Raw genomic sequence first — 55327 nt, 5'->3', positions numbered from 1 at the left:
CCTGCCAGACAAGGCGTTCGTAGATATCGATCCAGGCGCGCGGCTGGCGGCGTGGGCGGCCATTGGGAGCGACCAATGCCGCCACCAATCCCGCCTCGGCCAAGACAAGCCCGTCGCGCATGACTCTCTGATGAATGGCGACACCGGCGGCACGTACCTGCGTGATCCGCGAGACGACGACGAGCGCATCGTCGAGGCGCGCCGGTGCTGCGTAGCGGATGGTCACGTTGGCGATCGCGTAGGAGCCTTCGCCGGCCTCGAACGTCGCGCGCTGGTCGATCCCGCCGAGCCGCAGCATGTCGGAGCGTGCGCGTTCCATGTAGCGCAGGTAGTTGGCGTGATAGACCGCGCCCGACAGATCGGTGTCCTCGAAATACACGCGCACCGGAAACCGGTGCTCGCGCCCTTCGAAGCGGCCTTCCGCCGGACGATCTGAAACATCAGCCATTCCCGCGGCTGTTAACCCAGTCTTTGCGGGGAAGCCAAGCTTTGCCTGCAAGATCGCGCTGGGCGGCGCTCCGCGATGCGCCTAGCCTGGCGGTATACAACGCAGGAGACTCGCATGGCCGATCGTCCCACCGGCGGCATCACGCCGTTCCTCGTCATCCGCGGCCAGCGCGGACGCGAGGCGCTCGCATTCTACGAAGCGGCGTTCGCAGCGACGACCGTCGAGACGAACTTGGCGGACGACGGCGTCAAGCTGATGCAGGCGAGCCTTCGAATCAACGACGCCTGGCTGATGCTGTCCGACGAGTTTCCCGAATGGCGTGGTCATGCCGAACCCGAACCGGCCGGCATCACGTTGCACCTTACGGTCGACGACACCGATGCCTGGGTGGATCGCGCGGTAGCGGCGGGCGCCGTCCTGACGATGCCCGTCGCCGACCAGTTCTGGGGCGATCGCTATGGCCAGGTGCGCGATCCGTTCGGCCATAGCTGGTCGGTCGGATCGCCCATCAAGACCTGATTCGCTTACTGGAAGACGCTGGCGTCGAGCTTCAGGCGGGGCTGCGCGGGCGGCACCGGCTGCGAGATGGGCTGGAGACGCGCCTGCGTGATCGTCTGCACCGGCATGTTCGACGCATACTGGCGCGAGACCATCAGCTGCGGCTGGACCGGGCGCACGGTGCGACCACGCCATGCGTCGACCGCACGGTAGAAGTCGGTGAACGGCCGCTCGAGCACGGGCAGGTTCTGGGCGGCGAACGTGGGCAAGGCGTCGGCCGTCAGCCCGGCGCTCTGCGCGAGAACCGTCTGCGCCGCGGCGCAGAACTCGTCGCGTGCGGGCGACTGCGAGAAGAAGTTGTACAGGCGAGTCATCGAATCGTCGTAGCGATCCTGCCAGTCGCCGCCGCCCGACTTGTATTCGCTGGCATAGGTGGCCTCGGCCTTGGCGAGCACCGGCTTCTGCGCCGCGAGTAGCGCGTTGTAGCCCGCGACGATCACTACCTCCTGCGGCCCGCGACACGCCAGTGCGGCGACGTTGAGCGCGGCGCGGAGGTGCCAGACCTTCGCCGAGGTCGTCAGGTTGCGGTTCGGCGTAGGATAGGTGCCGTCGGCGAGCGCGACCGGGATGACGATCGTGGGCGACGCGCCCTTCGGCATCACGGGCGCAGGCACTGGCACCATGATCACGGGTGGCGCGACGGCGGCCACGGTTCGTGGCTTCTGCGCGCAGCCGGCCAGCAGGCCCAGCGCGGTAACGGACAGCAAAGCAAACCGACGACTCATCGCAACCACCTCGTAACGTCCCCCGACGGGACACTCTATGCATGGATTAGGTTAACGAGACGTAAGCCGTACGCGCTTTGCGGCGAGTGGAGAGGGGACGGGGTTGGGGGTGGTTGCCACTCGACTAGTCCGCCCCGGCGGAGGCCGGGGCCCAATTGGAAAGGTAGTAGTAACGGAACGCCACGTGAATCAGCAACGTCCCCCAATTGGGCCCCGGCCTCCGCCGGGGTGGTGCTGAATGCAAACCGAGGGATTAGCCTGATGAGGTGCGGCTCTATCGATCCTCCCCCGCCAGGGGGAGGTGGCGCCGGGGGCGACGGAGGGGGAGGACATGGAACAGAGGTTCTCCTTACCGCCCCCTCCGTCAGGCAAGAGCCTGACACCTCCCCCTTGCGGGGGAGGATCAGGCGTTAAACCGCGCGCGCTTCCAGCGCAGCCGCCGCCTGCGCCATCAGCCCGCCGATGATGTCCGCGACCGGCTCCTCGCGCTTGACCATGCCGACCGACTGGCCCGCCATCACCGAGCCATGCTCGACATCGCCGTCGATCACCGCACGGCGTAGCGCGCCCGCCCAGTAATGCTCGATCTGCAACTGCGCCTCGGCCATCTCGACCCGGCCACCGTCCAGATGCCCGGCGACCTCACGCTGCTTGGCGGTGAACAACTCGCTTGACGCGTTCTTCAACGCACGCACCGGAATGACCGGCAGCCGCGCATCGATCTGCACGCTGGCGATCGCATCGCGTGCCGACGCGCGGATGAACGCCTTCTTGAAATTGGCATGCGCGATCGATTCGGTCGCGCACACGAACAGCGTGCCGAGCTGGACGCCCGCCGCACCCATGTCGAGATACCCCGCGATCGCCTCGCCGCGACCGATCCCGCCCGCGACGAACACCGGCACTTGTTCCGCGATCTCGGGCAGCATCTCCTGCGCGAGCACGCTGGTCGAGACCGGGCCGATATGCCCGCCGGCCTCCATCCCCTCGATCACCAGCGCATCGACACCCGAGCGGATCAGCTTCTTCGCGAGCGCCAGCGCAGGCGAGAACGCGATCAGCTTGGCGCCGGTGTCCTTGATCGCCTCGATGCTGCCCTTGGGCGGCAGGCCACCGGCGAGGACGACGTGGCCGACCTGATGCTTGGCGCAGACCGCGATCAGCTCGAACAGATCGGGGTGCATCGTGATCAGGTTCACGCCGAACGGCTTGTCCGTCATCGCCTTGGTCGCGGCGATCTCGGTATCGAGCAGCGCGGGCGTCATCGCCCCGCACGCGATCACCCCGAACCCGCCGGCGTTGGAGATCGCCGACACGAGGTGACGCTCGCTAACCCAGGACATCGCGCCGCCGAGAATGGCGACCTCCGACCCGAGGAACGCGGCGCCGCGCGCCATCCGGCGTTGCAGCCGCTCAGTACCGATCGTCATGCATCCATCCCCGTCGTCCCGGCGCCTGCCGGGATCATGTCGTTATCTATCAGGCTCAAGCCGCACCCTCGGCATCGAGCCCGTATGCCGTATGCAGCACGCGCACCGCCAGCTCGGTATAATCCTCTTCGATCAGTACGCTGACCTTGATCTCCGACGTCGCGATCGCCTGGATGTTGATCCCGCGCTCGCCGAGCGTCGTGAACATCGTCGAGGCGACGCCCGCATGGCTGCGCATCCCGACGCCGACGACCGAGACCTTGGCGACCCGCGTATCGTGGACGATCGTCGCATAGCCGATCGCGTCCTTCGCCTTGTCGAGCACGTCGAGCGAGCGCGCGAGGTCCGCCGCCGGCACCGTGAACGTCACGTCCGTAGACCCCGTCGAGTGCGCGACGTTCTGCACGATCATGTCGACGTTGATCCCCGCATCCGCGAGCGGCGCGAAGATCGCGGCGACCGAGCCCGGCCGATCGCTGACCTGAGTCAGGGTGATCTTCGCCTCGTTCTTGTCGTGCGCGATGCCGGTGATGAGCTGGCGTTCCATATCGTCGATTTCCTCTTCGCCCACGATCAACGTGCCCCGTTGTCCGCTTAGGGGGTGACCATCATTGGTGTCGCCATCCTCGAACGAGGACAATACGCGCACGCGCACATTCTCTTTCATCGCCAGGCCGACAGAGCGCGTCTGCAACACCTTGGCACCGACGCTGGCGAGTTCCAGCATCTCTTCGTACGTGACCTTGCTCAGCTTCCGCGCGCGAGGCACGATCCGGGGGTCGGTCGTGTAGACGCCGTCGACGTCGGTATAGATGTCGCAGCGGTCGGCCTTCATCGCCGCCGCCATCGCCACCGCCGACGTATCCGAGCCGCCGCGACCGAGCGTCGTGACGCGCTGGCCGTCCGCGACGCCCTGGAAACCGGGGATCACGGCGACGACGCCGTCCGCGAGGCTGGCGTCGAGCGCGGCCGTGTCGATCTCGCCGATGCGGGCCGATCCGTGCGCGTCCGACGTGTTGATCGGCAACTGCCAGCCAAGCCACGAGCGCGCCTTGCAGCCCGCCGCCTGGAGCGCGATCGCGAGCAGCCCGCTCGTGATCTGCTCGCCGGCCGAGACGACGACGTCATATTCCTTCGCGTCGTACAGCGACGACGCCTCGCGGCAGAATCCGACGAGCCGGTCGGTCTCGCCCGCCATCGCGGAGACGACGACGGCGACCTGGTTGCCGGCGTCGACTTCGCGCTTCACGCGCGCGGCGACGTTGCGGATACGCTCGATCCCAGCCATCGACGTCCCGCCGAATTTCATCACGATACGGGCCATTGGCAGCGCAAATCCCTTTGGGTCGAAGCGGCGGCCCTGATAGGTAGCGCGCATGATACTGGCAAGCGACACGCACAATAACGCAACAATCGATCCGCGCGAGGCCGCGCATTTCGGTACGATGGCGAAGGACTGGTGGGATCCGAAGGGCTCTTCCGCCCCGCTCCACAAGCTCAATCCGCCGCGGCTGCGCTATATCCGTGAGCAGGTCGACGCGCATTGGGGTGGTGATGGCGCGACTTTCACGCCGCTGGCGGGGAAGACCGCGCTCGACGTCGGCTGCGGCGCGGGGCTGCTATGCGAACCGTTGGCACGGCTGGGTGCGACGGTGACAGGGATCGACGCGGCGCCCGAGAATATCGCGGTGGCCGAGATACACGCGGCACAGAGCGGGCTGGCAATCGACTATCGTGCGGGGGGAGTCGAAGGGCTGGTCGGACAGTATGATCTGGTCACCAGCCTCGAGGTGATCGAGCATGTGAGTGATCCCGCCGGCTTTGTCCGGGGTCTTGCGCGGACGCTGGCGGAAGGCGGGTTGCTGATCCTGTCGACGCCCAACCGTACGCCGCTGTCTCGGCTGGCGATGATTACCGTGGCGGAGGGCGCTGGGGTCATTCCCAAGGGCACGCACGACTGGAACAAGTTCCTTACTCCCGAGGAACTGACCGCGTTGCTGAAGGATGCGGGGCTGCGTGTGACGGACACGCGGGGATTGAGCTTTTCGCCAGCCACTGGGTTTGCGCTGAGCGATTCGACGAGTCTCGATTACTTCCTGACCGCCGTAAAAGCCTGACTCGTGCCCGCGGCTACACCACCCCGGCGGAGGCCGGGGCCAAATTGGGAAAGCCAGGGTAACGGAGCGCCATCCTCGGTCATAACCGTCCCCCAATTGGGCCCCGGCCTCCGCCGGGGTGGTAGCGAGCGGGGTGGGGCTGAGTGATGGAGCACACCGCTCCCCAACCTTGTTCACCCGCGAAGGCAGGTGCCCAGACTGGGCACCCGCCTTCGCGGGTGAACATGCTTTTGGTGCTTGCAGCGCTTGCGATCTTCCTGATCGCTCTCGCGCTCCTCCGCCCCGTGGATCACGACGAGAGCCAGTACGTCCCCGCCGCCATCCTCACCGCGCACGGCCTCCTCCCCTACAGAGACTTCGCCTATCTCCAGACCCCGCTCCAACCCTACCTTTTTGCGCCGATCGCCGCCTTAGCCGGCGACTGGACTTGGCCAGCGCTCCGCATCGCGAACGCCCTACTCGGCGTAGCCACCATCGCAGCCGTCCACCGCGCCGCGCGCGTCGGCGGCGCCGACACCCGCGCCGCCGCCATCGCAACCGCGTTGTTCGCCACCTGCGACATCCTCCTCTTCAGCATCGGCACCGCCCGCAACGACGCGCTCCCCGCGGCCTGCCTCGCGCTGGCACTCCCCGCGATCGTCAGAACCGCGCGCAACCAGGCAAGCCGCCGCGATGCGATCCTGATCGGTGCGCTGCTCGCCGCCAGCGCGACCGCCAAAATATCCTACGCCCTTCCCGCGCTCACCTACGGCGTCTGGACGCTGTTCAGCCGCAACCGACGCCCGTGGTGGACATTGCTCGGCGCAATGCCGTTCGCGCTCTTCACCCTGGCGCTGTTAGCTGCATCGCCGGAAGGCGTCCTGTTCGGCGTGCTGGCCTTTCCCGGACAGGCGCCCACCGAATGGTACCAAGCCCGCCCCTGGAAGCTGTCGAACGCGGCCAAGATCATCGACACGCTCAAGTTCCTAGCACTTGGCCCAGCCCTGCTCGCGATCGTCGCCACCACGGGCAGGCGCCATCGCTGGCACCTGATCCTCGACCTGCTGATTCTCGCCGGCCTGATCGCCGCGCTCGCGCCGGTGCCGACATGGCGACAATACCTCCTGCCGATGCTGCCCGCTCTGTTCGTACGGCTCGCGTTATTCTGGCACGCGCACCCGCCTGGCAAGTCTATGCGGATCGCCGCGGTCGTCTTCGCCTGCGCCGGTCTCGCCCCCACGATCGAAGCGGTCGCAAGCGGCGGCATTCCTATGCACGACGCGATGCGCGACGCCTCAGCCGTTCGCCAGGCGCTGGACCGCGAACACGTCGCCGGCCCGGTCGCGACGCTTTCCCCGCAATTCCTCCCCGGCCGCGCGATCGACCCGCGTTTCGCCGCCGGCCCCTTCTATTTCCGCAGCACCGCGCTCTTGAACGCAGGCCAGGAACGCCATTTCCGCTTGGTCTCGCACGCGCGGATCGCCCTGCTCGGCCAACCGCCCGCGATCCTCACCGGCGGTGAAGGCGCGTGGAGCAGCGGCGACGACCGGATCGACGCAGCGCTCGCTACCTACGCGATCCGCCAAGGCTATCGCGCCGTCCCCGTCCCCGGCACGCGCTTCACCCTGTACGTCGCACGCCGTGCTTCGCCGCGACCAGCCCCGCGTAATAGTCCATGAGCTCCACCGCATGCTCACGGTCGCTGCGGACGTGCCGCGCCGCCACCGCCGCCGCCCGCCGCAACAACGCCGGATCGCGCGCGAACAACCGCCCGATCGCCGCCGCCGCGCTCTCCGCATCGCGCGCCGCGTAAAGCTCGCTCGCGTAAGGGTCCGCGACCTCCGCGCATCCGCCCGTATCCGGTACGATCAGCGGCAGGCCCGACGCCATCGCCTCCGACGCGACCAGCCCGAACGGCTCCGCCTCCGACCCGTGGATCAGCGCATCGCAGCTCGCCATGATCCGCGCGAGTCGCTCGCGGTCATACACGGGCGCGAACATCCGGATGTGCGGCGAGCCACCGATCCGCCGCTGGATCGCCTTGGTCTGCGCGCCCGCACCGATCAGGACCAGCCCCACTGGCAGAGTCGCCCCCGCCCGCGCCACCGCATCGACCACCAGCGGCCAGCGCTTCTCGCCGTGATGCCGCCCGAGCCCGAGCAGCAGCATGCCGTCCTCGGGCAATCCGCACTGCCGCAATAGCGCCGCGCGCAACCGCGTATCGCGCAGGTCCGGCGAGAAATGCCCACGCTCGATCCCCAGCGGCATCGCCGCGTCGATCCGCAGCCCGCGCGCGCGCAACCGTTTCTCCAGCGCAGGGCCGTTGGTCACGACGACGTCGTATTTCTCGAGGAAACGCCGCATGTACCTGCTGTACCAGCCGAACCCGCGCTCGATCTGGTCATGGCTCGCGACGCCCGCGAACCAGCGCTGCGCATAGGCCGCGATGTTGTCGTTGTGCATGAAGAACGATTTTACCGCGCGTCCCTGCCAGTCGCCGACGAACCACGCCGGTCGCCACGGCGAGCAGCATTCGACCACGTCCGGATCGAGATCGTCGAGCACGCGGTGAATCGCACCCTCGTCCCAGAACAGCCCGTAGTTGCGATCGAACGGCATCGCCGGCGACCTCAGATAAATGATTCGCCCGCCGCCCGGCCGTTCCTCGACACGGTCCTCCTTGCCGGGCGCGACGACGATCAGTTCATGGCCCATATCCGCCATGATCCCCATCTTCCGGTCGACATAGGTCCGCACGCCGCCACCGGTCGGCGAGTAGAACTCGTTGACGTCGACGATCCTCATGCGACCACCCTCATGGCGTGACGGGCCCGAACCCGCCGAGCCCGCGCAGATACTGCACGGTGATCCGCACCGTCGTCACGCCCGCGCCGACCTCGACCAGCGCCTGCTCGACCTTGGGCCGCGACCGCCCGAGCTTCACGTTGCTCGGAAACCCGGCGCCATCGGTCCAGAAACTGAACTTGTTCTTCCCGTCGCGATTGTGCGTCAGCAACAGCGCATAGCGACCCGGCCGCGGCGCCTGGATACACAGCAGCGGCCCCCCGCTCGACGGCGTCGGCACTACCACCCGCCGGAATGTCTTGCCCGCGGCGATCAGGAGGTGGTCATCCTTGAGAAAGCCCGCTTCGTCATCAGGATAGAGTTCGAGCTTCAACTCGCCGGTGCGATCCTTCAGCCCGCTGACCTCGACCGCGATCGCGGGCCCCTCGCCCGGTCGGCACGCCGCCGCATCGCTGCCGAGCACCTGCGCCCCGGCCGGCCCTGTCAGCGCAGCGATCGCAACCAGCGCGACGCAGGCGCGGATCATGCGCGCAACCGTGTGAGCCCGGCATGGACCCCGAACAGGATGATCAGCGCGACATGCACCAGCAACGTCAGTGCGGCGGTGAACGCGATCAGCTCGGACAAGGCCTGGTCCTGCCCGATCAACAGGATCGCGGCGTTGGCGAACAGCAGATCCTTGTTTGGCACCAGCGGCAGGCGCGACACCAGCAGGCGCCCCGCGGCGAGGAACAGCCACATCCCGACGGCCACGCCCGGCAACGCGAAATGCCACGCGAATGCGATCAACACCGATCCGCACAGCAGCCGGATGCAATGGACCCCGAACACCCACCACAGCTTCACGCGCGACAACGAGAACACGCGGCGTGAGAAGACCAGGAACGGCACCGAGATCGCCAGCGTGACGCCCGCCGACGCCAGCACCGTGCGGAACTGGTCATGCGTCAGCAGATGCCGGCCGAGCGGCAGCGCTATCGCCACCAGCAACAGCGTGATCGCATTGCCCGCGATCGCCGAAAGGATCGACACATCCTTCACCGCGCCGAACGGTGACGCCACCATCCGCGCCTTCGCCCGCGCCCACGCGTAGAAATACGCGTCGCCGGAATAGCCGAACACGACCTCGTTCGCGATCCGCTTCTTGATCAGCGCGACAAGCCCGCCGAGCGGGATACCCCAGAGCCGCCGGAAGATGACGTAATCCCCGGTCGGCGGCGACATGTAGAGCAAGCCGAAACACAGATAGAAGCGCGGGTCCTGCGGCACCGAGCGCGACAGTCCGGCAAGGCCATGCCCCAGCAGTTCGCGCCCCAGGCCGACGATCATCGCCAGCGTCAACGCCGCGCCGATTATCGCGGGCCAGCGGCTGCCGAGCGCCTTCAGCGGCTCGAGCCCGGCGCGCGCGATATCCGCATAGCCGTCGGATTCGGTCTCCTTCGCACGCGTGTTCACTTGCCGGTCCTCAACGCATTGTCCTCAACCAGTCTCTCTCAAGCCGTTCCATCGCCCGTCGGTCGGCCCAATAGCCGGCCATCGATACACGTGCACGCAAAGTCGGTTTCATTCGGTCGCTATCTCCGCTTTATCCATCGCGCATTATGATGACCCCCATATGTCACCCATGAGCGAGCCACCGATCGCGCAGCACATCCTGACCTATGCCGAGGATTTGCGCGGCGGCGGGGTCGAGCGCGCGCAACTGCGCCTCGCGCGCGGCTGGCTCGCGGCAGGGCGACGGGTGACGCTGGCGATAGAGAACATCGACGGGCCGCTGGCGGCGGAATTGCCGGATGGCCTGGAGATCGTCGCGCCGTCGCGGCTGCTCGCGCTGCCGACGGTCGTACGACGTCTCGCGCCGGACGTGATTTTCTGCCCCGGCAATTTCTATACCGGCGTTGCGGCATGGACCCGGCTGAGGCTTGGACAGGCGAGCCCGCCGATCGTCGCCAAGATGTCCAACGCTCCCGCGCGCGCCGATCATGGCCGCCTGATGCATGCCGCCCACCAGTTCTGGCTCGCGCGGCACGGCAGCTTCCTCGACCATCTTGTAGCCATGACCCCTGCGACCGCGGATGAGGCCGCGCGCGCGACCCGTATGGTCGGGCGGACCAGCGTCATTCCGAACCCGCCGGCAACGCCGATCACCGATGGCAGCGCGGCACTGCCCGGCGGGTTCGCCATGCCCGATCGGTTCATCCTCGGAGTAGGCCGACTCGAGCCGCAGAAACGCTGGGACCGGCTGATCGCCGCGGTACCGGCGCTGGCAGACCGCACGGTGGCGCTGGTGATCCTCGGCGAAGGCACCGAACGCGACGCGATCGAGGCGCAGGTCCGCGCACTCGGGCTGTCCGGCCGCATCCATCTTCCCGGCCACGCCGCCGATCCGCTGCCGGCGATGCGCGGCGCGACCGTGCTGGCGCTGACCTCCGATTTCGAAGGCGTCCCCGGCGTGCTGCGCGAGGCGCTGTCGGTCGGCACGCCGGTCGTTTCCACCAACTCGAGCATGGCGGTTCAGGAGATCATCGATCGTGCCGACCGCGGCACGATGGTCGACCGGGAGGACGCCGCCGGCCTGGTCGTCGCGCTGAATGCGTGGCTCGATCCCGGTATCATGCGGCCCGCTCCCGTTCCGCCGCCCGGTGCAGATTCGGCGGAGCGGTACCTCGCGCTGTTCGACCGCCTCGTGACGGACGCGCCTACACGGTGACCTGTTCGCCGAGCTCGAGCACCTTGCCCGGCGGGATTTTCAGGAAGTCGGTCGGGTCGCTGGCGTTGCGCTGGAGGAACAGGAAGATCCGGTCCTGCCAAGGCGGCATGCCCTTTTCCGCGTCGGGCTTCAGCGTGTTGCGGCCGATGAAGAACGAGGTGCGCATCGGGTCGAGCCCGAGCTGTTCGGTCTTGTTGCCGACGCCGAGATCGCGGGGCACGTCGGGAGATTCCATGAAGCCGTAGGTCAGCACGACGATCGAGAAATTGTCGTCGACGCGTTCTACCTTGGCGCGCTGAGACTCCTCGACGAACGGCCGGTCGGCGGTGCGGATGCTGACGATCAGGTTGCGCTCGTGGAGCACCTTGTTGTGCTTGAGGTTATGCAGCAGCGCGCCGGGCGTCGCGTGCGGGTTGCCGGTCAGGAACACAGCGGTCCCCGACACGCGCTCGGGCGGACGCTTCTCCAGTGCCGAGGCGAGATCGCTGAGCGGGATGCTCTGGCGCTTTTCGAACGCGCTGACGATCTTCTTGCCGCGCACCCAGGTGAAGATGATCAGCCCGATCGCGGCGGCGATGACGAGTGGCACCCAGCCGCCCTCGATCACGCGGAGGATGTTCGCGCCGAAGAAGATCAGGTCGAGCGTCAGGAACGGCAGGATCGCCGCGAGCGCGAGCGGCCGCGACCAGTTCCAGCGGTGGCGGACGACGATATACGCCAGCAAGGTGGTGACGACCATCGTGCCGGTCACCGCGATGCCGTACGCCGCGGCCATCGCCGACGACGTCTTGAACTGGATCACCAGCACCAGCACGCCGATCAGCAACAGCCAGTTGATCGCGGGCAGGTAGATCTGGCCGGCGAACACCGCCGAGGTCTGGCGGATGCGCAGGCGCGGGAGCAGGCCGAGCTGGATCGCCTGCTGCGTCAGCGAGAATGCGCCGGTGATGACCGCTTGGCTGGCGATGACGGTCGCGAAGCCGGCGAGGATGATCAGCGCGGGACGGAGCGATTCGGGCGCCATCAGGAAGAACCAGTCCTGATTGACGAAGGGTACGCCGCGCGCCGCCGCATCTTCTAGCCGCGACAAGGCGAATGCGCCCTGCCCCAGGTAATTGAGCGCGAGCGCCGGGAAGACGAGGAAGAACCAGCCGATGCGGATCGGCAGCTTGCCGAAATGGCCCATGTCGGCGGTGAGCGCTTCGGCGCCGGTGACGGTCAGGAACACCGCACCGAGCACGAACAGGCCGGTGACGCCGTGCGTGGCGAGGAACGAGATGCCGTAGGTCGGCAGGAACACGCGGACGATCGAGGGCTCGTCGGCGATGTGCCAGATGCCGAGCGCACCGATCGCGACGAACCAGAGGATGCAGACCGGGCCGAACAGCTTCGACACCTGCGCGGTGCCGCGCGACTGGATCAGGAACAGCGCGATCAGGATACCGATCGTCAGCGCGCGGACGACGCCCTCGTTGAAGATGTGCGCGGCGCTCGGAATCGTCCGCAGGCCCTCCATCGCCGACAGCACCGACAAGGCGGGCGTGATGATCGCATCGCCGTAGAACAACGACGCGCCCGCCGCGCCGAGCACGATCGCGATCCGCGACCGCATCCCCAGCGCGCGACGGGCGAGCGCGGCCAGCGCCAGCACGCCGCCCTCGCCCTGGTTGTCGGCGCGCATCAGGAAGATGACGTATTTGACGGTCACGACGAGGAACAGCGACCAGAGCGCGAGGCTCAGCACGCCGAGGATTTCGGTCGGATCGATGCCGCCCGCGGACGTCTGGCCGAGCGCCTCGCGGAACGCATAGAGCGGGCTGGTGCCGATATCGCCGAACACCACGCCGATCGCGCCGACGGTCAGCGCGGCGAGTGCGGGGTGCGGGTGAAGATGCGCTGCGGACAGATCCGACGGCGCGCACGCCTGCCCTGCCGATTCCTCGGCGGTGGGTTCGGTCACGACTGCAGTTTGGGGTGTTCCGGCGACGGACGTCATGGCGCGAAGAGCGCTCCTCCTGAGGGGACGGCGCGCTTTACGCCGATTGGGGGCATGCGCAAGTCCTGCTGGTTTGGCGCGATGGCGGGTTGATTCACGGGGCGTGCACCGGCATGGCGAGGAAATGGTTCCCTTTTCGTTCGGCGGGCATGCGCTTCTGGCGTTGGCGCAAGGCGCGCTGTTTTGGCCGGAGCGGCGTGCGCTGCTGGTCGCCGACCTGCATTTCGAGAAGGCCAGCTGGTTCGCCAAACGCGGCCAGATGCTGCCGCCGTATGATTCGATCGCGACGCTGGCCGATCTCACCGCGCTGGTCGCGGCGACCGGCGCGCGCGAAGTCTGGTGCCTGGGCGACAGCTTTCACGACAGCGACGGCTGCGAGCGATTGCCGCAGCGTGCGCAGGACATGCTGCGGGCGATGACCGACGGGACGCGGTGGACGTGGATCACGGGCAATCACGATCCGGCTATCCTCGATCGGTGTGGCGGGGAAGTGGTGGATGAGGTGGTCGTCGACGGGCTGGTACTGCGGCATGAGGCGGACAGGGCGGAGACGCGGCCGGAACTGTCGGGGCATTTTCATCCGAAGCTTCGGCTAAGGGTGCGGGGAAAATCCGTCGCGCGGCGGTGTTTCGTGGCGACGGCGACGAAGCTGATACTGCCGGCGTTCGGGTCACTGACCGGGGGACTTGATGTGGATCATCCGGAGATCGTGCGCGCGGTGGGGCTCGGCGCCGAGGCTATGGTGCCGGTAGCAGACCGAATGCTGCGGTTCCCGGTTGCGGCCTGAGGTTTGTCGCTGGTCAGGTAGATAAGTAAATAAGCACCACCCCGGCGAAGGCCGGGGCCCAATTGCGGGCGGCGTATAACGAAGGTTCGTCCGTCGTTACTGCAACCTTTCCAATTGGGCCCCGGCCTTCGCCGGGGTGGACGTCAGGTAAAAGTGCCGCCTCAGCTCGAAATCGTCGGGAACGCCGCGCGGAAGGCGGCAATCTTCGGCTTGTCCCACATCACGACGTACGGATGCGTCGGGTTCCGGTCGTAGAAATTCTGGTGATACGCCTCGGCCGGATAGAACGTCCCCGTCTCCAGCTTCGTCACGATCGGCCCGGAAAACGCATGCGTAGCGCCGAGTTGCGCGATGTAGGCGCGCGCCACCTGCGCCTGCGCCGGCGATTGCGGGAAGATCGCCGAGCGATAGCTTTCCCCGCTGTCGGGTCCCTGGCGGTTCAACGTCGTCGGATCATGCGCGATCGAGAAATATACGCGGAGCAACGTGCCGTAGCTGACCACGCGGGGGTCGTAGGCGATTTTGATGGCTTCGGCATGCTTCGTCGTCTCGGCGGAGACCTGATCGTAGGTCGCGGTCGCCTTAGTACCGCCGGCGTAACCGGTCGTGACCGCCTTAACGCCCTTCACATGCTCGAACACCGCTTCCATCGTCCAGAAGCAGCCGCCCGCGAGCACCGCCGTCTGCAGGCCCGGCGTCGCCGGAAGGTCGGTCTTGGCAGCGGGGATGACGACGGCGCGGGCACCTTGCGCGGTGCCGGTGGCAATAAACGCACCGGCGATACCGACGGCGGCGAGCGTGGCGAGAAGCGGCTTTTTCATGTTTTGATACATGGGGTTGCGGCTCGTCTTCGCTAGGCCATCGCCGCAGTTATAGCGCGGTGGCGGAGACGCTGTGCTCGAAATGGCTGGCGAAGGTCTGGCGCGCTTCGGCGGGCTGGAGCGCGAGCAAGCCGATGGCGCCGAGGACGAAACCACCGCTGAACTGCCAGAAGAAACTCGACTTTACGATGCTGCGCATGATGCGATCCCAATGAAACCCAGTGATGGCGCCGACCGGATAGGTCAGCGTCAGTTACGGACCGGCATGTCGTAGAGATGCCGGCCAACCACAATGTCGTTTTTAGAAACTCTCGATTAACGCGCCGTGGCCGATGCGTTCATCGTGCAGCAGGCATCGCCCGGCAGGGTTGCCGGGAGATGTCGCCGCGTGTCTCGAATGTTGCCGGAACCTTGCGATCCTCCCCCGCCAGGGGGAGGTGTCGCCGAAGGTGACGGAGGGGGAGGGCACGGAACAGGCGTAACCCTTTCCTCCCCCTCCGTCTGGCAAGCGCCAGCCACCTCCCCCTGGCGGGGGAGGATCAGAACTTACTTCAGCGCGGCGCACGCCGTCTGGATGCGCGTGCAGGCCTCGCGAAGCAGCTCGTCGGAGGTGGCGTAGCTGATCCGGAACGCCGGGCTGAGGCCGAACGCAGCGCCCTGCACGACGGCCACCTTGGCGTCGTCGAGGAGGTAGCCGACCATCGCCTCGTCGGTGTCGATCAGGCGTCCGTTCGGCGTCGTCTTGCCGATGAGTTCCGCGAACGAAGGGTAGACGTAGAACGCACCCTCCGGCGTCGGGCAGTGCATGCCGTCGATCTCGTTGAGCATCGTCACGACCAGATCCCGGCGGCCCTGGAACGCCGTGTTGCGCTCGGCGAGGAACGACTGGTCGCCGTTTAACGCAGCCACCGCCGCGGCCTGTGCGATCGAGCACGGGTTCGAGGTCGACTGCGACTGGAGCTTGGCCATCGCCTTGATCAGCCACGATGCACCGGCGCCGTAGCCGATTCGCCAGCCGGTCATCGCATAGGCCTTCGAGCAGCCGTTGACGGTCAACGTGCGCTCGAACAGCTCGGGGCAGGCTTCCGCGATGGTCGCGAACTTGAAGCCGTCATAGACGATGTGCTCGTACATATCGTCGGCGAAGATCCACACGTGCGGATGCTTCGCGAGCACCACGCCGAGCGCCTTCAGCTCGTCGATCGTGTAGCCGGCCCCCGTCGGGTTGGACGGCGAGTTGAGGATCACCCACCTGGTCTTGGGCGTGATCGCCGCATCGAGCGCCGCCGGATCGAGCTTGTAGCCGACCTCGGGGCCCGCCTTGACGATCACCGGCACGCCGCCGGCGAACTGCACGACGTCGGGATAGCTGACCCAGTACGGCGCGGGGATGACGACCTCGTCGCCCGGATCGATCGTCGCGACCATCGCGTTGAACAGGGTGTGCTTGCCGCCGACGTTCACGCTGATCTGGTCGGTGGTGTAAGTGAGGTTGTTGTCGCGTGCGAACTTCGCGACGATCGCCTGCTTCAGCTCGATCGTGCCGTCGACATTGGTGTATTTGGTCTTGCCGTCGCGGATCGCCTGGATCGCAGCCTCTTTGACGAAGTCCGGCGTGTCGAAATCGGGTTCGCCCGCACCGAGGCCGATCACGTCGACGCCTGCGCGCTTCAGTTCGAGAACGCGCGAGGTGATCGCGAGCGTCGGCGAGGGGCTGATGCGGCCGAGCGCGGCGGATGCGTGCATGGTGAAACCTTTGCGGTTGTCCGCGAACGTCGCCGCGGAATTCGCGCGGGCTATACGCTCCGCTTGGTCGAATTCGCAACCGTAACGATGGCAGGGATGAGCCCGCGGACCGCATTTCCAATGAAGAATCCGGCGGTCAGGTCGGCTCGGGTTAGCGGGGCTTCGGTTGCGCGGCCCGATTCGAGCAGGTCGGCGCGGAGAATGCCCGGGAGCAGGCCATGCCGTAGCGGCGGCGTGACCAGCGCATCTCCACGCTGCACGAACAGCGACGTGAAACTGCCTTCGGTAAGGAAGCCTTCCGCGTCCTCGAACACCACCTCGAACGACCCCGCGGCCTTGCGCGCGTCGTCGTAGAAGGCGCGGGCGCTCGTCTTGTGGCGGAGCCGGAAGTCGGTCGCGGCGACGGGCAGCGGGATGATCGCGACCATTGCTTGCGCAGGCGAGTGCGGGAGTGGCGCCGCCTCGATCGCGATCGCACCGGATGCGCTGAGCAACAGGCGGATGCGGCGGGGCCCGCGCAACCGGAAGGTCGCCGCCTGGAGTTCGTTGCGCGCGGTGTGGCGGTCGAAGGTGAAGCCCAAGGCCTGGGCACTCGCCTTCATTCGCGCGAGATGCGCTTCGAGGCGGGTCAGGCCGTCGTCGGGATCGAACGCCATAGTTTCGATCAGGTCGAAGCGGCGCTGGCCGGCGGTGACGAACGCGCCCTTGGCATGGCATTCGTCCCATTCGGCGTCGGCTGCGCTGTCGGCGACGATGCCCGAGCCGAGACTCATCGTCGCTGCGCCATTCTCGATCGCCAACGTGCGGATCGCGACGTTGAAGGTCGCATCGCCATTCGGATCGAACCGCCCGATCGCACCGGTGTAGATGCCGCGGGTGCGCGCGTGCTCGACTTCGGCGATGACCTCCATCGCGCGTTGCTTGGGCGCGCCGGTGATCGAGCCGCACGGGAATAGCGCGGTTAGGACGTCCACCGCGTCGCAATCGGGTTTCAGCGTCGCGGTGACGGTCGAGGTCATCTGGTGGACGGTCGGATAGGTCTCGACGGTGAACAGGTCGGGGACCGCGACGTGGGTGGCGACGCGCGACAGGTCGTTGCGCATCAGGTCGACGATCATGAGGTTTTCGGCGCGTTGCTTCGGGTCGGCCGCGAGTGTTTCGGCGAGCGCGCGATCGGCGTCGGGCGTGTCGCCTCGCGGTGCGGTGCCCTTCATCGGGCGGCAGGTGAGCGTGTCGCCGTCGAGTGCGAAGAAGAGTTCGGGGGAGAGCGACAGGAAGCGCGTCTCACCAGTGTCGATCAGCGCGCCGTAGCCTGCCTTCGCCTGGCGCCGCAGCCGGGCATAGAGCGCGAGCGGGTCGCCGACGAACGGGACGGTGGCGGCGAAGGTGAGGTTGGCCTGGTAGATGTCGCCCGCCGCGATCAGGTCGAGCACGCGCGTCAGGCTGGCGTCGTAGGTTTCGCGGTCGATCAGCGGCTGCGGCGCACCGGTCCACGCGCCGGCGGGGTCGGGGAGCAACGCGGCGACGTCTTCGGGCGCTATCGTCTGGTAGTCGGCGAACAGGCCGAACCAGAGCAGCGGGCCTTCGGTGCGGACGTCGACCGGCCTCGACGCGAGTGCGGCGCCGGCTTCGTAGGTGATGTAGCCGGCGGCGTGCAGGCTCTCCGCGCGGGCGTTTCGTAACGCGTCGAGCGCACAGCGGACCTCGGCGAGCGTGTCGGCGCGAAGGGTCCGGACGGGGTCGCGGTACAATCGTGCAGGCGCACCCCCCTCGCGGGCGTCATCGAGCAAAACGAAGGGCGCGGTCCACATCGCCACGACTGTTGCACGGGGCACGGGGCAAACCGCAAGCGGCGATTGCTCCAACCGGCGCGCTATCCTATTTCGAGGCCATGACAAATCCTCCCCTCCGCGCCGCGCCCCCGCTCCGTGCTGCCATCGTGCCGGTCACGCCGATCCAGCAGAACTGCACCATCATCTGGTGCACCGCGACGATGAAGGCGGCGGTGATCGATCCGGGCGGCGACCTGCCGCGGATCATGGCGGCCGTCGAACACGCGGGGGTGACGGTCGAGAAGATCCTGCTGACTCACGGACATATCGATCATGCCGGTGGTGCCAAGCGACTGTCGAACGATCTCGGCGTGCCGATCGAGGGGCCACACGAGGCGGATCGCTTCTGGTTGCAGCGGCTCGATCAGGACGGGCCGAAATACGGGATCCTCGGTGTGAATTTCGAGCCCGACCGCTGGCTCGTCGAGGGCGATACCGTCTCGGTCGGCGACCTCGTGCTCGATGTGTACGAGACGCCGGGACACACCGAGGGCCATGTGATCTTCCACCACGCGCCGTCGAAATTCGCGCAGGTCGGCGACGTGCTGTTCCAGGGATCGGTCGGGCGATCCGACATGCCGGGCGGGAACCACCAGGTGCTGGTGAAGTCGATCGTCGAGAAGCTATGGCCGCTCGGCAGCGATACGAGCTTCATTCCCGGCCACGGTCCTGCCAGCACGTTCGCGCACGAGCGAGCGACCAACATGTTCGTGAGCGACCGGGCGCTCGCGGCATAGGCGGCGTGGGGAGGTCAGCGCGCGGCGCTGGGCTCCCCGTCCGACTCGGCCTTTTCCTCTTCGCGTTCAGACCGTCGCTCGAGCGCGGTCTTGATCATCGCGGTCATCGGATCGGCCAGCGCCAGCCCCAGGATCCCGAACAACGCGCTGGCTAGGATCTGCGCACCCAGCGTCAACGCCGGCGGCAGATCCACCGTACGCTTGGCGACCATCGGCACGATCACATAGCCGTCGATCGTCTGCACCACGAGGTACGTGCCGATCGCCCAATAGCCCGTATCGACGCCCGCGCTGAACCCGACTGCGACCATCAGCACGCCGGTCACGATCGCGCCGACGTTGGGGATGAACGCGAGAATACCCGCGATGATGCCGAGCAGCATCGCCATCGGCACGCCGCCAACCGCCAGCGCGATACCGCTCGCGACACCTTCGACCGCCATCCCGAGCAGGCGTCCGGCGAGCAGCCGCCGCAACGTCGCGCCCATCTTGACCAAAGTCCTGGCGAACTCGGGGCGCAGATCGAGTGGCACCATCCACTGAAGCCCGCGCGAGTACGTCCCCGGGTCCATCGCGATGAACAGCCCGAGGATCAGGATCATGAACATGCTGGTGATCGCGCCGATCGCGCTGCCCACCCACGACGTCACGCGCCCGACCGAGCCGAGCGCCTGCTTGACGATCCCGTTGACGTCCGACGCGCCCGGCATCAGCCCCTGTGAGGTCAGATAGCCGGTGAAGCGATTGGCCTGCGATTCGAGCGTCGAGCGCAGCTGCGTGACCTGCTCGGTCACCTGCACCCCGGTCAGCACGAACGTCCCGATGAGGAACGCGAACGTCAGCAGCACGACGATCAACAACCGCCAGCCGCGCCCGATCGGCAGCACCCGCCCCAGCAGCCGCACGCCGCCATCGAGCAAAGCTGCGAACACGACGCCGGCGAATATGATCAGCAACGGCTGGACCAGAACGATCAGCAGCGCGATCACGCAGGCGAGCCCGAGCCAGATCGCAGCCCGCTTCAGTTCCTTGCGGAGGAACGGATCGCGCATCTCGATCGGGCTCAACTCGTCGACAGTCTTGGTCTCGGCCATCTCAGTTCGCCTTGGCTGGGTGGAGCGAGGTGCCGGCGCGATCCGGGCGCAGCGAACCCCACCAGCTCAACGGATTGAACGTCGCATCGCCGTCGAGGCTGAAGGTGATGAACTCCGCGCGCCCGCCGAGATTCTCGTACGGCACCGGCCCGCCGAGCCCGAGCTGGCTCAGCGCGAACCGGCTGTCGGCCGAGCGATCGCGGTTGTCGCCCATCAGGAAGACGTGGTTCGCGGGGATCGTGATCTCCGCGAAGTTGTCGCCCTGGCTGTCCGGCTCCAGATCGATCGTCTCGTAGCGCCGGCCGTTGGGCAGCGTCTCGGTATAGGTCGGCAGGCGACACATTTCGCGTCCATCGGGCAGCGTCTCGCGCGCGCCGGGATAGTCGATCTCGCTGCACGGGCTGTTGGTATCGACCGGGATCAGCGTGTCGTGGAGCGGACCACGCTTCACCGCGACGCCGTTGAGGAACACGATCCCGCCGCGCACGGCCAGCTTGTCGCCAGGCAGACCGATGACGCGCTTGATATAGTCGTTATGCGTGCCCGGCGGCGTCACGATGACCACGTCGCCGCGCGTCGGCAGCGAGCCGAACAGCCGACCGTGGATGAACGGCAGCGACACGCTCCAGCTGTCTTCCTGCTGGCGCAGCACCACGCCCTTGAAGATCGCGACCGGGTTCGGGATCGTCGGCGACACGAACGACCAGCCATAGGCGAACTTGGTCACCACCAGCCGGTCGCCGATGCGCAGGCCCGGTAGCATCGATTCGCTGGGGATATAGAAGGGCTTGGCGATGAAGCTGTGGAAGCCGAGCACGACCAGGATCAGCCAGAAGATGCCCTTCACCTCGCCCCACCAGTCGGTGCCGCGGCGGCGGGTCGTTTCCTGTGCGGTGCCGGCCGGTGGCGCGGTATCGGCCGCGGTCTGCGCTAGGGGGGTCTGCGTTAGGGGGGCCTGCGCGAGGGGCTTTTCCTGGAACTCGTTGCCGTCCAACGCCGCGTCCTTCATAGGTTCGTATCCTGGCGCATGTCCGGGGATATCAGAGGTATGGCTTCGATGATCACGAAGGCCTGCGCCCACGGATGATCATCGGTCATCGTCAAATGCACGCGCGCGGCGTGGCCTTCGGGGGTCAACGCGTCAAGCCTCGCTTTGGCGCCCCCGGTCAGCGCCAGCGTCGGCGCGCCGCTGGGGGCGTTGACCACGCCGATGTCGCGCATGAACACGCCTGCCCGAAACCCGGTCCCGACCGCCTTGGAAAACGCCTCCTTGGCCGCAAACCGCTTCGCCAGCGTGCCGGCCTTGGTAAAAGGCCGCCGCGCCGCTTTCGCCCGCTCGACATCGGTAAACACGCGCTGCTCGAACCGATCCCCGAACCGCTCGACCGACGCCACGATTCGCTCGATGTTACACAGGTCGGACCCGAGCCCGATAATCATCGCGACGCCTCGGGTCGGAAGACAGGATTTGTTCTCGCGAAGGCGCGAAGGCGCGAAGAGAACAAGAAAGGAAGCGAACTCGGGCCCCTCTCCTTTCTCTTCGCGCCTTTGCGCCTTTGCGTGAACAAAATCTGAAAGCTACCGCGCTGCATCCATAGCCTCGCGCATCAGTCGCACCGCCTCGCCAAGCCCGACAAACAGCGCCTCCCCGACCAGGAAATGCCCGATGTTCAGCTCGCGCACCTGACGGATAGCCGCGATCGGCGCGACGTTGTCGTAGGTCAGCCCGTGCCCCGCGTGCACCTCGATGCCGTTCTTCGCCGCCAGCGCAGCCGCATCGTTCAGCCGCCGCAATTCCACCGTCCGCGCCTCACCCGACAGTTCCGCATACAAGCCCGTGTGGAGTTCGATCACCGGCACCTTGAGCCGGACCGCCGCCTCGATCTGCCGCGCATCCGGTTCGATGAACAGCGACACACGGATCCCCGCCCCCGCCAGCGCGTCGACCAGCTTCGCCATCCGGTCGTAATGCCCGGCGACGTCGAGCCCACCCTCGGTGGTCAGTTCCTCGCGCTTTTCCGGCACGATGCACGCGGCGTGCGGCTTGTGACGCAGCGCGATGCCGAGCATCTCGTCGGTCGCCGCCATCTCCAGGTTGAGCGGGATCGTCAGTTCGGCCGACAGACGCGCGATGTCGTCGTCCGTAATGTGGCGCCGGTCCTCGCGCAGATGCGCGGTGATTCCGTCCGCCCCCGCCGCCGCCGCGACCAGCGCAGCACGCACCGGATCGGGATACCCCGCCCCCCGCGCATTCCGCACCGTCGCGACGTGGTCGATGTTGACGCCGAGCCGCAAGGCGGAATTCGAACCGGGCCGAGATGTCATGGGCATGCTACCGTCGAGAGGAGATCATAGGCGAAACCGGAGTTTTGCCAGATCTCGCCAAAGGTGAAATCGTCGGAACTCCGGTTGGTGAAGACCACGACGGCGATGTCGTCGTCGGGCAGGATATAGTTGCGGGTCTGCACGCCCCCGATCTCGCCGTCGCGCTGGACGATCCGCTTGGCCGCCGCACAGCCCTTTAACTCGCCGGGGAACACCCATTGCCCCAGCGCCTGGTAGCTGCGTCCGCCCTCGGGCTTCCACAGTTCGGCACGAGCGGCGGGCGTCAGCATCGCGCCGGTCATCAGCGATCGATCGAACCGGAACACGTCGCGCGCCGTCCCGATCAACCCGCCCGCCGCACCGAAACTCGCCAGCTCGTAAGGCGGTTCGGCCTTGCCGGCGACAAAACCGGGAACTCCCATCTCGCCGGTTCGCGCCATCGTCATCCCGGCAGGCCAGGCCAGCGCACCGGATCCGTACAAGCCGACGACGGCCAGCAGATAGTCGCAATTATTATAGGCGAACGGCGCGCCGGGTTTTGGCGGCGTCCTCAAGCAATATGATGCATCGGGCGCAGGCGCGCGATAGAAGGACGGCACGCCATCACGCAGGGGCGTGTCGTCGGGATTGGCCAGCCCGGTATGGTGCGTGAGCAATTGGCGCAGCGTCAGGTCGCCGAGCGGGGCGAAGCCTTGCGTCGCCAGCGGTCGGTCGAGATCGCCCGGATGCCGTCGCACGACCATCGCCGCCGTCACCTGCTTCGTGATCGAAGCCAGCCGCCAGCGCGCACGCGGATCATGCCGCTTCCCGCCCGCAGGGTCGACGGTGCCATAGCCTTTCTCGACCAGCACGCGGTCGCCTTTCGCGACAAGCACGACGCCTGCCAGCTTCGCCTGCGCGGCCACCGCATCGACCTTGGCCGAGACGCTCGCAGCAGCAAGAGCCAGCGCTAGGATCATGCCGCAGCCCGGCTCCCGGGCTTGATCGCCGGGATCGCCGCCAGTTCAGCCGGCAATGCGTCAGCCGGATAGGTCGGTACGTCGAGCCGGATCAGCGGGAAGAATGGTACGCCCAGATCCGCGGTCCCGTTCGACCGATCGACCAACGCCGCCGCCGCGACCGTCACGCCGCCCGCGCGCCCGATCGCCGCGATCGCCTCGCGCGACGACAGCCCGGTGGTGACGACGTCCTCCATCATCAGCACGCGCTGGCCCGGCGCGAGCCGGAACCCGCGGCGCAGTTCGAACACGCCGTCGGGTCGCTCGAGGAACACCGCCTCGACACCCAGCGCGCGGCCCATCTCGTGGCCGGCGATCACGCCGCCCATTGCTGGCGAGACGACGATATCGATCTGCGCGCGCAACTCGGCCGGGATCGACGCCACCAGCGCTTCCGACAACCGGGCGCCCCGCGCCGGGTCCATCAACACCCGCGCGCATTGGAGGTAGCGCGAACTGCGCAGCCCCGAGGACAGGATGAAATGCCCTTCGAGCAACGCTTCGGCAGCGCGGAATTCGGCGAGCACGTCGTCTTCGGTCATCGCGGGTCATCGCTCCAAAAGGTCTGTCCGCGCTGATACGAGCGCGCGAAACCGCGTGCAACGAGAACCGGTGCTTCAGGCATCACACGTCACCCACCCCGTCATCCTGACGAAAGTCGGGCCCCAGAGCCACAGGGGAAGGCGTTCGTTACCCTGGGTCCTGACTTTCGTCAGGATGACGGGCAGTTAGTGCGGGCGCCTGAAGGCCCAATCGAGACAAGGCTTGAGGCGAGCCCCCCCGCTGGGTATAGCTCTTCCCAAATCATAAGCAGACATCCGCGCGTCCGGAATCGGGTTCGCTATAAACCGGGGTCAAGAATAACGATGCGCAAGATGGGGATGAGAGGATTTGCGATGGCAGCGGGGCTCGCACTGGCGAGTCTCGGTGGTGTCGCCGGGCATGCGGCCCAGCCTGCGACCACGCCAGCAGCGGCACCTGCGCCGCAGGCCGCCGCAGCACCGGGGGGCGTGTCGAACACCGCACCCACCACCGCCACTGCGAAACCGACGGCCAACCCGTCCAGCCCCGAGCTGGCGATGGACGGGGCGCCGGCGATGACGGTCAAGCCGATGATCGGCCAGCCCACGGACGGCCTGTTCGGCCTCCAGCCCCAGGTGACCAAGAACGGCCAGTTCGCGCACTGGATGCACAATTCGATCCTGGTGCCGACCATCACAGTGATCTCGCTGTTCGTCCTCGCGCTGCTGTTCTGGGTGTCGTTCCGCTACCGCAAGGCGCGCAATCCGGTCGCGTCGAAGACCAGCCACAACACCTTTATCGAGATCATCTGGACGCTCGCGCCGGTCGTGATCCTCGTCCTGATCGCGGTTCCCTCGATCGGTCTGCTGCAAGCGCAGTTCAAGCCGGCCCCCTCCGGCGCGGTGACGCTGAAGGCGATCGGCAACCAATGGTATTGGACCTACCAGTATCCCGACAATGGCGGCTTCGAGATCACCGCCAACATGCTGAAGGAAAAGGCTGACGTCGCCGCCGGCGAGCGTGGCCGCACCGATGCCGACGGCCCGAAGCTGCTCGCCACCGACAACCGCATCGTCCTCCCCGTCGGTGTGCCGATCCGCCTGATCACCACCTCGAACGACGTGATCCACAGCTGGGCGGTCCCGGCGTTCTGGATCAAGCTCGACGCGATCCCCGGCCGCCTGAACGAGACCAGCTTCACGATCGAAAAGCCCGGCCTGTATTTCGGCCAGTGCTCGGAGCTCTGCGGCGCGCGCCACGGCTATATGCCGATCGCGGTCGAAGCGGTTCCGCCCGCCGAATACGCGGCGTGGGTCAAGGCCAAGGGCGGCACGATGCCGACCCCGGGCAAGGCGTCCGACAAGGTCATCCCGCAGCCCGGCGCCGACGGCTCCGCGGCGAAGGTCGAGGAAGCGGCAGAAACCGCCAACGCCACCGGCCCGGTCGAGAACGTGACCACTACAGCCCCCGCGACGACGCAGGGCGCGACCTCAAACCCGGCCGGCGCCGGCAACGCGGGACAGTAAGATGACCGACACCGCTCTCACCCCGTCGGCCTTCGTGTCCCACGAAGCGCACGACCATCATCACGATACCGATCACAAGCCGGGCTTCTTCGCGCGTTGGTTCATGTCGACCAACCACAAGGACATCGGCACGCTGTACCTTATCTTCGCGATCGTCGCGGGGATCATCGGCGGCTCGGTCTCGGGGCTCATGCGGGCCGAGCTCGCGCATCCCGGCATCCAGTATCTGCAGGGCTGGGCGAGCATGCTCCACGGCGGCCCCGCCAGCCTCGACGAATCGCTCCATCTCTGGAACGTACTGATCACCGCACACGGCCTGATCATGGTGTTCTTCATGGTCATGCCGGCGATGGTCGGCGGCTTCGGCAACTGGTTCGTGCCGATCATGATCGGCGCGCCGGACATGGCGTTCCCGCGCATGAACAACGTGTCGTTCTGGCTGCTGATCCCCGCCTTCACGCTGCTGCTCGCCTCGCCGTTCTTCGGTGGCGCGGGTAATGGCTGGACGCTCTACGCGCCGCTCTCGACGTACGGCGAGCCCGGACCGTCGACCGACATGGCGATCCTCGCGCTCCATCTCGCGGGCGCATCGTCGATCCTCGGCGCGATCAACTTCATCACGACGATCTTCAACATGCGTGCGCCGGGCATGACGCTGCACAAGATGCCGCTGTTCGTGTGGTCGATGCTCGTCACCGCGTTCCTGCTGCTGCTCGCGCTGCCGGTGCTCGCCGCCGCAATCACGATGCTGCTGACCGATCGCAACTTCGGCACGACCTTCTTCGATCCGGCCGGCGGCGGCGACCCCGTCCTGTACCAGCATCTGTTCTGGTTCTTCGGCCATCCCGAAGTCTACATCATGATCCTGCCGGGCTTCGGCATCGTCAGCCAGATCATCTCGACGTTCAGCCGCAAGCCCGTCTTCGGCTATCTCGGCATGGCGTATGCGATGGTCGCGATCGGCGTGGTCGGGTTCGTCGTGTGGGCGCACCACATGTTCACCACCGGCCTCAGCGTGAACACCAAGATGTACTTCACCGCGGCGACGATGGTCATCGCGGTGCCGACCGGCATCAAGATCTTCTCGTGGATCGCGACGATGTGGGGTGGTTCGCTCACCTTCAAGACGCCGATGGTGTGGTCGATCGGCTTCATCTTCATGTTCACCGTCGGCGGCGTGACCGGCGTGGTGCTCGCCAATGGCGGCATCGACGATTACATGCAGGACACCTATTACGTGGTGGCGCATTTCCACTACGTGCTGTCGCTGGGTGCGGTCTTCTCGCTGTTCGCCGGGTTCTACTACTGGTTCCCGAAGATGACGGGGAAAATGTACAACGAGTTCCTCGGCCAGCTGCACTTCTGGGTGTTCTTCGTCGGCGTGAACGTGATGTTCTTCCCGATGCACTTCCTGGGCTTGCAGGGCATGCCGCGCCGTATCCCGGACTACACGCCGCAGTACGAGCATTGGAACACGGTCGCCTCGGTCGGCTACATGATCATGGCCGCGGGCATGGTGGTGTTCTTCGTCAATCTGATCTGGTCGCTGGTTGCGGGCAAGCCGGCAGGCGACAACCCCTGGGGCGACGGTGCGACGACGCTGGAGTGGACGATCTCCTCGCCACCGCCGTACCATCAGTTCGAGACGCTGCCGCGGATCGACTGAGGCGTATCAGGGCCATCAGGCCCCCGCCCGGCCGGCGCGGCGAGGCCGCGTCCGACGACACGGGACTTGCTCCCGTGTCGGGGTCAGCCAGAAACAAAGACGCCTCGGGGAAACCCGGGGCGTTTTTGCTTGAATAGCAGTTCTAAGCCCCACTTCGTGTTTCCCCGCGAAGGCGGGGACCGAGTCTGGGCTCCCGCCTTCGCGGTAGAACAGGGAAGCAGAAGGCCTCACCTTACGTCAGCCCCCGTCATCCTGACGAAAGTCAGGCCCCAGGGTCAAAAGCGTCATCCCCATGGCTCTGGGTCCTGACTTTCGTCAGGATGACGGTGTGGATGAGTCGACGGCTCGCCAATCTGGCAGTGGGCCGGCTAGTGGGCTACCGGGGCAAACAGCCGCGAGCAAACCCACGAGCTGATGCGCGAGAAAGCCAGCAGCCCAGCCTCAATCCCGTTACCCCAACCTGATCCCGTCACCCCAGCGCGAACCCGTCGCCCCAGCAAAAGCCGCGGTATCACTCTGAGACTCCCGTTGTGCGCAACGCGAGAGACCCCAGCCTTCGCTGGGGTGACGGCGGCAGGACCCATCGTGTCGTAACCGCCTGACCGCGAGCACGCACCAAGCCACACCGCTTTCCTCCGGCCTTTCCAACGCGTATAGCGTAGCCGAACCATGACTCCCGCCACCCCCCTCCTGCCACCGGCGCATTGGCGCGATTTCCTGGCGCTGACCAAGCCGCGCGTGATGACGCTCGTCGTCTTCACCGGACTTTGCGGCATGCTTGCGGCCCCGGTCGGCGTGCACCCGGTAATCGGCTTCACCGCGATCCTCTGCATCGCGCTCGGTGCGGGTGCCGCGGGTGCGCTTAACCAATGGTACGAGTCGGACATCGACGCGGTCATGCGCCGCACGCAGAAGCGCCCGCTTCCCGATGGCCGGATGGACCGCCAGGCCGCGCTCCATTTCGGCGTAGGGCTCGGCGCGTTCTCGGTGCTGTTCATGGGCGTCGCGGTCAATCTCGTCGCCGCGGCGATCCTTACCGTCTCGATCCTGTTCTACGTGCTGGTCTATACCGTCTGGCTGAAGCGTCGCACGCCGCAGAACATCGTCATCGGTGGTGCTGCCGGCGCATTCCCGCCGCTGATCGGCTGGGCCGCGGCGACCGGTGACATCGCTCTGTTGCCCGTGCTGCTGTTCCTGTTCGTGTTCCTGTGGACGCCGCCGCATTTCTGGGCGCTCGCGCTGTTCATGAAGAGCGATTACGCCGCCGCGGGCGTACCGATGCTCCCCGTCGTCTCGGGGGAGCGGACCACGCGGACGCAGATCGGGCTCTACACGATCCCGATGGCGGCGGTTGCGATCCTGCCCTGGCCGCTTGGGCTGACGGGGCCGATCTACGGCATCGCGGCCATCCTGCTCACCGGCTGGTTCGCGCTGCTCGCCATCCGCGTGGCCAAGCGCACCACGCATGCCGACGATGCGATGAAACCGGAGAAGGCCTTGTTCAAATACTCGATCCTGTATCTGTTCGTGATGTTCGGCGCGCTGGTCGTCGACCGGTGGTTCGCATGAGCATTCCCGATCCTATCCGCGAGGAAGACCTGATCCGCAGCCGCCAGCGTGGCCGTGCGCGAGTCATGGCGCTGCTGCTGGGTGCATTCGTCATCCTGATCTTCGCGGTCTCGATCGCCAAGATCCGCGCGGGGATGCCACACTGATGGCTACTTGGCGCACGATGTCGCGCACCAACCGCACCGCGGCGCTCGCGGTTCTCTTCATCTGTTTCATGACCGGGCTCGCTTGGGCCAGTGTGCCGCTCTACCGGCTGTTCTGCGCCGCGACCGGACTTAACGGCACCACCAACCGCGGGCTGGCCGCCCCCGGCGCGGTCGACCACAAGATCCAGATCGACTTCGACACCAACGTCAGCCCCAAGCTGCCGTGGAAGTTCACACCCGAGAATCGCTCGGACACGGTCGATATCGGCGCGCGCGACATGGCGTTCTTCACCGCCACGAACACGTCGAACAAGCCGCTCACCGGTACCGCGACGTTCAACGTCCAGCCCGCGCAGGCCGGCAAGTATTTCACCAAGATCCAGTGCTTCTGCTTCACGCAGCAGACGCTCAAGCCTGGCGAGACCGCGCGGATGCCGGTGATCTTCTTCGTCGATCCGAAGATCCTCACCGATCCCGACGCCGCCGATATCCAGACGATCACGCTCAGCTATACGTTTTACCCGGTGGATTCCGCGAAAATCGCAAGCTAGGGTGCGGCAAAACGACTAGGGGAGTACCAATGGCTGGCGCCAAGAACCATGATTACCATATCCTGCCGCCGAGCATCTGGCCGTTGGTCGGATCGTTCTCGGCGCTGATCATGGCGGTGGGCGGCATCATGTGGATGCACGGCGGCCATATCGACAAGCCCAATGGCGGCGGCTGGATCTTCTTCATCGGCCTGACCGGGCTGCTCTTCACCTTCTACAGCTGGTGGGCACAGGTCATCAAGGAAGCGCACGACGGCGATCACACGCCGGTCGTGCAGCTCCATTTCCGCTACGGCATGATCCTGTTCATCGCTTCCGAAGTGATGTTCTTCGTCGGCTGGTTCTGGGCGTTCTTCGACTTCTCGCTGTTCCCCACCGCGATGACCTTCGCCGACGGCACGGTCACGCGGGCGGTCGAAGGCGGCGCGGCGATCGTCGCGCAATGGCCGCCCAAGGGCCTGACGGTCATCAACCCGTTCGAACTGCCGCTGCTCAACACGCTGATCCTGCTCACCTCGGGCACCACGGTGACCTGGGCGCACCACGCACTGATCCACAACCAGCGCGGCGGCGAGAAGACCGGGCTCTGGGGGATGATCGGCGTCGGCAACCGCGACGGTGTGCTCAAGGGCCTGTGGCTGACCGTCATCCTCGGCGCGCTGTTCAGCTCGATCCAGGCGTATGAATACGTCCACGCGCCGTTCCCGTTCAAGGGCATCAACTACGGCGCATCGTTCTTCATGGCGACCGGCTTCCACGGCTTCCACGTGCTGATCGGCACGATCTTCCTGATCGTCTGCCTGGTCCGTGCCTACAAGGGCGACTTCACCCCGCGCCAGCATTTCGGGTTCGAGGCGGCGGCGTGGTACTGGCATTTCGTCGACGTCGTGTGGCTGTTCCTGTTCGTCACCGTCTACGTCTGGGGCGGCTGGGGCGCCCCCGTCCACGGCGGTTGAGCTTTGCTAGTTTTGGGGTGAGCCACCACCCCGGCAGGCACCACCCCGGCGAATGTCGGGGCCCAGTTGGCAAGGTCGCAGTAGCGAAGCGCCGTCCTCCGTCAGCAACGTCCCCGAACTGGGCCCCGGCCTTCGTCGGGGTGGTGGCGAATAGCAGGACGTTCACTCAAGCTTCCGCGCTAAACTTGTTCTCCCGCGAAGGCGGGAGCCCAGTCTGGGTCCCCGCCTTCGCGGGGAAACAAGCTTCTGGCGTACCCGGGTTTTACGGACGGGAAAGCTGACCGCATGACCGAAGACCCCTACCCGCTCGGCAACGCCCCCACGATCGCACAGGTCGCGCTCAAAGGTCTGTGCCCGCGCTGCGGCAAGCCCACGCTCTTCGCGAAATGGTCCAACTTCGCTGATCGTTGCCCGAACTGCGGGCTAGACTTCAGCAAGTTCAACGTCGGCGACGGCCCTGCCGCCTTCCTCACGTTGATCCTCGGCGCGCTTGTCGTCATCCTAGCGATCACGCTCGAACTCAAAGTCCATCCGCCACTCTGGCTCCACATGCTGATCTGGATCCCCTTCACCGCCGGCGGGGTGGTCCTCTCGCTCCGAGCAGCAAAGGGCGCGCTCATGTCCGCCGAATACCGCAACGCAGCCCGCGAAGGCCGAATCGACCCGTGACCCACACCGCACGACGCATCCCGATCATCCCTACCATCCTCGTCACGCTCGCAATCGCCGCGATGATCGCGCTAGGCCTGTGGCAACTCCTCGACCGCCTCCCGAGAAAGGAAGCGTTCCTCGCGCAGCTCGCCGCCAATCCCGCCAAGCCGCCGATGGCCTTCCCGCGGTTCCCCGACGAGACGCTGCTGTTCCGCCGCGCCTCCGGCCTCTGCCTACAGCCGACCGACATCAAACTCGCCGGCGCCGGCAAGTCCGGCTTCCGCGCGATCGCCGAATGCAAGACCGGCGCGGAGGGCCCCGGCATGATCGCCCAGCTCGGCACCACGCGCGATCCGATGGCCAAGATCGCCTGGACCGGTGGCGAAGTCTCGGGCTTCATCAGCCACGCACCCGATGGCCGTTCGCTGATCGGATCGCTGTTCAATCACACCCCGCAGCGCCTGATGCTGGTCGCCGATACCCCGCCATCTAATGTTACGGGGGCTGGGCTCAGCCCCAACGGCAAGCCCGACCTCGACTCGGTCCCCAACAACCACCTAGCCTACGCCGGCCAATGGTTCTTCTTCGCCGCCATCGCCGCGATTATCTACACGCTCGCGCTCCGCCGCCGGCCACGGACGGAAATGGAACCGCGCTGACTCGATCCTCCCCCGCAAGGGGGAGGTGGCTGGCGCTTGCCAGACGGAGGGGGCGGTAAGCGATGACCGGCGTTCCGTGTCCTCCCCTCCGTCGCCTTCGGCGCCACCTCCCCCTGGCGGGGGAGGATTGTAATAGGCCGTTCTCCTACGGACGCAGGAGCCCAGGGTACCGCGCGCATCCCTGCGTAACCCTGGATTCCTGCGTTCGCAGGAAAACGGAAAGCGTGCAGCTTGTTCCCTTCCGCTCAGCCCGCTAACCGCGTGACCATGCGTTACATCAGCACCCGCGGCTCGGCGCCCGTCCTCGATTTCGAAGCGGCGACGCTCGCCGGCCTCGCCTCCGATGGCGGCCTCTACCTCCCCGACGCGTGGCCGACGCTGACGCGAGACGAGATCGCCGCGCTCGCCGGGCTGTCGTATGTCGACACCGCGGTTGTCGTAATGGCGCCATTCGTCGGCGACGCGATGTCCCGCGAAGAGCTGAAGTCGCTCTGCGAACAGGCATACGGTCGCTTCTCGCACGCAGCCGTGACCCCGCTGTTGCAACTCGACCACGACCAGTGGCTGCTCGAACTCTTCCACGGCCCGACGCTCGCGTTCAAGGACGTCGCGCTCCAGCTGCTTGGCCTCTTCTTCGAGCGCTTCCTCGCCGGCACGGACAAGCGCCTGACGATCGTCGGCGCGACCAGCGGCGACACCGGCTCGGCCGCGATCGACGCGGTCGCGGGGCGCGAGGGGATCGACATCTTCATGCTCCACCCGGTCGGCCGCATCTCCGACGTGCAGCGCCGCCAGATGACCACGGTGCTCAGCCCCAACGTCTACAACATCGCCATCGAAGGTAGCTTCGACGACGCCCAGGCATTGGTGAAAGCGATGTTCAACGACCGCGCCTTCTCGACCAAATTCGCACTGTCGGCGGTCAATTCGATCAACTGGGCCCGCCTGATGGCGCAGGTGGTGTATTTCTTCTACGCCGCCGTCCGCCTCGGCGCGCCCGATCGCGAAGTCGCGTTCGCGGTCCCGACCGGCAATTTCGGCGACGTGTTCGCGGGCTATGTCGCGGCTAAGATGGGGCTGCCGGTGGCCAAGCTGGTGGTCGCGACCAACGTCAACGACATCCTCCACCGCGCGCTCAGCACCGGCGACTATTCGAAGGGCGGCGTCCAGCAGACTCCGACCCCGTCGATGGACATCCAGGTCAGCTCGAACTTCGAGCGCCTGTTGTTCGACCTCGGCGACCGCGATGGCGTAGCGCTCGCCGCACAGATGGCTGGCTTCGAGTCCTCGGGAGCGATGCGCCTCACCAACGCGCAGTCGGAAGGCGCCTCGGCCCTTTTCCAGAGCGAGCGCATCGACCTCGACGACATGACGCTGGCAATGCGCTGGGCCCACGAGCACGCCGGCCAGGTGATCGACCCGCACACCGCGATCGGCCTCGCCGCCGCGCTGCGCACCGAAGTCCCTGCCGGCGTCCCCATCGTCACACTCGCCACCGCGCATCCCGCCAAGTTCGGCGACGCGGTCGAGCGCGCCACCGGCGTCCGTCCCTCGCTGCCCACCCGCGTCGGCGACCTGTTCGACCGCGAGGAACGCTACGCCACGCTCCCGGCGACGTTCGACGCGATCACCGCCTACATCACCGAGCGCGCGAAGCCATCGGCATGAAGCTGCATACCCTCATCGGCGAACCCTGGGCGGATTACGGCCTGATCGACTCGGGGAACGGCAAGAAGCTCGAACGCTATGGCCGTTTCCGCTTCATCCGGCCCGAGCCGCAGGCGATGTGGGCACCCGCTTCAACCAACTGGCAGGCGCAGGGCGAATTTGTCCCCGGCTCGGACGAGGACGGCGGCGGCCGCTGGGAATTCTCCGAGCCCGTGCCCCGCGAAGGCTGGACGCTCAAGTGGAACGAGGTGTCGTACACCGCGCAGACCACGCCGTTCCGTCATCTTGGTTTCTTCCCCGACATGGCGCCGGTGTGGAGCTGGATGCGCGAGCGCGTCGCCGGGCTCGACTCGCCCGAATGCATGAACCTGTTCGGCTATACCGGCGTCGGCACGCTGGCGATGGCGACCAAGGGCGTGCGCATGGTGCACGTCGATGCGTCGAAGAAGTCGGTCGAGGCGGCCAAGGCGAATGCGAAACTGTCGGGTATGGCCGACGCGCCGATCCGCTGGATGACCGATGACGCCGCGAAGTTCGTCGCGCGCGAGGTTCGGCGGGGGCGGCGGTATGACGGGATCCTGCTCGATCCGCCGAAATATGGGCGCGGGCCTGAGGGTGAGGTGTGGCGGCTTGAGGAGGATCTCCCAAAGCTGATCGCCGATTGCCGGAAACTGCTCGATGAGAACTCGCGCTTCCTGTTCCTGACGGTCTACGCAGTGCGGATGTCCGCGCTCGCGATCGGTGAATTGCTGAACCAGGTCTTCGCGGACCTCCCCGGCAAGGTCGAAGTGGGCGAACTCGGCGTCCGCGAAGAAGCGCGCGGCCTGACGCTCCCCACCGCAATCTGGGCCCGCTGGAGCCGCTGAGCCCGCCCACCTTAACCACCACCCCGGCCAGTTGGGGACTGAGTTAACTGCGCGCTGTCCTCCGTTACTGCAACCTTTCCAACTGGACCCCGGCCTTCGCCGGGTGGTGTTTTTAATTCAATAGTTGAGCGCGCCTCGAGCGCCGTTCCCCCGCGAATGCGGGGGTCCAGGAGCCAGGAACGATATCGCTTGTGACCCTGGGCCCCCGCCTTCGCGGGGGAACAAGAATAGGACTCAGCCGGGAATCTGCTGCGAGATGCAGTGGAAGCTCCCGCCCCCGGTCAGGATATGATCCGCACGCTGCCCCACCACCTCGCGGTCCGGAAACAGCGCCTGGATCGCCACGACCGCCGCCTGGTCGTTCTCCGCCCCATACAACGGCACCACCACCGCAGCGTTGCCGATATAGAAGTTCATGTAGCTCGCCGGCACGACCTCCTCGTCGCGCAGCACACGCCCCGGCGACGGGATCGTCACGACCTTCAGCCCGGCCGCCTCGGCATCGCGCGCCGCGTTCTGGTACACCTGCCAGTTCGGATCGTTGTCGGTCGCCTTGGGGATCGCCACCCGCCCCTCACCGACGAACCGAGCGAGATTGTCGACATGGCCGTCGGTATGATCGTTGACCAACCCGTCGCCCAGCCACACTACGCGGGTATAGCCGAGATCGGACGCTAGCCGCGCCTCGATCTCCCCCTTGCTCAGCGACGGATTGCGGTTGCGGTTGAGCAGGCACTGCTGCGTCGTGACGACCGTCCCGGTACCATCGCCATCGATCGCGCCGCCCTCGAGAACCCAGTCGCACGTCTCGACCTGCTTGTGCCGGCTTTCTGCCAGCCGCTGCCCGATCGTGTCGTCGCCGGGCAGGTCGTACTTCCCGCCCCAGCCGTTGAACCGGAAGTCCCGCGCGCTGCCGTCGCCGACGATGATCGGCGCGGTATCGCGCAGCCAGATATCGCCGAACGGCTCGACCACCACGTCCGCGAACGGGGCCAGCTTCTTGGCGGTGGTCGCCGATCCGACGTCGGCCGCGACCAGGATTACCGTCTCGCCCTTGCCGCCGGCATGCACCGCCTTGGCAAACGCGACGACCTCGTCCCGTGCGGGCTCCAGATCCTCCAGCCACAGGTCCGCATGGCTCGGAAAGCCGATCCAGACGGCCTTGTGGTGCGCCCATTCGGCGGGGGTAGAGACGGTCGTGGTCACTTACTTGGCTCCTGCGCGATCGCGGTCACGGATGCCGCGGAATTCGGCGGTCTTATACCAGTTCGGCCACAGACTGGTATCGTCCGCGAGCTTGCGCCCGAGCCCGTAATAGATCGTCAGGTCCTCGACCGCGCCCGGCCAGTCCCACTTCGCGTCATATTCGTCCGCCGGCTTGTGATAGCGGTGCGCGACATAATCCTCGCGCTTGGCATGTCCCGCCGCGGTCCCACCGACGACGAGATCCTCGCCGCTGCCGCCATCGAGCATCGGCACGCCCAGCTTGGCGAAACTGAAGTGATCCGACCGGTAGTAGCCGCCCCGCTCCGGGTTCGCCTCGACACCGATCACGCGGCCCTCGGCGGCGACGAACGGCTTCACCAGATCCTCGATCTCCGACTTCCCCGCGCCGGTCAGCACGAAATCCTTCGCCCGGCCGTCGACGTTCAGCACGTCCATGTTCACCCCACCGACGGTGTGCGCGAGCGGATAGATCGGATGCTCGGCATAATAGCGCGACCCGAGCAGCCCGGACTCCTCCGCCGTCACCGCGAGGAACGCGATCGAGCGCTTGGCCGGCCCCGCTTTCACCTGAGCCTCGGCCAATGCCACCAGCCCGGCGACGCCGCTCGCATTATCCGCAGCGCCATTGCAGATATCGTCGCCATCGACCGCGTCGCAGCGCCCGAGGTGATCCCAATGCGCCGAATACATCACATAATCATTGGGCGCCCCCCCTTGAGCTATGGCCGTCCCCGGCAGCACACCGATGACGTTCTTCGACGCCTGCCGCTTGATCGTGTTGTCGAACCCACCGCCAAACTTCAGCCCGAGCGGGACCGCCTTGAACCCCTTCACCTTCGCCGCCGCCGCCAGCGTCGCGTAATCCTTGCCCGCGCTCGCGAACACGCGCTCCGCCGCGGGCTTCTGCATCCAGCCGACGATCTGCGACTGGTCGAGATGATCGCCCTTCTCGTCCAGCTCGAGCTGCGGCCCGGTCCAGGACGACTGCACCACCGCCCACGGATACGCCGCCGGCTCGGTATCGTGGACGATGATCGCCGCCGCCGCGCCGTGCTTGGCGGCGTTCTCGAACTTGTACGGCCAGCGCCCGTACCACGTCATCGCGCGCCCCTCGAACGGCCCGTCGCGCGACATCGTCTGCCAGTCGGCGTCGTTGATGAGGATGACCACGGTCTTCCCCTTCACGTCGGTGCCGGCATAATCGTCCCACCCCTTTTCGGGCGCGGTGATGCCGTAGCCGACGAATACCACGTCGCTGTTCGCCACCGCGGACTTCGGCGCCACGCGGTACGTCCCCGCAACCATGTCGGTGCGGTACGCGAGGCTGACAGGTGCCTTGCCGCCGGTGAAGCTGAACGGCGCGACGTTGCCCGCGGTGATCTCGACCATCGGCACGTCCTGCGTCCACGACCCCTTGTTACCGGGCTTCAACCCCGCCGCCTTCATCCGCTCGACGATATATGCGACCGTCTTCGCCTCGGCGGGCGTGGTCGGCGCGCGGCCTTCGTAGGCGTCCGACGAGAGCACCTGCGTGACGGTCTTCAACGTCTCGACCGAAATCGCGGGGGTCGTCTGCGCGGACGCAGCGGTCCCGAGCAGCAGGAGAGACAGGATGGCAGCGCGCATGATCATTCCCCATTTGGTTGCGCGCGTTCTGGCAAAGCCCGGCGCGCATGTCCACGAGGCGACAAGGCGCAACGAAAAAGGGCGGCCCCGCAGGACCGCCCTTTTCCATTCCAAACCGCGCCGTGGCAAAGCCACGTCGTCGAACGTCGCTTGAGCGACGCCGGCCGGTCGACGAATTTTCTCGGCTTAACGCGAGTAAAATTCGACGACCAGGTTCGGCTCCATCTTCACCGGGTAAGGCACTTCGTCGAGCGTCGGGACGCGCGTAAAGGTGACCTTGGCGGCGCCGTCGGTGGCGACGTAGTCGGGGATCTCACGCTCGGCGAGGCTCTGCGCTTCCATGACCAGCGCCATTTCCTGCGCCTTGGTGCCCAGCGTGATCTCGTCGCCGACGAAGCAGCGACGCGAGGCGATGTTGCACTTCACGCCGTTGACGCGGATGTGGCCGTGCGAGACGATCTGGCGAGCCGCGAAGATCGTCGGTGCGAACTTGGCGCGGTAGACGATCATGTCGAGGCGCTGCTCAAGCAGGCCGATCAGGTTCTGCGAGGTATCGCCCTTCAGACGCGCAGCCTCGTGGTAGCACGCACGGAACTGCTTCTCGGTCACGTCGCCATAATAGCCCTTGAGCTTCTGCTTGGCGCGCAGCTGGATACCGAAATCGCTGACCTTGCCCTTGCGGCGCTGGCCGTGCTGGCCCGGGCCGTATTCGCGCTTGTTGACCGGCGACTTGGGACGACCCCAGATGTTCTCGCCCATACGGCGATCGAGTTTGTACTTCGCGCTTTGACGCTTCGACATAGTAAGTCCTTGGCAAATGCTAACAACGTGATCTGCCTTCCCGATCCGAAAACCGGTTCCCACGTTTGCGGGGAAGGCAGGGTTTGTCCCGGTATCGCTCTGCTTGCTGTACGAGACAGGGCAGGGCCACCGCTTCACCGGGGTGCAGGGCCATTGCGAAGGCGGGCGCCTAGACGGGAGGGACGTCAGAGTCAAGCTCGGCGGTCGTGCTGGACAGGCTGCGAGCGTCTCGGCAAGAGGCGGCGCATGACCATACTATCCGGCCCAGACTGCACGACCATGACCGACGTCCGCGCGGGCGTCGACGCGCTCGACCGAGAGTTGGTCGCGTTGCTCGCCAAGCGGTTCGCATACATGGACGCCGCCGCACGCATCAAGCCCGAGCGCGGGCATGTGCGGGACGAGGCGCGGAAGACGCAGGTCATCGAGAATGCGCGCGCCGAGGCGGTGAGGCTCGGGGTGCCGGACGCGGTGGTTGCGGACCTATGGGAAGCGCTGGTCGAAGCGTCGATCGCCTATGAACTGGCGGCGTTCGACAAACGCTAGCCCCACCCACCAAGAGTCCCCCGTCTCGTCTCGTCCCGTCCCGTCCCCCTCCCGACCCCGTCCGAATCCCGACCCCACCCCCGTTCGTGCTGAGCGAAGTCGAAGCACCTTCGCTTGGGGCACACCCTTCGACTTCGCTCAGGGCGAACGGAAAGAGTAGCGAACGGAGGCTGGCGGGTCAGTCGGGCCTCAAACCCGCGGCTTCTTCCCCCCCAGCGACGACAACACCCCGCGGAGAGTCCGAATCTCCTGGCTCGACCAGCCCGGCTTGGTCAGCAGCGTGCGCAGCGTCCGCCGCGTCGACTGCATCTTGTCGGGCAGATGGAAGAACCCCGCCCCCATCAGCATCGCATCGAGCTGCCCGATCATCCCGTCGAGCTCCTCCTGCGGCGCGGGCGGCATGATCGGGTTGATCGACGGCTGCGACAGCTCGCGATCGGCGGTCAGCCCCTTCGACCATTCATACGCGACCAGGATCACCGCCTGGGCGAGGTTGAGCGATCCGAACTCCGGGTTGATCGGCACCGTGATGATCGTCCGCGCGACCGCGACGTCGTCGGTTTCGAGGCCGGAGCGCTCGGGCCCGAACAGGATCGCGGAGCGGCCGGGGGCTGCGTGGATCTCGGTTGCGGCCTGTTCGGGGGTAACGACGGGCTTGGTTACGCCGCGCTTGCGCACCGTGGTGGCGTAAATCTGCGCGCAGTCGGCGGTGGCGGCGGCGACGCTGTCGTACACCTTCGCGTTCTGGAGGACGATGTCGGCGCCGCTGGCGGCCGGGCCGGCGGAGGGGTTGGGCCAGCCGTCTCTCGGGGAGACGAGGCGCATTTCAGTGAGCCCGAAGTTGAGCATGGCGCGCGCGGCCTTGCCGATGTTTTCGCCGAGCTGGGGACGGACCAGGACGATGACCGGGGGTGGGGTTTCGTCCGCCAAGGTGCTTCGACTTCGCTCAGCACGAACGGGAGGGGGAGATGGGACATCCTTCCCCTCTTCCGATCGAACATGGTTCTCGCCACCCGAGATGACGCTCTTTTCCTCTTCCGAAAGGATACTCTCCCCGTCTTCCGAGGAGATAGCCGCCCTATCCTTTGCGGGGATGCCCTCCCCCCCTTCCGTTCGCCCTGAGCGAAGTCGAAGGGCACGTTCCCGCGGGGGGATCGCCGCATCGTGCAGATCCGCCCAATCCTCACGCGCAAGCGCTTCCTTCTTGCGCCGCGACCAGCCCTTTACCTGGAACTCCGCAGCGAGGGCCTCCTGTCGACTGCCGAAATCTTGGCACCACATGAGCGTCACCGGGCGGCGCGTCTGCGTGTAGCCCGATATCTCGCCGAGATTGTGCTGGCCGATCCTGCGCTCCAGGTTATCGGTGTGTCCGGTATAATAACTGTCGTCGGCGCAGCGCACCACATATGCCCAGAATGTCATGGGTTGGGCTTACGCGGGGGCGTGACGTTCGGACAAGTCCTTCGACTTCGCTCAGGACGAACGGGGTTGGGAGGCGGAATTACTATCGAGGCCGGCGATCACGCCCGTGCTCACCCCCTCCGTTCGCCCTGAGCGAAGTCAAAGGGTCACTTAGGCCGCGAACCTGCTAGGCCGCGAACCTGCCAAACTCACTCCGCCCGCCCAACCTCCTCCACACTCCCGGCAAAAGCCTCGAAGTCCTTGGCCTCGCTGAAATCCCGGTACACACTCGCGAACCGGATATACGCGACCGAATCGAGCCCCTTGAGCCCGTCCATCACCATCTCGCCGATCCGCTTCGACGTCACGTCGTTCTCGCCCAGCGTTTCCAGCCGCCGCTGGATCCCGCTCACCAGCTTTTCGATCCGCCCAGCCTCGATCGCCCGCTTCCGCGTCGCGATCGACAACGACCTGAGCAGCTTCTCCCGGTCGAACGGCTCGCGCCTGCCCTCGCTCTTCAACACGAATAGCTCGCGCAACTGGATCCGCTCGAACGTCGTGAAACGCGCCGCGCACCCTTCGCACTGGCGCCGGCGTCGGATCGCCGCCCCGTCTTCGGTGGGGCGGCTGTCCTTTACCTGGCTGTCTTCATGTCCGCAGAAGGGGCAGCGCATTCAGACCTTCTTCTTGCCCTTGTAGTACGCGTAGCCCGCGCCTGCGAGTGCGCCGAAGATCGGGCCGATCACCGGTACCGGGATCGCGACGACCGCGCCGAGTGCGCTCCACTTGGCCATGCTCTTGCCGAGGCCGGGGGTCGCCTTGATGTCGTTCTGGACGTCGTCGAACTTCGACATGCTACTTATCCTTGATAGATCGGGAAGCGCGCGCAGAGTGCACGAACACGCGTCCGAACGTCCGCCTCGACTTCCGGGTCCCCATGCTCGCCCTTTTTCGCGAGGCCGTCCAGCACGTCGGCGACCATGTTGCCGATCTCGCGGAACTCGGCCGGGCCGAACCCGCGCGTCGTACCCGCGGGCGAGCCGACGCGGATGCCGCTGGTCTTGACCGGCGGCAGCGGATCGTTGGGGATGCCGTTCTTGTTGCAGGTGATCCCCGCCCGCTCCAGCGCCTCGTCCGCATCGCGCCCGGTGATGCCCAGCGGCGTGAGGTCGATCAGCGCGAGGTGCGTGTCGGTGCCGCCCGACACGACGTCCGAGCCGCGCTCCTTGAGCGTCGCCGCCAGCACCTTCGCGTTCTCGACGACCGCGGCGATGTAGCTCTTGAAATCAGGCTGAAGCGCCTCGCCGAACGCGACCGCCTTCGCCGCGATCACGTGCATCAGCGGCCCGCCCTGGAGCCCCGGGAACACCGCCGAATTGAACTTCTTCGCCAGCGCCTCGTCGTTGGTCATGATCATGCCGCCGCGCGGGCCCCGCAGCGTCTTGTGCGTGGTGGTCGTGACGACATGCGCATGACCGAACGGCGTCGGGTGCAGCCCCGCGGCGACGATCCCGGCGAAATGCGCCATGTCGACCATGAAATACGCGCCGACCTTGTCCGCGATCGCCCGGAAGCGCGCGAAGTCGATCGTGCGCGGGTAGGCCGAACCGCCCGCGATGATCAGTTTCGGCTGATGCTCGACCGCCAGTGCCTCGACCTGGTCGTAGTCGATCAGGTGCGTGGTCGCGTCGACACCGTACTGGACCGCGTTGAACCACTTGCCCGACATCGCCGGCTTCGCGCCATGCGTCAGGTGGCCGCCCGCATCGAGGCTCATGCCGAGGATCGTGTCGCCGGGCTTTACCAGCGCCAGCATCACCGCGCCGTTCGCCTGCGCACCCGAATGCGGCTGCACGTTGACGAACCCGCAGCCGAAGATGGCGCGCGCCCGCTCGATCGCGAGCGTCTCGACCGTGTCCGACGGTGCGCAGCCCTGGTAATAGCGCTTGCCCGGATAGCCCTCGGCGTACTTGTTCGTGAACACCGAGCCCTGCGCCTCGAGCACAGCCTTCGAGACGATGTTCTCCGACGCGATCAGCTCGATCTGCGTCTGCTCGCGTTCCAGTTCGGCAGCGACGCCGGCGAAAACGGCAGCGTCCGCATCGGCCAGGCCGCGCGTGAAAAACCCGTCGGGCTGGACGTCATGAAGTTCGCGGGGCTGAGTGCTCATGCGGGGACCTTTGTGGAAAGTTTATCGACACGGAGTTGATGACGGCCGCCGGCGAAATCGGCGGACAGGAAAGCTTCGACGCACCCCTTGGCCATTTCCTCGCCGATCAGGCGCGCGCCCATCGCGATGGCGTTGGCGTCGTTATGCACCCGCGCAAGGCTAGCCGACAGCGGTTCGGACACGAGTGCGCAGCGGCAGTTCGGGTTACGGTTGGCGGCGATCGAAATACCGATCCCGGAGCCGCACAGTGCGATGCCGCGATCCGCGCTGCCATCGGCGATCGCCGACGCGAGCTTGAACCCGTAATCGGGATAATCGACGCTGGCGGTGCCTTCGGGACCGAGATCGAGCACGTCATGCCCTGCCTCGCGCAGCCAGGCGACGAGCACCGCTTTCAACGAAACGGCGGCATGATCGGACGCGATGGCGATGCGCACCTGGCGTAATCCTGTGACGGGGGATCGGGTGCCCAGCCCCCTACCCTCCCGATCCGGAATTTGCCACACCTGTTCGTAAGGTGCCCCCCCCGAGTATCGCGATCCTCCCCCGCCAGGGGGGGTGGCTGGCCCTTGCCAGACGGAGGGGGAGGACACGAAACAGGAGTTGCCGCTTTCCTCCCCCTCCGTCAGGCTATGCCTGCCACCTCCCCCTGGCGGGGGAGGATCATAGAATGCGATGCCCCCTTAAGGAGAAGCGCCATGAAAGCCCTCACCCTGCTCGCCGCCGCCGCGCTGACCGCCTGCTCAGGCCCTGCCCCCGATACCAGCAGCGACGGCAACATGACCTCCGCCGGATCGGTCGAACGCAAGGTCGCCGCATCCAAGCCCGACGCCGCCACGCCCAACGCACCTAACTACACCGGTCGCTGGATCGGCGTCGAAGGCATGGTCCTCGACGTCGCTCCGACCGCCACCCCCGGCCACTACGCGCTGACCATGCAGTGGGACCTCGACAACAAGGGCAAGTTCGACGGCATCGCGACCGGCGACACGATAGCGTTCGATCGCGGTGGCGTCCGCGAAACGCTGCGCCCGACCAACGGCGACGCGACCGGGCTCAAATACCTTTTCGGCAAAACCGACTGCCTCACCGTAAAGCCCGGCGAAGGCTATTGCCGCGACGGACTTAGCCGCTAGGTTCCCGCCCGTGACTATCGCACATGCCAACGCCGACGCCGCCCGCGCGCACCTCTCCGAAGTGCTCCTGCGCACCGGCCAGGAGGACCGCGACGCGTTTCGCGAACTCTATACGCTGACCAGCGCGAAGCTTTTCGGGATCACCCACCGTATCTGTGGCAACGCCCAAGCCGCGGAGGATGTGCTGCACGAGGTCTATCTCACGATCTGGAAACGCGCCGGTGCCTGGGAACCCGGCCGCGCGAGCCCGATAACCTGGTTGGCGACGATCGCGCGCAACCGCGCCATCGACTGGCAGCGCGCGCAGGGCGTCCGCCGCACGAGCCCGCTCGACGATGCACCGGACGTCGCGGATCCCGGCGAGGGCGCCGAAGCGGGGATGCTGGCGAGCGAATCGTCGCGCGAACTGATCGAGTGCCTCGACGGTCTCGAACCGCAACAGCGCGACGCGATCCGCACCGCGTTCTTCGACGGCATCACCTACGCCGAACTCGCGATCAAGCGCGCCGTGCCGCTGGGCACGATGAAGAGCTGGGTCCGCCGCGGCCTCGCCCGCCTGAAGGATTGCCTCGATGGTTGATCCGATCACAGATACCGGCGTGCCCGAAGACGTCGCCGCCGCCGAACTCGCGCTCGGTCTGCTCGAAGGCGAAGAGCGCGGGGCAGCGCTGCGCCGCGTGCTCGCCGAGCCCGGCTTCGCCGCACAGGTCGAATGGTGGCGGTCGCGCCTGGCGGTCCTGTTCGACCTCTGGCCCGAACGCGCCGCGCCGCCGCATCTCGCAGCCCGGATCGAAGCCAGTCTCGACGGGACGCCAGCTGCCGCGCCAACGAGCCGCTTCGCATGGCCGGTGCTTGCCGCGGTCACGAGCGCGATCGCCGCATCGCTGCTGCTGTTCGTCATGGTCCGCCCCGAGCCGACCGTACCCGTCTCGCAGCCGATCCCCGTCGCGCGGCCGACCAGCGTGCTCGTCGCGATGCTTGGCGATGCGAAGTCGCCCGTCGCCGCGGTCTACGATCCTGCCAACGGCGCACTCCGCGTCGCAGCCGGCCCCGGCGTTCCGGACGCGCGCGTCGCGCAGCTCTGGGTGATCGGCGGCGACGGCGTGCCGCATTCGCTCGGTCTGCTTTCCGGCCGTCCAACCGCGCTGGCCCCCAAGGGCGTCGACCGCGGTCGCATAGCGCCCGGCGCGACGCTCGCGATCTCGGTCGAGCCACTCGGCGGCTCGCCGACCGGCCTGCCGACCGGCCCGGTCGTCGCCACCGGCGTGGTCGCGCGCGTCTGATGCCCGTCTGATGCCCGTCTGATGACAGCGCGACCCGCCGCGACCGGCGGCATCCCGCCGATCGCGCGCCTGCTCGGGCTGAGCGGCCTCCTCCCGCAACTCGCGGCGGTCGCGCTGCTGATGAGCGGCGATGCGCAAAGCCGGTTCTCCGCGCTGGCGATCGCCTACGCCTATGCCGCGATCATCCTGAGCTTCCTCGGCGGTCTCTGGTGGGGCCTCGCGGCACGCACCGACTCGCCGCCGCGCTGGCTCTGGTTCGCCAGCGTCGCGCCATCGCTGATCGCGCTGGTCACCGCCTGGCCGTGGATGGTCGGCCTGCGCTGGCCCGGCCCGTCACTCGTCGTGCTCGGCATCAGCCTGATCGGCGCACTGCTGGTAGACCGCGCGCTGGTCCGCACCGGCATCGCACCGCCCGGCTGGATGGCGTTGCGCGTACCGCTGTCGCTTGGTCTCGGCATCCTGACGTTACTGGCGGCTATACTGTGACTCGGGTGCGGGAAAATGCTATACTGACGCTATGAGCGTTGCCGAACACATCACTCAATTGGCTTCCGGGCCCGCGCGTTTCACCACCGCCGAGTTCATGGAGCTCGTCCGTCATCCGCCGATTGCCGACTGGCTAGGCAAGGTCGAACTGGTCAACGGGGAGATTATGCGGATGTCACCGGCAAACGTACCGCACTGGAACGCGCAGCGTATCGCCTTCCTGCGCTTGCAATCCGCCTTCGCCGCGCTCGGCACCGAATGGATCGTCGGGCAGGAACCGACCGTCCGCCTGGCCGCCGACACGCTACGCGAACCGGATGTGGCAGTGCTTCGCGATCCCGATCTGCGCGCGACCTTGTTCGACCGCGTTGCACTGTTTCTCGCTGTCGAGATCGCGGATACGAGCCTCGCGCTCGATCTCGGCGCCAAGAGAAGCGACTATGCCGAGGCGTTCGTGCCACATTATTGGGTCGTCGATATCAACGCGCGTCGGACGCATGTGATGGCCAAGCCCCGCGCCGGTGATTACGAGGACAAACGACTGATCCCGTTCGGCCACCCTATCGCAATCCCCGAACTCAACCTCGACATCGTCGTCGACTGAGCCTCAGGCTGCCTTGCGCAAGTCCAGCCGACTCCAGATTTCCACCAACGCATCCGTCAGTTCGCGCATCATCGCCTCGGTATGCGCGGGCCCCGGCGTAAAGCGCAGCCGCTCGGTGCCGCGCGGCACGGTCGGGTAGTTGATCGGCTGAACATAAACGCCGTATTCCGCGAGCAGCACGTCGCTGATCTTCTTCGCCTTGACCGGATCGCCGACCATCAGCGGCACGATATGCGTATCGCCGATCATCACCGGCAGCCCGGCGTCCTTCAGCATCGCCTTCAGCATCGCCGCGGAAGCCTGCTGCCCCTCGCGCTCGACGCTCGAGCTTTTAAGATGCCGCACGCTCGCGAGCACGCCGGCGACCAGCACCGGCGACAGTGAGGTCGTGAAGATGAACCCTGGCGCATACGAGCGGATCACGTCGACGATCGTGCGATCGGCGGCGATATAGCCCCCCATCACGCCGAATGCCTTGCCGAGCGTGCCCTCGAGGATCGTGATCCGGTGCGCGACCTCGTCCCGCTCCGAGATGCCGCCGCCGCGCGCGCCATACATCCCAACCGCATGGACTTCGTCGCAATAGGTCAGCGCGTTGTACCGGTCGGCAAGGTCGCACACCGCGGAGATCGGCGCGATGTCGCCCTCCATCGAATACACGCTCTCGAACGCGATCAGCTTCGGTGCCGCCGGATCTTCGGCCGCAAGGAGTTCTTCGAGATGCGCGAGATCGTTGTGGCGGAACACGCGCTTTTCACAGCCCGAGTTGCGGATGCCCGCGATCATCGACGCGTGATTCAGCTCGTCGGAAAAGATGATGCAGCCCGGCAGCACTTTGGCCAAAGTCGCCAGCGTAGCCTCGTTCGAGACGTACCCGCTGGTGAACAGCAGAGCCGCTTCCTTGCCGTGCAGGTCGGCGAGTTCGCCTTCCAGGTCGACATGATAATGCGTGTTGCCGCCAATATTGCGCGTGCCGCCCGAACCCGCGCCGACGTCGTGCAGCGCCTCTTCCATCGCCGCGATGACCTTCGGGTGCTGGCCCATCGCGAGGTAATCGTTCGAACACCACACCGTGATCGGCTTGGGACCGTTATGCCCGGCGAAGCAGCGCGCATTCGGAAATGCGCCCTTGTTGCGGAGAATGTCGATAAACACGCGGTAGCGCCCTTCGGCATGCAACCGGTCGATCGCCTGCGTGAACACGCGCGAATAATCGACTCGCGGACCCAAGGTAGAATCCGTTGCCGTGATGCCGTTGGTAATCATAGGCTTGGGCACTACGCCTCGCTTTCACTCGTTTCCAGCGCAATACCGCTCTTACGGTGATCGCTTTCCTCATGCTGGGTGCACATTGCCACGATGCGGCTACGACGCAAGGTGGCACATTGTCCCAGGTTAACGCTTAAAGCTGCTCGATCCTGCCAAACCCGTGCGCCGCCAAGGCGGGTCCGAGCGCGCGCTCCTCGTCGCCCAACCGGGTGAAGACGGCAACGCCCTCCCCCGCGCCCGACCATGATTCGTCCTGCATGAGATGCACGATCCGCCGCGCGATCCCGGGACCGCCATCGACGAACCGCACGCAGGGCGCCGCCGCCGCCAGCTCCGCCTCGACCAACGGAAAATGCGTGCAGGCGTTGACGATTACGTCGATCGAATGGCCACCGGGTTGCGAAAACAAGCCATCTAGCACGGCTGCATAGCGTTCCGGCGCGACGAATCGGCCGTGCAATTTCGCCTCGGCCATCTCGACCAGAGCCGCCGAGCCGTAGCGCAGCACCGTGCAATCGCCTGCAAACTTCGCCGCCAGATCATCGACATACGCCTGCCGCACGGTCGCCTCGGTCCCCAGCACGCCGATCGTCCGCGTCGTCGACAGCAGCGCGGCAGGCTTGATCGCCGGCACCGTCCCGACCACCGGCAGGTCGAGCGCCGCGCGCACCACCGGCAACGCGATCGTCGAGGCGGTGTTGCACGCGATCACGATCAGCCTCGGCCGATACCGCTCCGCCAGCCGCCCCAGCAACACCGGCACGCGTGCCGCGATCTCCGCCTCGCTCTTGGTACCGTACGGAAACCCGGCCGAGTCGGCGGCATAGACGAACGGCGCATCGGGCAGCGCCGCGCGCGCCGGCCCGACGATCGACAGCCCGCCGACGCCGGAATCGAAGAACAAGATGGGGCGCGTGTCCATGCGCGCTCTTAGGCCGGTTCGGCTCGTGCAAACCAGTCCCCGCCCCCCCACCTCGTCATCCTGACGAAAGTCAGGATCCAGAGCCACGAACGTTGCCGCCTGCAATCCTGGGTCCTGACTTTCGTCAGGATGACGGGAGGCGTCAGGATGACAGGAGGAGTCAGGATGACGGATGGTGTAAGATCGATGCCCAGCGACGCCATTTGCCGTCAGCCCCGCGTCGTTTATAAGCCCCTTCAGAACGGGGGACATAGTTGCAGACGGAAATTCTCTGGGTCGCGCCCACGCTATCGCTCGTGCTGAGCTATCTGCTCGGCTCGATTCCGTTCGGCGTCATCCTGACGCGGCTCGGCGGCGCTGGCGATCTGCGCACGATCGGCTCGGGCAATATCGGCGCGACCAACGTCCTTCGCACCGGTCGCAAGGGCCTCGCCGCCGCCACGCTGCTGCTCGATATGGCCAAGGGCGCGGTCGCCGTGCTGCTCGTCGCACACCTGTTCCCCGGCAACGCACTCCTAGCAGCGGCCGGCGCATTCATCGGTCATTGCTACCCGGTCTGGCTGAAGTTCAAGGGCGGCAAGGGCGTCGCAACCCTTATGGGCATTGTCGTCGCACTCCATTGGCCGCTCGGGCTGGTCTATGCGGTCGTCTGGCTCGGCCTGCTCGCGGGCCTGCGGATCTCCTCGGTCGCCGGCATGGCCGCCGCGCTCAGCGCCCCGTTCGCCGCCGCGCTGTTCGGTCGCTTCGACCTCGTCCTGCTGCTCCTCGCGCTCGCGCTGATCGTGCTGTGGAAGCACCGCGAGAACGTCGAGCGCCTTTTCTCCGGCACCGAACCACGCATCGGCGCCAACCGGCAAAAGAGTGACTGACCCGACGGTCTCGAGACTTCGGCTCATCCGCACGACCGGGATCGGACCGGTCACCTATCGCCAGCTCATCGCCCGCTTCGGCAGCGCGGACGCCGCCATCGAAGCGCTCCCGATGCTCGCGCAACGCGGCGGCGGACGTGCCCCCAGGATCGCCGACGCGGCGCTGGCCGAACGAGAAATGGCCGCCACCGCCAGGCTCGGCGCGCGCTATCTCTTCCTCGACGACCCTAACTATCCGCGCCTGCTTGCCGAAATCGAGACAGCCCCGCCGGCCCTCATTTTCCGCGGTGATCTCACCCACGCCACCCGCCCCTGCATCGCCATGGTAGGCGCCCGCAACGCGTCCGCCGCCGCGTGCCGCTTCGCGAGACAATTGGCGCTGCAACTCGCCGAAGAGGGCACCACGATCGTCTCCGGCCTAGCCCGCGGCATCGACACCGCCGCGCACATCGGTGCGCTCGGCGCGGGCTCCAGCGGCGCCACGATCGGCGTCATCGCCAGCGGTATCGACATCGCCTACCCGCCCGACAACACCGCGTTGCAGGAACGCATCGCCACCGAAGGCCTGCTGCTCGCCGAACAGCCCCCCGGCACCGAGCCCAAGGCGCGCAACTTCCCCTCGCGCAACCGCATCATCGCCGGCCTCGCGATCGGCACCGTGGTGGTCGAGGCCGTCCCCAAATCCGGCTCGCTCATCACCGCGCGCTTAGCCAACGAGTCCGGCCGCGAAGTCATGGCCGTCCCCGGCAGCCCGCTCGACCCGCGTGCCCAAGGCTGCAACCTCCTGATCCGCGAAGGCGCAACTTTGGTGCAATCCGCCGCCGACATCCTCGAACAGATCCGCCCGTTCGACCCACGCTCGGTCCGCTCCCCGATCGACGTCTACGCCGCCTCGCCACCGGAGGACGCAAGCGACACCGACCGCCGCCGGATCACCGACCTGCTCGGCCCCGTCCCCGTCGCGATCGACGAACTGATCCGCCAGTCGCACCTGAGCCCCGCGGTGGTCCACACGGTATTGCTGGAACTCGAACTTGGCGGCCGGCTCGAACGCCATGCGGGCGGGCGCGTGAGTCTGGCCTGACGTTCCCCAAGCCGGCGACGTGACCAACACGCGTCGGCATGCATCACGAACAGAGACGTAAGATCCGATCCGCCGCGGTCCCCGCGCTATCTTCGCCGGCGACGACATCCGCCGCCGCCTGTGCCGCCTGCGCCATCGCCGCATTGGAGAGGACGTGCGCGATGACGCTGGCGGTATGCGCGTCGCCAAATCGTTGGCGCTTGATTGTCAGGGCGATGCCCGCCGACTCAAGCCGTGCAGCGTTATCGAACTGGTCGCCGAAGTGCGGAACGACGATCTGCGGGCGGCCTGCTCGGAGTGCTTGGCCCGTCGTTCCTATCCCGCCATGATGAATCACTACCGCTGCCTCGGGGAAGACCGTCGAATGCGGCGCGTAGTGCATGGACAGGCAGTCACCGTCGCGACGCGGAGGCCCCGGTCGCCCCGTCAGGAGAAGCGCGCGCTTGCCAAGCGTCCGACTGACGGCGGCGGCGTCTTCGTAAAAGCGGCCTGCCGATACGACCGCGAACGATCCCAGCGTGAAGATCAGGGGGGCGTCCTCTGCCTGCCGACATTCGTCCAGGAACGCCTCCAGTTCGGGCGCGCGCACCTTGTCCGCGCCGGTCTCGCTATCGAAGAAGGGAAAGCCGGTCAGTGATGCCGTGCTCGGTACATCGGGCGGGAGCATACGCAATGCCGAGGACCAACAACACAGGATCGCTGCCGTCGCCGGGCCATGATCGAGCATCGGCGCCCCCTTCCCGGGACCGAGCCCGTGTTCGGCGCGCACCGCGTCGATGCGCCTGGCATATCGTCGGCGCAGGACGGTTCGCGCCAGCGACAGAAGTGCGCTGTTCCAGCCATGGCCAAAGCGGGTCTGCGGGTGATGGCGCATCAGCTCGAACTGTGGGGCGACCGGCGGCTGCCACGCGGAAAACAGCGTCATCGGTTGAAGGATGATCGTCGCCAGCGGCAGCCGTCGCTTCTCCGCGACGATCGCGGCCGAGAAGGCGAAGGTCGACCCGGCCAGCGCATCGGCTCCATCGGCCACCGCATCCAGAGCGGCGGTGCTGGCCCGCAACGATGGCATCAGGATTTCGTCGATCACGAAATCCCGGTCGGCGAGAACCTTCGCGGCGACCTCTACGTCGCTCAGGCCCAACCGCGCGCAGATCGCCGCAAAGCTCGGCAGGATCGACGCCCCCCCGAGTCCGGCGGCCCTGACCTTGTCCAGGTGATCCTCGGGGACGGCGAGCACCACCCGTTCGCCACGCGCCGCCAGCGATTGGCCGATCGCGATGAACGGATGCAGATCGCCCAGCGAGCCGATAGTGGCGAGAACGATCCGGGCCATGACGGACACTACCCAGCGATCATTGCGTTCGCGAGACAGTGCGATTTTTCCGTACAGGCGTTGCGGAAGCCCTCGTTGTGGCCCCTCCCCCCTCTGGAAATCCCGGCCCGGCGACCGCACCTTCCGCACGTCACTCCGGACCAACCCCCGCTTGACGGCACCGCCCGGACGCCGTCACCCTCGTACGCGTACACGTAAGGACCCCGGTTTCCCCATGCAGCTTGTCATCGTCGAATCGCCTGCCAAGGCCAAAACCATCGAGAAGTATCTAGGCAGCGATTACCGCGTCCTGGCCAGCTACGGCCATGTCCGCGACCTGCCGCCCAAGGACGGATCGGTCGATCCCGACGACGCGTTCGCGATGACGTGGGAGAATTACGCGGACAAGTCGAAGCAGCTGAAGGCGATCACCGATCTCGCCAAGGTCGCCGACCGCCTGATCCTCGCGACCGATCCGGATCGCGAGGGCGAGGCGATCTCGTGGCATGTTCGTGAAGTCCTGCGGGCGCGGAAGGCGTTGCCCAAGGAGGTCGAGCGCGTCACCTTCAACGCGATTACCAAGGCGACGGTGACCGAGGCGATGAAGAACCCGCGCGAGTTGGACGACGACCTGATCGACGCGTACCGGGCGCGGCGCGCGTTGGATTATCTTGTCGGCTTCACGCTGTCGCCGGTGCTGTGGCGCAAGCTGCCCGGCGCCAAGTCCGCCGGTCGCGTTCAGTCGGTCTCGCTACGCCTGATCGTCCAGCGCGAGCGCGAGATCGACGTTTTCAAGCCGCAGGAATACTGGTCGGTCACCGCCGAGATGGAGCATGACGGCACCGCGTTCGCGTCGCGCCTGACGCAATTCGAGGGCAACAAGCTCGACCGCCTCTCGATCGGCAACGAAGGCGATGCCCTGCGCGCCAAGCAGGCCGTGCTCGACGGCAATTTCTCGGTCCAGTCGGTCGAAACGAAGCCCGCCGGTCGCAACCCGCCGCCACCGTTCACGACCTCGACCTTGCAGCAGGAAGCGTCGCGCAAACTCGGCTTCTCGGCGGATCACACGATGCGGATCGCGCAGGGCCTCTATGAGGACGGCGCGATCACCTACATGCGTACCGACGGCGTGCAGATGGATTCGAGCGCGATCAGTGCCGCGCGTCTGGCCGTCGCGAACCGCTTCGACGCGAGTTACGTCCCCGACAAGCCGCGGCAATACCAGTCGAAGGCGAAGAACGCGCAGGAAGCGCACGAAGCGATCCGCCCGACCGATTTCGGCAAGGACAAGGCCGGCGGCGGCGATCACGCGCGCCTCTACGACCTGATCTTCAAGCGCGCGCTCGCCAGCCAGATGGCGTCGGCGCGGATGGAGCGCACCACGGTCGAGATGGCCGACGGGACCGGTCGCAACATCCTGCGCGCCACCGGTCAGGTCGTGCTCTTCCCCGGCTATCTCGCCTTGTACGAGGAAGGGTCGGACGACTCGGCCGACGAGGACGCGCGTCGCCTTCCGCGGATGCGCGAAGGCGATGCGCCTGCCAAGAAGAAGGTCGACGCGGAGCAGCATTTCACCCAGCCGCCGCCGCGGTTCTCCGAAGCCTCGCTGGTCAAGCGGATGGAAGAACTCGGCATCGGCCGCCCATCCACCTACGCGTCGATCATCAAGACGCTGAAGGACCGCGCCTATGTCCGGATCGAGAAGAACCGCTTCTTCGCCGAGGAGAGCGGCCGCCTCGTGACGGCGTTCCTCGAGCGCTTTTTCGAGAAATATGTCGGCTACGACTACACCGCCGAACTGGAGGAAGAACTCGACGACGTTTCCGGCGGCCGTGCACAGTGGCAGTCGGTGCTCGACGCGTTCTGGCGCGATTTCAAGCCGCGCACCAACGAGGTGATGGAGCAGCAACCGTCGGCGATCACCGCCGAACTCGACGTGTTCCTCGCGCCGTATCTGTTCCCGGCCAAGGCTGACGGCGGCGACCCGCGTCTTTGCCCCAATTGCGGCGAGGGTCAGCTGGCGCTGCGTGGCGGCAAGTTCGGTGCGTTCATCGCGTGCTCGAACTATCCGGAATGCAAATACACGCGCCGGTTCGCGCAGCCCGGTGGCGACGCCGAGGCGGATGCGGGTCCGTCGACGCTCGGCACGCATCCCGACACCGGGCAGCCGATCGAGCGCAAGGCGGGACGCTTCGGCCCGTATCTGCAGATCGGCGAAGGCGAAGACCGCAAGATGGCGTCGATCCCGAAGGATATCGGCGAGCTGAACCTGGAGTGGGCGGTCAAGCTGTTGTCGTTGCCCCGGACGGTCGGCAACCACCCCGAGACCGGCGAACCGATCATTTCGACGATCGGCAAGTTCGGGCCGTATCTGAAGCACGCGGGCAAATACGCGCGGCTCCAGACGACGGCGGACGTGTTCGAGACGGGCATGAATGCGGCGGTGGTGAAGCTCGCCGAAGCGGCAGCCGGCGGCGGACGGACCGCGCGCGGGGCTCAGGCGCCGCTGAAGATCCTCGGCAACCATCCGCGCACCGAGGCCGAGATCAAGCTGATGGAAGGCCGCTATGGCGCGTACGTCACCGACGGCACGACCAACGCGACGCTGCCCAAGTCGATCGAGAAGGACCAACTGACGCTTGAGGAAGCGGCGTCCTTGATCGACGCGCGGGCTGCTGCGGCACCGGCAACGAAGAAGAAGAAAGCACCTGCCAAGAAGCCGGCGGCAAAGAAGGCGCCGGCAAAGACGGCAGTGTCCAAGGACGAGGCTGAGGCGAAGGCTCCAGCCAAGAAGGCTTCGGCGAAAAAGGCCCCCGCCAAGAAAGCCGCCCCGAAGAAGAAAGCCGAAGCCTGACCTCTCGATCCTCCCCCGCCAGGGGGAGGTGTCGCCGAAGGTGACGGAGGGGGAGGACACGGAACAGAGGTTTCCCTTTCCTCCCCCTCCGTCTGGCAAGTGCCAGCCACCTCCCCCTGGCGGGGGAGGATCGAGAGACTAGCTCAAGCAGCCCGGCGCTGCGTCAACTGCATCCAATCCCGCGCAGCACGCTGCGCCACCGAGATCTCCCGCGCCGTCATGTCCTCGGCGATCTCAGCCCGGCATTCCTGCGCCGCGATGTTCCCCGACACCGCCGCCAGGTTGAACCACTTGTGCGCCTCGATCAGGTCGAGGACGACACCCGAAGTCCCGGTCGAATACACCATCCCGAGTTCGTAGCACGCCCGGTCGTCACCGCGCGCGGCATCCGCCAGACGGCGTTCGATTCCGATATTCGCATTCTTGAAACTGCTGCCCATGGTCTTGCCCCCAATGTTCGTGAGGACAGAGTGCCGTGATTCGCGCTACGAAATGGTTAATGGGTTAACGTCTGCTTTTTACAACTCGTCCGGGCGGTCGCCAAGCCTACTCAATGGCGATGTTGTCGATCAACCGCGTCGTACCCATCCGCGCCGCGGCCAGCAACCGCCGCGGACGCTCAGCCGCTGGGTTCTCCGCCAGCGTCTCCGCATCGGCCAGCGCGACGTAATCGATCGTGAACCCCGCACCGACCAACGCCGTCCGCGCATCGTCGAGCACCGAATCGACGTCCTCGCCCTTCGCGATCGCCCGCGCCGCGACGCCGAGGGCCCGCGGGAGGGCCACCGCCTGCTTGCGCTGCTCGTCGTCGAGATAGATGTTGCGCGACGACATCGCCAAGCCGTCGTCGTCGCGCTGCGTCGGCACCCCGACGATATCGATCGCGAAATTAAGATCGGCGACGAACCGCCGGACGACGGCAAGCTGCTGGTAGTCCTTCTCGCCGAAATACGCCGCGTCGGGCTCGACCTGGTTGAACAGTTTCGACACGACCGTCGCGACGCCGTCGAAATGGCCGGGCCGCGAGGCGCCGTCGAAGCCGTCGCTGACGCCCGAGACGCGCACCGACGTCGCGAACCCCTCGGGATACATCGTCTCGACCGACGGCAGCCAGAGCAGGTCGCACCCGGCCTCATTCAGCATCCGGATATCGGCCATCTCGCGCCTGGGATAGCGCGACAGGTCCTCGTTCGGGCCGAACTGCGTCGGGTTGACGAAGATCGACGCGACGACCTTGGTCCCCGGCCGCTTCGCCGCCTCGATCAGCGCGACATGCCCGGCGTGGAGCGCGCCCATCGTCGGGACGAGCGCGACGCGCTGCCCCGCCGCACGGAAGGCGGCGACGCTTTCGCGCAACGCATTAAGGTCCCGGACGGTGTCCACGTGAAACTCCTACTCGATAAGTGCGGTCGCGGCTTCTATGAAGGGTGACTGTTACGATCAATAAGGAAACGCGCGTTGGCCACGGGCCCGGATTCTCCTCAAAGCTCAACGCATGTCATCGTGTTCGCCAACGAAAAGGGCGGCACCGGCAAGTCGACGACCGCGGTGCACGTCGCGATCGCGCTGGCGGCCAAGGGCGCGCGCGTCGCGTGTCTCGATCTGGACCACCGCCAGCGCACCGTCGGCCGCTATCTCGACAATCGTGCCGAGACGATGAAGCGCAACGGCTCGGTACTGCCGATGCCGCGCCACGCGACGCTGTCCGACCAGAGCGAGGACCAGTTCGAGGATCTGTGGCACTCGCTATGCGAAGGCTCGGACTTCCTCGTCGTCGACACGCCCGGCCGCGACGATCCGTTCGCGCGCACCGCTGCGGCGCTGGCGAACACGCTGGTCACGCCGATGA

The 55327-nt window shown here is 66.5% G+C and carries 57 protein-coding genes (2 of these 57 only partly in view); 26 read left to right on the top strand and 31 right to left on the bottom strand.

Annotated features, from left to right (window positions below; all coding sequences use genetic code 11):
• Positions 1–448, bottom strand: partial view of a YbgC/FadM family acyl-CoA thioesterase gene (locus O6Y00_RS14705; RefSeq protein WP_353443315.1) — the 5' portion only. Its footprint begins 11 nt before the window's first position; only the first 448 of its 459 coding nucleotides appear in the window; the start codon lies at positions 446–448; the stop codon falls past the left edge of the window.
• Between the two features lie 114 nt (positions 449–562).
• On the opposite strand from O6Y00_RS14705, the gene O6Y00_RS14700 reads away from it, so the two are divergent.
• Positions 563–967: a VOC family protein gene (locus O6Y00_RS14700; RefSeq protein ID WP_353443314.1), complete on the top strand. Its 405-nt coding sequence runs from the start codon at positions 563–565 to the stop codon at positions 965–967.
• A gap of 5 nt (positions 968–972) precedes the next feature.
• Here O6Y00_RS14700 and O6Y00_RS14695 read toward each other — a convergent pair whose 3' ends face one another.
• From O6Y00_RS14695 to O6Y00_RS14685, 3 genes are all read right to left on the bottom strand, one after another.
• Positions 973–1731, bottom strand: a complete 759-nt coding sequence (locus O6Y00_RS14695; RefSeq protein WP_353443313.1) for a hypothetical protein — start codon at positions 1729–1731, stop codon at positions 973–975.
• Between the two features lie 410 nt (positions 1732–2141).
• Positions 2142–3161, bottom strand: coding sequence for an NAD(P)H-dependent flavin oxidoreductase (locus O6Y00_RS14690; RefSeq protein ID WP_353443312.1), 1020 nt, complete (start codon positions 3159–3161; stop codon positions 2142–2144).
• A 55-nt stretch (positions 3162–3216) separates the two neighbouring features.
• Complete coding sequence (locus O6Y00_RS14685; RefSeq protein ID WP_353443351.1) at positions 3217–4485, bottom strand: aspartate kinase; 1269 nt, start codon at positions 4483–4485, stop codon at positions 3217–3219.
• Positions 4486–4537: 52 nt separating this feature from the next.
• Between O6Y00_RS14685 and ubiG the strand changes: the two genes are divergently transcribed.
• Together ubiG and O6Y00_RS14675 are read left to right on the top strand one after the other, a co-directional pair.
• A complete protein-coding gene (ubiG, locus tag O6Y00_RS14680) occupies positions 4538–5278 on the top strand; it encodes a bifunctional 2-polyprenyl-6-hydroxyphenol methylase/3-demethylubiquinol 3-O-methyltransferase UbiG (protein WP_353443311.1) in 741 nt (246 codons plus the stop codon).
• Positions 5279–5502: 224 nt separating this feature from the next.
• On the top strand, positions 5503–6936 hold the full coding sequence (locus tag O6Y00_RS14675) for an ArnT family glycosyltransferase (RefSeq protein WP_353443350.1): 1434 nt from the start codon (positions 5503–5505) through the stop codon (positions 6934–6936).
• Here the strand turns inward: O6Y00_RS14675 and O6Y00_RS14670 are convergent.
• The 3 genes from O6Y00_RS14670 to O6Y00_RS14660 are packed head-to-tail and all read right to left on the bottom strand — an operon-like array spanning position 6878 to position 9517.
• The gene (locus O6Y00_RS14670; RefSeq protein ID WP_353443310.1) at positions 6878–8062 is read right to left on the bottom strand and encodes a glycosyltransferase; all 1185 of its coding nucleotides are present in this window, start codon (positions 8060–8062) and stop codon (positions 6878–6880) included. The genes O6Y00_RS14675 and O6Y00_RS14670 overlap by 59 nt on opposite strands.
• 10 nt (positions 8063–8072) lie before the next feature.
• Positions 8073–8588, bottom strand: coding sequence for a DUF2141 domain-containing protein (locus O6Y00_RS14665; RefSeq protein ID WP_353443309.1), 516 nt, complete (start codon positions 8586–8588; stop codon positions 8073–8075).
• Positions 8585–9517, bottom strand: a complete 933-nt coding sequence (locus O6Y00_RS14660) for a hypothetical protein (protein WP_353443308.1) — start codon at positions 9515–9517, stop codon at positions 8585–8587. Before O6Y00_RS14660 ends, O6Y00_RS14665 begins: the two co-directional genes overlap by 4 nt.
• 169 nt (positions 9518–9686) lie before the next feature.
• Here O6Y00_RS14660 and O6Y00_RS14655 point away from each other — a divergent pair, with 169 nt between their 5' ends.
• The gene (locus O6Y00_RS14655; RefSeq protein WP_353443307.1) at positions 9687–10772 is read left to right on the top strand and encodes a glycosyltransferase; all 1086 of its coding nucleotides are present in this window, start codon (positions 9687–9689) and stop codon (positions 10770–10772) included.
• Here O6Y00_RS14655 and O6Y00_RS14650 read toward each other — a convergent pair.
• Complete coding sequence (locus tag O6Y00_RS14650) at positions 10762–12678, bottom strand: potassium transporter Kup (RefSeq protein WP_353443349.1); 1917 nt, start codon at positions 12676–12678, stop codon at positions 10762–10764. The genes O6Y00_RS14655 and O6Y00_RS14650 overlap by 11 nt on opposite strands.
• 214 nt (positions 12679–12892) lie before the next feature.
• On the opposite strand from O6Y00_RS14650, the gene pdeM reads away from it, so the two are divergent.
• Positions 12893–13555, top strand: a complete 663-nt coding sequence (pdeM, locus tag O6Y00_RS14645) for a ligase-associated DNA damage response endonuclease PdeM (protein ID WP_353443306.1) — start codon at positions 12893–12895, stop codon at positions 13553–13555.
• A 161-nt stretch (positions 13556–13716) separates the two neighbouring features.
• On the opposite strand, the gene msrA is transcribed toward pdeM, so the two are convergent.
• From msrA to pabB, 4 genes are all read right to left on the bottom strand, one after another.
• Positions 13717–14376, bottom strand: coding sequence for a peptide-methionine (S)-S-oxide reductase MsrA (gene msrA / locus O6Y00_RS14640; RefSeq protein ID WP_353443305.1), 660 nt, complete (start codon positions 14374–14376; stop codon positions 13717–13719).
• 49 nt (positions 14377–14425) lie between these two features.
• A complete protein-coding gene (locus O6Y00_RS14635; RefSeq protein WP_353443304.1) occupies positions 14426–14575 on the bottom strand; it encodes a hypothetical protein in 150 nt (49 codons plus the stop codon).
• A 347-nt stretch (positions 14576–14922) separates the two neighbouring features.
• Positions 14923–16122, bottom strand: coding sequence for a pyridoxal phosphate-dependent aminotransferase (locus tag O6Y00_RS14630; protein WP_353443303.1), 1200 nt, complete (start codon positions 16120–16122; stop codon positions 14923–14925).
• A gap of 50 nt (positions 16123–16172) precedes the next feature.
• Complete coding sequence (pabB, locus tag O6Y00_RS14625) at positions 16173–17933, bottom strand: aminodeoxychorismate synthase component I (protein ID WP_353443348.1); 1761 nt, start codon at positions 17931–17933, stop codon at positions 16173–16175.
• A gap of 80 nt (positions 17934–18013) precedes the next feature.
• On the opposite strand from pabB, the gene O6Y00_RS14620 reads away from it, so the two are divergent.
• Positions 18014–18691 (top strand): MBL fold metallo-hydrolase, encoded by a 678-nt coding sequence (locus O6Y00_RS14620; RefSeq protein ID WP_353443302.1) that lies wholly within the window; start codon positions 18014–18016, stop codon positions 18689–18691.
• Between the two features lie 14 nt (positions 18692–18705).
• On the opposite strand, the gene O6Y00_RS14615 is transcribed toward O6Y00_RS14620, so the two are convergent.
• The 6 genes from O6Y00_RS14615 to pyrE all read right to left on the bottom strand — a co-directional run bounded on the left by O6Y00_RS14615 (position 18706) and on the right by pyrE (position 23650).
• A complete protein-coding gene (locus tag O6Y00_RS14615; RefSeq protein WP_353443301.1) occupies positions 18706–19785 on the bottom strand; it encodes an AI-2E family transporter in 1080 nt (359 codons plus the stop codon).
• A gap of 1 nt (position 19786) precedes the next feature.
• Complete coding sequence (gene lepB, locus O6Y00_RS14610; protein ID WP_353443300.1) at positions 19787–20794, bottom strand: signal peptidase I; 1008 nt, start codon at positions 20792–20794, stop codon at positions 19787–19789.
• Entirely contained in the window at positions 20791–21225 is a 435-nt protein-coding gene (gene acpS / locus O6Y00_RS14605) for a holo-ACP synthase (RefSeq protein ID WP_353443299.1), read from the bottom strand. The genes lepB and acpS overlap by 4 nt, the downstream gene beginning before the upstream one ends.
• A gap of 138 nt (positions 21226–21363) precedes the next feature.
• On the bottom strand, positions 21364–22116 hold the full coding sequence (locus O6Y00_RS14600; RefSeq protein WP_435368633.1) for a pyridoxine 5'-phosphate synthase: 753 nt from the start codon (positions 22114–22116) through the stop codon (positions 21364–21366).
• Positions 22107–23069 carry a serine hydrolase domain-containing protein gene (locus O6Y00_RS14595; RefSeq protein WP_353443297.1) on the bottom strand — a complete coding sequence of 321 codons (963 nt, stop codon included), beginning with the start codon at positions 23067–23069 and terminating at the stop codon, positions 22107–22109. Before O6Y00_RS14595 ends, O6Y00_RS14600 begins: the two co-directional genes overlap by 10 nt.
• Positions 23066–23650, bottom strand: coding sequence for an orotate phosphoribosyltransferase (gene pyrE, locus O6Y00_RS14590; RefSeq protein ID WP_353443296.1), 585 nt, complete (start codon positions 23648–23650; stop codon positions 23066–23068). The genes O6Y00_RS14595 and pyrE overlap by 4 nt, the downstream gene beginning before the upstream one ends.
• 354 nt (positions 23651–24004) lie before the next feature.
• Here pyrE and coxB point away from each other — a divergent pair, with 354 nt between their 5' ends.
• The 10 genes from coxB to O6Y00_RS14540 all read left to right on the top strand — a co-directional run bounded on the left by coxB (position 24005) and on the right by O6Y00_RS14540 (position 33888).
• The gene (coxB, locus tag O6Y00_RS14585; RefSeq protein WP_353443295.1) at positions 24005–25156 is read left to right on the top strand and encodes a cytochrome c oxidase subunit II; all 1152 of its coding nucleotides are present in this window, start codon (positions 24005–24007) and stop codon (positions 25154–25156) included.
• Position 25157: 1 nt separating this feature from the next.
• On the top strand, positions 25158–26822 hold the full coding sequence (gene ctaD / locus O6Y00_RS14580) for a cytochrome c oxidase subunit I (RefSeq protein WP_353443294.1): 1665 nt from the start codon (positions 25158–25160) through the stop codon (positions 26820–26822).
• A gap of 669 nt (positions 26823–27491) precedes the next feature.
• Positions 27492–28391: a heme o synthase gene (locus O6Y00_RS14575; protein WP_353443293.1), complete on the top strand. Its 900-nt coding sequence runs from the start codon at positions 27492–27494 to the stop codon at positions 28389–28391.
• Positions 28388–28537: a hypothetical protein gene (locus O6Y00_RS14570; RefSeq protein ID WP_353443292.1), complete on the top strand. Its 150-nt coding sequence runs from the start codon at positions 28388–28390 to the stop codon at positions 28535–28537. Before O6Y00_RS14575 ends, O6Y00_RS14570 begins: the two co-directional genes overlap by 4 nt.
• Positions 28537–29088, top strand: coding sequence for a cytochrome c oxidase assembly protein (locus O6Y00_RS14565; protein ID WP_353443291.1), 552 nt, complete (start codon positions 28537–28539; stop codon positions 29086–29088). The genes O6Y00_RS14570 and O6Y00_RS14565 overlap by 1 nt, the downstream gene beginning before the upstream one ends.
• A gap of 29 nt (positions 29089–29117) precedes the next feature.
• The gene (locus O6Y00_RS14560) at positions 29118–30044 is read left to right on the top strand and encodes a cytochrome c oxidase subunit 3 (RefSeq protein ID WP_060525948.1); all 927 of its coding nucleotides are present in this window, start codon (positions 29118–29120) and stop codon (positions 30042–30044) included.
• Between the two features lie 285 nt (positions 30045–30329).
• Entirely contained in the window at positions 30330–30713 is a 384-nt protein-coding gene (locus O6Y00_RS14555) for a DUF983 domain-containing protein (protein WP_353443290.1), read from the top strand.
• On the top strand, positions 30710–31354 hold the full coding sequence (locus tag O6Y00_RS14550) for an SURF1 family cytochrome oxidase biogenesis protein (protein WP_353443289.1): 645 nt from the start codon (positions 30710–30712) through the stop codon (positions 31352–31354). Before O6Y00_RS14555 ends, O6Y00_RS14550 begins: the two co-directional genes overlap by 4 nt.
• Positions 31355–31621: 267 nt before the next feature.
• Positions 31622–33022 carry a threonine synthase gene (gene thrC, locus O6Y00_RS14545; protein ID WP_353443288.1) on the top strand — a complete coding sequence of 467 codons (1401 nt, stop codon included), beginning with the start codon at positions 31622–31624 and terminating at the stop codon, positions 33020–33022.
• Positions 33019–33888, top strand: a complete 870-nt coding sequence (locus O6Y00_RS14540; protein ID WP_353443287.1) for a class I SAM-dependent methyltransferase — start codon at positions 33019–33021, stop codon at positions 33886–33888. The genes thrC and O6Y00_RS14540 overlap by 4 nt, the downstream gene beginning before the upstream one ends.
• Before the next feature lie 234 nt (positions 33889–34122).
• Here O6Y00_RS14540 and O6Y00_RS14535 read toward each other — a convergent pair whose 3' ends face one another.
• The 3 genes from O6Y00_RS14535 to rpsD all read right to left on the bottom strand — a co-directional run bounded on the left by O6Y00_RS14535 (position 34123) and on the right by rpsD (position 37542).
• Positions 34123–35094, bottom strand: coding sequence for an agmatine deiminase family protein (locus O6Y00_RS14535; RefSeq protein ID WP_353443286.1), 972 nt, complete (start codon positions 35092–35094; stop codon positions 34123–34125).
• Positions 35095–36741 (bottom strand): M28 family peptidase, encoded by a 1647-nt coding sequence (locus tag O6Y00_RS14530; protein ID WP_353443285.1) that lies wholly within the window; start codon positions 36739–36741, stop codon positions 35095–35097. It lies immediately after the preceding gene.
• 186 nt (positions 36742–36927) lie between these two features.
• On the bottom strand, positions 36928–37542 hold the full coding sequence (gene rpsD, locus O6Y00_RS14525; protein ID WP_056487297.1) for a 30S ribosomal protein S4: 615 nt from the start codon (positions 37540–37542) through the stop codon (positions 36928–36930).
• A 246-nt stretch (positions 37543–37788) separates the two neighbouring features.
• Here rpsD and O6Y00_RS14520 point away from each other — a divergent pair, with 246 nt between their 5' ends.
• Positions 37789–38088: a chorismate mutase gene (locus tag O6Y00_RS14520; RefSeq protein WP_253071575.1), complete on the top strand. Its 300-nt coding sequence runs from the start codon at positions 37789–37791 to the stop codon at positions 38086–38088.
• 189 nt (positions 38089–38277) lie between these two features.
• Here the strand turns inward: O6Y00_RS14520 and O6Y00_RS14515 are convergent, their stop codons facing one another.
• From O6Y00_RS14515 to rpiB, 5 genes are all read right to left on the bottom strand, one after another.
• Positions 38278–39510, bottom strand: a complete 1233-nt coding sequence (locus O6Y00_RS14515) for a TrmH family RNA methyltransferase (RefSeq protein ID WP_353443284.1) — start codon at positions 39508–39510, stop codon at positions 38278–38280.
• Positions 39511–39698: 188 nt separating this feature from the next.
• The gene (nrdR, locus tag O6Y00_RS14510) at positions 39699–40163 is read right to left on the bottom strand and encodes a transcriptional regulator NrdR (RefSeq protein ID WP_056487307.1); all 465 of its coding nucleotides are present in this window, start codon (positions 40161–40163) and stop codon (positions 39699–39701) included.
• Positions 40164–40343 carry a hypothetical protein gene (locus O6Y00_RS14505; RefSeq protein WP_056053298.1) on the bottom strand — a complete coding sequence of 60 codons (180 nt, stop codon included), beginning with the start codon at positions 40341–40343 and terminating at the stop codon, positions 40164–40166.
• A gap of 5 nt (positions 40344–40348) precedes the next feature.
• Positions 40349–41659, bottom strand: a complete 1311-nt coding sequence (locus O6Y00_RS14500; RefSeq protein ID WP_353443283.1) for a serine hydroxymethyltransferase — start codon at positions 41657–41659, stop codon at positions 40349–40351.
• Entirely contained in the window at positions 41656–42096 is a 441-nt protein-coding gene (rpiB, locus tag O6Y00_RS14495; RefSeq protein WP_353443282.1) for a ribose 5-phosphate isomerase B, read from the bottom strand. Before rpiB ends, O6Y00_RS14500 begins: the two co-directional genes overlap by 4 nt.
• A gap of 261 nt (positions 42097–42357) precedes the next feature.
• Between rpiB and O6Y00_RS14490 the strand changes: the two genes are divergently transcribed.
• From O6Y00_RS14490 to O6Y00_RS14470, 5 genes are read left to right on the top strand one after another with little or no spacing between them, the layout of a single operon-like run.
• Entirely contained in the window at positions 42358–42795 is a 438-nt protein-coding gene (locus O6Y00_RS14490) for a hypothetical protein (protein ID WP_353443281.1), read from the top strand.
• Between the two features lie 10 nt (positions 42796–42805).
• The gene (locus O6Y00_RS14485) at positions 42806–43375 is read left to right on the top strand and encodes a sigma-70 family RNA polymerase sigma factor (RefSeq protein WP_353443280.1); all 570 of its coding nucleotides are present in this window, start codon (positions 42806–42808) and stop codon (positions 43373–43375) included.
• Positions 43368–44078 (top strand): anti-sigma factor, encoded by a 711-nt coding sequence (locus tag O6Y00_RS14480; RefSeq protein ID WP_353443279.1) that lies wholly within the window; start codon positions 43368–43370, stop codon positions 44076–44078. The genes O6Y00_RS14485 and O6Y00_RS14480 overlap by 8 nt, the downstream gene beginning before the upstream one ends.
• A 21-nt stretch (positions 44079–44099) precedes the next feature.
• The gene (locus tag O6Y00_RS14475; RefSeq protein WP_353443278.1) at positions 44100–44564 is read left to right on the top strand and encodes a DUF3429 domain-containing protein; all 465 of its coding nucleotides are present in this window, start codon (positions 44100–44102) and stop codon (positions 44562–44564) included.
• Positions 44565–44595: 31 nt separating this feature from the next.
• Positions 44596–45168 carry a Uma2 family endonuclease gene (locus O6Y00_RS14470; RefSeq protein ID WP_353443277.1) on the top strand — a complete coding sequence of 191 codons (573 nt, stop codon included), beginning with the start codon at positions 44596–44598 and terminating at the stop codon, positions 45166–45168.
• A gap of 3 nt (positions 45169–45171) precedes the next feature.
• Here O6Y00_RS14470 and hemA read toward each other — a convergent pair whose 3' ends face one another.
• Together hemA and murI are read right to left on the bottom strand one after the other, a co-directional pair.
• Positions 45172–46398 (bottom strand): 5-aminolevulinate synthase, encoded by a 1227-nt coding sequence (gene hemA / locus O6Y00_RS14465; RefSeq protein WP_353467023.1) that lies wholly within the window; start codon positions 46396–46398, stop codon positions 45172–45174.
• Positions 46399–46570: 172 nt separating this feature from the next.
• A complete protein-coding gene (gene murI, locus O6Y00_RS14460; RefSeq protein ID WP_353443276.1) occupies positions 46571–47359 on the bottom strand; it encodes a glutamate racemase in 789 nt (262 codons plus the stop codon).
• 254 nt (positions 47360–47613) lie between these two features.
• Here murI and plsY point away from each other — a divergent pair, with 254 nt between their 5' ends.
• Entirely contained in the window at positions 47614–48228 is a 615-nt protein-coding gene (gene plsY, locus O6Y00_RS14455) for a glycerol-3-phosphate 1-O-acyltransferase PlsY (protein WP_353443275.1), read from the top strand.
• Positions 48221–49312, top strand: a complete 1092-nt coding sequence (dprA, locus tag O6Y00_RS14450) for a DNA-processing protein DprA (protein WP_353443274.1) — start codon at positions 48221–48223, stop codon at positions 49310–49312. The genes plsY and dprA overlap by 8 nt, the downstream gene beginning before the upstream one ends.
• A 43-nt stretch (positions 49313–49355) precedes the next feature.
• Here the strand turns inward: dprA and O6Y00_RS14445 are convergent, their stop codons facing one another.
• On the bottom strand, positions 49356–50645 hold the full coding sequence (locus O6Y00_RS14445) for a glycosyltransferase (RefSeq protein ID WP_353443273.1): 1290 nt from the start codon (positions 50643–50645) through the stop codon (positions 49356–49358).
• 214 nt (positions 50646–50859) lie between these two features.
• Between O6Y00_RS14445 and topA the strand changes: the two genes are divergently transcribed.
• Positions 50860–53478 carry a type I DNA topoisomerase gene (gene topA / locus O6Y00_RS14440; protein ID WP_353443272.1) on the top strand — a complete coding sequence of 873 codons (2619 nt, stop codon included), beginning with the start codon at positions 50860–50862 and terminating at the stop codon, positions 53476–53478.
• 143 nt (positions 53479–53621) lie between these two features.
• Here topA and O6Y00_RS14435 read toward each other — a convergent pair whose 3' ends face one another.
• Complete coding sequence (locus tag O6Y00_RS14435) at positions 53622–53918, bottom strand: sel1 repeat family protein (RefSeq protein WP_056053341.1); 297 nt, start codon at positions 53916–53918, stop codon at positions 53622–53624.
• A 106-nt stretch (positions 53919–54024) separates the two neighbouring features.
• Entirely contained in the window at positions 54025–54861 is an 837-nt protein-coding gene (gene panC / locus O6Y00_RS14430) for a pantoate--beta-alanine ligase (RefSeq protein WP_353443271.1), read from the bottom strand.
• 75 nt (positions 54862–54936) lie between these two features.
• Between panC and O6Y00_RS14425 the strand changes: the two genes are divergently transcribed.
• Positions 54937–55327 carry the 5' portion of a division plane positioning ATPase MipZ gene (locus O6Y00_RS14425; RefSeq protein ID WP_353443270.1) on the top strand. 425 nt of this gene lie beyond the right edge of the window, so 391 of the gene's 816 nt are visible here — the first part of the coding sequence; the start codon lies at positions 54937–54939; its stop codon lies off the right edge, out of view.

This window comes from Sphingomonas faeni (assembly GCF_040407565.1).
Lineage (GTDB): Bacteria > Pseudomonadota > Alphaproteobacteria > Sphingomonadales > Sphingomonadaceae > Sphingomonas > Sphingomonas faeni_F.
The sequence above is the reverse complement of the archived record's forward strand: the minus strand, read 5'-3'. Positions and strand labels throughout refer to the sequence as shown.

Excerpts from the sequence above, each read along its gene's own strand:
- O6Y00_RS14700 (WP_353443314.1), top strand. The coding sequence starts at position 563 with ATGGCCGATCGTCCCACCGGCGGCATCACGCCGTTCCTCGTCATCCGC.
- O6Y00_RS14695 (WP_353443313.1), bottom strand. The coding sequence starts at position 1,731 with ATGAGTCGTCGGTTTGCTTTGCTGTCCGTTACCGCGCTGGGCCTGCTG.
- O6Y00_RS14690 (WP_353443312.1), bottom strand. The coding sequence starts at position 3,161 with ATGACGATCGGTACTGAGCGGCTGCAACGCCGGATGGCGCGCGGCGCC.
- O6Y00_RS14685 (WP_353443351.1), bottom strand. The coding sequence starts at position 4,485 with ATGGCCCGTATCGTGATGAAATTCGGCGGGACGTCGATGGCTGGGATC.
- ubiG (WP_353443311.1), top strand. The coding sequence starts at position 4,538 with ATGATACTGGCAAGCGACACGCACAATAACGCAACAATCGATCCGCGC.
- O6Y00_RS14675 (WP_353443350.1), top strand. The coding sequence starts at position 5,503 with ATGCTTTTGGTGCTTGCAGCGCTTGCGATCTTCCTGATCGCTCTCGCG.
- O6Y00_RS14670 (WP_353443310.1), bottom strand. The coding sequence starts at position 8,062 with ATGAGGATCGTCGACGTCAACGAGTTCTACTCGCCGACCGGTGGCGGC.
- O6Y00_RS14665 (WP_353443309.1), bottom strand. The coding sequence starts at position 8,588 with ATGATCCGCGCCTGCGTCGCGCTGGTTGCGATCGCTGCGCTGACAGGG.
- O6Y00_RS14655 (WP_353443307.1), top strand. The coding sequence starts at position 9,687 with ATGAGCGAGCCACCGATCGCGCAGCACATCCTGACCTATGCCGAGGAT.
- pdeM (WP_353443306.1), top strand. The coding sequence starts at position 12,893 with ATGGTTCCCTTTTCGTTCGGCGGGCATGCGCTTCTGGCGTTGGCGCAA.
- msrA (WP_353443305.1), bottom strand. The coding sequence starts at position 14,376 with ATGAAAAAGCCGCTTCTCGCCACGCTCGCCGCCGTCGGTATCGCCGGT.
- O6Y00_RS14635 (WP_353443304.1), bottom strand. The coding sequence starts at position 14,575 with ATGCGCAGCATCGTAAAGTCGAGTTTCTTCTGGCAGTTCAGCGGTGGT.
- O6Y00_RS14630 (WP_353443303.1), bottom strand. The coding sequence starts at position 16,122 with ATGCACGCATCCGCCGCGCTCGGCCGCATCAGCCCCTCGCCGACGCTC.
- pabB (WP_353443348.1), bottom strand. The coding sequence starts at position 17,933 with ATGTGGACCGCGCCCTTCGTTTTGCTCGATGACGCCCGCGAGGGGGGT.
- O6Y00_RS14620 (WP_353443302.1), top strand. The coding sequence starts at position 18,014 with ATGACAAATCCTCCCCTCCGCGCCGCGCCCCCGCTCCGTGCTGCCATC.
- O6Y00_RS14615 (WP_353443301.1), bottom strand. The coding sequence starts at position 19,785 with ATGGCCGAGACCAAGACTGTCGACGAGTTGAGCCCGATCGAGATGCGC.
- lepB (WP_353443300.1), bottom strand. The coding sequence starts at position 20,794 with ATGAAGGACGCGGCGTTGGACGGCAACGAGTTCCAGGAAAAGCCCCTC.
- acpS (WP_353443299.1), bottom strand. The coding sequence starts at position 21,225 with ATGATTATCGGGCTCGGGTCCGACCTGTGTAACATCGAGCGAATCGTG.
- O6Y00_RS14600 (WP_435368633.1), bottom strand. The coding sequence starts at position 22,116 with ATGCCCATGACATCTCGGCCCGGTTCGAATTCCGCCTTGCGGCTCGGC.
- O6Y00_RS14595 (WP_353443297.1), bottom strand. The coding sequence starts at position 23,069 with ATGATCCTAGCGCTGGCTCTTGCTGCTGCGAGCGTCTCGGCCAAGGTC.
- pyrE (WP_353443296.1), bottom strand. The coding sequence starts at position 23,650 with ATGACCGAAGACGACGTGCTCGCCGAATTCCGCGCTGCCGAAGCGTTG.
- coxB (WP_353443295.1), top strand. The coding sequence starts at position 24,005 with ATGGCAGCGGGGCTCGCACTGGCGAGTCTCGGTGGTGTCGCCGGGCAT.
- ctaD (WP_353443294.1), top strand. The coding sequence starts at position 25,158 with ATGACCGACACCGCTCTCACCCCGTCGGCCTTCGTGTCCCACGAAGCG.
- O6Y00_RS14575 (WP_353443293.1), top strand. The coding sequence starts at position 27,492 with ATGACTCCCGCCACCCCCCTCCTGCCACCGGCGCATTGGCGCGATTTC.
- O6Y00_RS14570 (WP_353443292.1), top strand. The coding sequence starts at position 28,388 with ATGAGCATTCCCGATCCTATCCGCGAGGAAGACCTGATCCGCAGCCGC.
- O6Y00_RS14565 (WP_353443291.1), top strand. The coding sequence starts at position 28,537 with ATGGCTACTTGGCGCACGATGTCGCGCACCAACCGCACCGCGGCGCTC.
- O6Y00_RS14560 (WP_060525948.1), top strand. The coding sequence starts at position 29,118 with ATGGCTGGCGCCAAGAACCATGATTACCATATCCTGCCGCCGAGCATC.
- O6Y00_RS14555 (WP_353443290.1), top strand. The coding sequence starts at position 30,330 with ATGACCGAAGACCCCTACCCGCTCGGCAACGCCCCCACGATCGCACAG.
- thrC (WP_353443288.1), top strand. The coding sequence starts at position 31,622 with ATGCGTTACATCAGCACCCGCGGCTCGGCGCCCGTCCTCGATTTCGAA.
- O6Y00_RS14540 (WP_353443287.1), top strand. The coding sequence starts at position 33,019 with ATGAAGCTGCATACCCTCATCGGCGAACCCTGGGCGGATTACGGCCTG.
- O6Y00_RS14530 (WP_353443285.1), bottom strand. The coding sequence starts at position 36,741 with ATGCGCGCTGCCATCCTGTCTCTCCTGCTGCTCGGGACCGCTGCGTCC.
- rpsD (WP_056487297.1), bottom strand. The coding sequence starts at position 37,542 with ATGTCGAAGCGTCAAAGCGCGAAGTACAAACTCGATCGCCGTATGGGC.
- O6Y00_RS14520 (WP_253071575.1), top strand. The coding sequence starts at position 37,789 with ATGACCATACTATCCGGCCCAGACTGCACGACCATGACCGACGTCCGC.
- O6Y00_RS14515 (WP_353443284.1), bottom strand. The coding sequence starts at position 39,510 with ATGACATTCTGGGCATATGTGGTGCGCTGCGCCGACGACAGTTATTAT.
- nrdR (WP_056487307.1), bottom strand. The coding sequence starts at position 40,163 with ATGCGCTGCCCCTTCTGCGGACATGAAGACAGCCAGGTAAAGGACAGC.
- O6Y00_RS14505 (WP_056053298.1), bottom strand. The coding sequence starts at position 40,343 with ATGTCGAAGTTCGACGACGTCCAGAACGACATCAAGGCGACCCCCGGC.
- O6Y00_RS14500 (WP_353443283.1), bottom strand. The coding sequence starts at position 41,659 with ATGAGCACTCAGCCCCGCGAACTTCATGACGTCCAGCCCGACGGGTTT.
- O6Y00_RS14490 (WP_353443281.1), top strand. The coding sequence starts at position 42,358 with ATGAAAGCCCTCACCCTGCTCGCCGCCGCCGCGCTGACCGCCTGCTCA.
- O6Y00_RS14480 (WP_353443279.1), top strand. The coding sequence starts at position 43,368 with ATGGTTGATCCGATCACAGATACCGGCGTGCCCGAAGACGTCGCCGCC.
- O6Y00_RS14475 (WP_353443278.1), top strand. The coding sequence starts at position 44,100 with ATGACAGCGCGACCCGCCGCGACCGGCGGCATCCCGCCGATCGCGCGC.
- O6Y00_RS14470 (WP_353443277.1), top strand. The coding sequence starts at position 44,596 with ATGAGCGTTGCCGAACACATCACTCAATTGGCTTCCGGGCCCGCGCGT.
- murI (WP_353443276.1), bottom strand. The coding sequence starts at position 47,359 with ATGGACACGCGCCCCATCTTGTTCTTCGATTCCGGCGTCGGCGGGCTG.
- O6Y00_RS14445 (WP_353443273.1), bottom strand. The coding sequence starts at position 50,645 with ATGGCCCGGATCGTTCTCGCCACTATCGGCTCGCTGGGCGATCTGCAT.
- topA (WP_353443272.1), top strand. The coding sequence starts at position 50,860 with ATGCAGCTTGTCATCGTCGAATCGCCTGCCAAGGCCAAAACCATCGAG.
- O6Y00_RS14435 (WP_056053341.1), bottom strand. The coding sequence starts at position 53,918 with ATGGGCAGCAGTTTCAAGAATGCGAATATCGGAATCGAACGCCGTCTG.